Below are 54,806 nucleotides of genomic sequence, written 5' to 3'. Positions count from 1 at the left end.
AAACCTGTTAGGAATAAAATTTCGTGCATCTATTGTTGTTTTTAATATTCCAATTAATATTTTTTTATCGTTGAACTTTTATAATAAGAATGAAACAAACGTTTATAAAAAAAACCGTCTGAATTATTTCCAAACGGTCATTTTTTATATAATTATATTTTTTTTGAACTAATTAATCGATTTATAATGCGCTATTTTGCATTTTATTAATTTTTTCTACTTTTTGAGGAGAATCAAATGCTTTTTCAAAAAGTTTGTTTTTTTCTTTAGCAAATTTCTCTACCGCCTCTAGTTCTTGGATAGTCATTTTAGGACGACCAGCCCAAAAACTAGTAGATTTTTCTATCTGCTTTTCTACTAAGTCTCTTAATTGTTTTGTTATCATAGCGTTACAAATATAGTGTTTTTTTATTATTCCAATAATTATTGATTATTTTTTAGTTTAAATAAAACAAATTGATAGTCAGCTGTTTTGTCTTTGTTGTACTTTTCAATATGTTTTACTGTAATATCATTTTTGAGTGATGTAAGGTCTTTTTCCCGAATGGTTCTTTCGTGTTTTTTTTCTTTCCTAAATATTGTTTGCTTTTTTTCAATAATTGTTATTACCTCTTTTATTTTACCTCCTGATATATCCAAATATTGTTCTAAACTACTAATATTCGAAGATATTTTTTGTTTGTATAGTCGATGTTTATGCAATGTGTTTCCAAAAAATAATATAGTGCAATCTGGATTAGAATTGAAAAAATGAAGAATACACATAAAAACAGTAGATAAAACTTCATCATAATCATTGTTGTTCGTCTCAGCTAAATCATTAACTACTATTACATCTCCATTGTTTTCAAAATTTCCAAAACCTACATTATACCAATTAAGGCTTTTATCAACAGGTGAAATGGAAACTATTTTGGTAATTTCCTGTGTTCCTGTACTAATGAATCTAAATTAATGAACTTCATTAATAATACCTTCAAAATTATAACTATAAGCCTTTTCTAAAAAATCCAAATCTTATCTTTTTTCAATTCAATCTCAAATATAAATTTCATTTTCACTTAATATGATAATTATAGGGTATTAAATTTTACTGCTGTTGCCTAAATGTTCAATAAAATAACCTTAGAGGCAAAATAGATTTAGTAACAATTATTTATAAATTATTATTTAATAGTAATTGTCTTGACAATGCGATTATTGAAAACTTCTTAGGAACATTAAAATCAGCGTTGTTTTATCTTAAAAAATACGGTTCCATTGATCAATTAAAACAGGAGATTATTGAGTATGTTAATTATTATAATTATGACAGAATAAAACTTAATCTAAATGTAATGAGCCCGATACAATATCGAGCTCATTATTATAAGAGTTAACTATGAATTTGTCTAAACTTTTGGGTGCAGTCTATAATTGGGTCTTTTTTTAAATGGTGGCACGCCCCAATTACAACAAGAATGCCAATAGAATTCCGAGTACGATCATGGAAACTTTGGCAATATTGAATTTATGTCCTTCACTGCTTTCGAAGATGATGGTCGATGAAATATGGAATAAGATACCAATTACGATGGCGGTTATTTCGGTGTAATAATCGTTTAGGATTGGTAAAAATTCGGAGGCAAATGTTCCTAGTGGTGTCATTAGGGCGAAAGTAAGCATGAAAGCAAATATGGCTTTTTTGTCTAAATCGGCATTGATGAAGAATGTGGTTAGAATGACGGCAATTGGCAAATGATGAATCGCAATTCCGACTGCTAAACCATGATGATGACTTACGGGAAAACCTTCCAAAAAGGCATGAATACACAAGCTGATGAACAGAAGCCACGGAATTTGAGACATTTTTGCATGTCCGTGTACGTGTCCGTGTTCTGCTCCTTTAGAGAAAAATTCCAGGATGATCTGAAACAAAATTCCGATCATGATGAAGATTCCAATATGGGAATTGTGTGATTCGTAAACTTCAGGCAACAAGTGCATTACCGTTAGGGATAATAAGAAAGAACCGCTGAAGGCCAACAGTAATTTTAAGTTTGTTTTGCTTTCTGGTTTTATAAACAAAGCCACACCATATCCTAAGAGTACAGAAAATAAGGGTAGTAGATAATTCATTTGTTCTAATTAAATCGTTGATTTGTCTAATTGGTCAATCGGTTTTGTTGGTTTGCTTAAGCGATTAAACAAAGTAACAGTTAAACGATTAAAGCTATTTAAAAATCATGATCAATCTTTCGCTTTCGGTTTTATGGAATTTTTTGAGTTTGTAATCGCCAAAAATATCTAAAAGATAAATTCCGGCTTCATCCATTAAATACTGAAAGTCTTTTAAGGTTAAGGCTTTTACTTTTTCGGTAAAATGGTACTTTCTGCCTTGATCCTCAAAATCTATTTCTTTTAAAATATGTCCGTCTTCAACGTATCTTTTAATTTTGAAATCGATTCCGTCAACGGTTTTTGTTTCTTCCGGAACCAAAGTTTCGATTACGTTAGTTACGTTCATAAAATCGATTACTGCAAAACCGTATTCAGATAAGCTTTCTTTAACGGCTTTTAGGGTAGTAAGGTTGTCTTCGTCATTTTCGAAGTAACCAAAACTGGTAAAAAGATTAAAAATAGCATCGAATTTTTCATCAAACGGTTCACGCATATCGTGTACTTTGAAATGAAGGGTTTCGTTGCTGTTTTTGCTGGCTTCTGTGATGCTGTTTTCAGATAAATCTGCGCCAAGAACATCGAACCCTAATTGATTAAGATAAATAGAATGACGTCCTTTTCCGCAAGCCAGGTCTAAAACTTTTGCTTTTTCGGGCAAGTTTAGATAGTGCGTTAGATTATCCATAAAAATCTGAGCTTCACGATAATTTCTATCTTTATAAAGAATATGATAATAAGGTGTATCAAACCATGATGTAAACCAGTTTTCAGTATTACGATCCTGATTTGGTGTTGATGAGTTATGCAATTCAGACATTTATTCTATTTCAATTAATTCAAAGTCCGGCAAATTTAGTGTATTTTTGCCGAAAAATAACTATTTCGTTACGATACCTGTAGATATGCTCTTGTGCAACATAGATTTGGTTATTTAATTCAAAAATAAAGATGGAAGAAAATTTTAAAATGATAGCCAAATGTTTTTTTGGTTTTGAAGAAATATTAGAGAATGAATTGCGCGCACTTGGTGCTCAGGATGTTGAAAAGGGAGTGCGAATGGTAAGTTTTAAAGGAGATAAAGGTTTTATGTATAAAGCCAATTTGTCGCTTAGAACTGCTCTAAAGGTTTTGAAACCTATTTATTCGTTTAGAGCTAATAACGAACAAGCATTATATAAAGGTGTTTCCGGTGTGAACTGGTCTAAATTACTGAATGCAAATCAGACTTTTGTAATTGATGCTACGGTGCATTCGACTTATTTTAATCACTCTGAGTTTGTTTCTCAGAAATGTAAAGATGCAATTGTGGATCAGTTTAGAGAGAGAACGGGACAACGACCAAGTATTGATAAAGCATTTCCGGATTTGAGAATCAACGTTCATATCGATAAAGATCAGGTTTCTATCGCATTAGATACTTCTGGTAATTCGTTGCACCAACGTGGTTACAGAACGGCAACTAATATTGCACCAATTAATGAGGTTTTAGCGGCTGGAATTTTACTTTTATCAGGCTGGGAAGGGCAATCGCACTTTTTGGATCCGATGTGTGGTTCTGGAACTTTTTTGGCAGAGGCAGCGATGATTGCCTGCAATATTCCGGCAAACATAAACAGAAAGGAATTTGCTTTTGAAAAATGGAAAGACTGGGACAATGATTTGTTTGATCAGATTGTAAACAGTCTGATGAAAAAAACAAAGGAGTTTCATTATACTATTAAAGGTTTTGATAAAGCGCCAAGTGCTGTAAACAAAGCGAAAGACAATATTAGAAATGCGAATCTGGAGGATTATGTGACAATTCAGGAAGATAATTTTTTTGATACCGAGAAAGCTGTTGAAGGAAAACTGCACATGGTTTTTAATCCGCCTTATGATGAGCGTCTGGATATTCACATGGAAGAGTTTTACAAGAATATTGGTGATACTTTAAAGAAGAGTTATCCTGGTACAAACGCTTGGTTTATAACGGCAAATCTTGAAGCTTTGAAGTTTGTTGGTTTAAAACCATCTCGTAAAATCAAACTTTTTAACGCTAGCCTTGAAGCGCGTTTGGTAAAATACGAAATGTATGAAGGAAGTAAGAGAACGAAATTTCAAGTTTCTGAATAATTTAAATTAGTTACAAAGGTGCAAAGGTTCAAAGGTACAGAGAGAAAACTTTGTCGCTTTGAACCTCTGTAACTTTGAGCCTTAAAATAAAAAAAATGACAAAATTACAAGTAAGAGCTTTTTTGTATCAGTTAGGATGTTTTGCAATTTTATTTATTGCGTCTCGATATGTAATTGCTATGTATACTGGTTTAACGGGACTTTGGATTCCGATGACGGCTTTTATCGTAGCAACATTAATCTCTCCTAAATTTCAATCAGTTCGAACAAAAGACGGTGAAAAACTTTTTATGAAATGGATTTTTATAAAAGGAATTAGGGAAATAGGATAATCTTAAACTATTGATATGAAGAAAATTGGACTTATTGGCGGTATTAGCTGGGTTTCGACGTCAGATTATTACACACTTATAAATAAGGGCGTAAATGAAAAGCTTGGAGATTTAAACTTTTCTGAATGCCTGCTTTATTCGTTTAATTATGCTGATATCAAAAGGAATAACGAAAACAACGATTGGGATTCGACTTTTAAAATGCTTTTGAAAGGTTGTGAGTTTTTAAAATCGGGTGGGGCAGAAGCAATTGTTTTGTGTGCCAATACGATGCATTTAATTGCTGATAAACTTGAGGGAGCTATTGGTCTACCGGTTATTCATATTGCAAGTGAAACAGCGATTGAAATACAGAAACAAGAACTAAAAAAGGTAGGTTTACTGGGAACTAAGTTTACGATGGAACTTGACTTTTTTAAAGATAAATTGACAGCAAAAGGTATTGAAGCTATTATTCCAACAAGTGAAAGTGATAAAGATTTTATTCATCATACTATTTTTGAGGAATTAGGCAGAGGTCTGGTAACGGAAGCAACTAAGAAACGTTATCTTGAAATTGCAAATGAAATGATTAAGAATGGTGCTGAAGGAATTATTTTAGGTTGTACTGAGATTCCTTTGGTAATAAAAGCGGGTGATTTAGTAGTTCCTATTTTTGATACAACTTTGATACATGCAAGGGCAGCTGTTGAATTTCAGGTTTCTTAAGTAAAATATACAATATAACAAAAGCCCCGAATTTTATAATTCGGGGCTTTTGGTTGTTATAGCTTATTTGAAATCTATTTTTTGATTTCAGGAATAATTACTTTTTTCTTGTAAAGCGGAATGAAGTACGAAACAGTATAGTTGAAACCAATTCCGAAACTTCCATCGTATGTTTTGTTGAAACCCGGAATGTATAAATTATCAAATCCAGAAGGTTTTGAATTCATAACCAAAAGTTTTAACTGAACACCAAAACCAACAAATACATTGTTAAAAACTTTAGCTTTAAGTCCTGCAGTCACTTCTAGCCAACCTGCTGAAAGTCCGCTGTATTTTTGTCCTTCAGTAATTGCAGGTAATTCGCCAAAGTAAGGGTTCGGATTATAGATTTTGTAACTATTGAGGTCTTGACTAAAAGTACTGAATCCGCCACGTAATCCTATAGTTATCAGGTTTTCCATGTCGAGCCAGTTTTCATACATATTGTAATCAAAACCTGCTTTTATGTACGTTCCTGTTGCTGTAGAGTTCAATCGGGTATCGTCTGTTGTTTTGTCTTCGAAACCAAGCTCTGCTGCCAGGTAGTATTTTTTCGTTAAACGAAAATCTCCTACAACTTCTATTCCTTTGTAATCTTTGTCGTAAAAACCGCGGGTAAGTTTGTATAAATCGACTCCTACGCGCAAACCATAACGATCTGTTTTTGGAATACTGTCTTTCAATATTTCCTTAACAGCCGGTTTTTTGGTTTCAGACTTTGTTTTTTCCTGAATAATTTCTTTTGTTACTGTTGTATCCTGGGCTTGCGCCAAAAACACTGAAAACAATAAACAAATACTAAAAATATACTTTAAGATGTGTTTCATTTTCGCGTTCAATGTTAGCATTTTTTACTTCAATAACCTGCATCCATGGACCGTCAGCGTCTGGAAGTTGTCTTTCGAAAGGGGCTTGCGTATTTAGCTTAAATATGGTCTTAAAACCACAAGCTCTGGAAACATAAGCGTTTTGTCTCGTATAATTAAATTTTATAGCATCAGTGTTAATAAATGTAGCATCGGTGCTTCCTGAGTTTAATATAAAACTATACGTTACAGTGTCTGCATCTGGTTTTAACGGAATTGAAATAGAATCACCACTTGTTAGATATTTGGTTTCATCTATTGCTGTTTTATTAAAAACAATACCTTCTGTTTGTCCTTCGCCAATAACTTTTAAACGTGTTACTTTTTTCTTTACTGACGGGATATTTATATCATAGAATGAAATAACTAATCGTGGAGTTGTAGGCGTATTTGCGTCGCAAATATCGTCTTTCTCACAACTGGAAAAACCAAAAGCGAAGAGTAATACGAAAGCAATTATTTTTTTCATGTATCCTTTGTTATTATCGAAGTTCTAAAAGTACAACATTTTCGACATGGTGAGTTTGCGGAAACATATCAACCGGGCGAACGCGTGTTACTTTGTATTTTTCGTCCATTAAAGCTAGATCTCTTGCTTGTGTAGCAGAATTACAGCTTACATAAACTACTTTTTGTGGCGCAATTTTCATGATTTGGTCAATAACGGCTGCATGCATACCATCTCTTGGAGGATCTGTTATAATTACGTCCGGTTTTCCGTGCTGAGCGATAAAAGCTTCGTTGAATACCACTTTCATGTCACCAACAAAAAACTCACAATTGGTAATATTATTGCGTTCAGCGTTTGCTTTAGCATCCAGAATCGCTTCAGGAACACTTTCTACACCAATTACCTTTTTAGCTTTTTTAGAAACGAACTGTGCGATAGTTCCCGTTCCTGTATATAAATCATAAACGGTTTCATTGCCTGAAAGTCCTGCAAAATCGCGCGTTATTTTGTACAATTCATACGCCTGATCAGAGTTGGTCTGGTAGAATGATTTTGCATTGATGCTGAATTTCAAACCTTCCATTTCTTCCAGAATATAATCTCTTCCTTTGTAAAGTTTTATATCCTGATCGTAGATGGTATCGTTTTGTTTTGCATTTACAACATATTGCAATGAAGTAATTTGCGGGAATTTCTCGTAAAGATGATCTAAAAGAAGTTCACGATTCTTTTTGTCATTTTCGAAAAACTGAATCAACACCATGATTTCTCCAGTTGAAACAGTACGAATCATTACGGTTCTTAGTAAACCTGAATGTTCTCTTGGGTTAAAGAATGCCAAGTTATGCTCATTTGCAAATGCTCTGATTTCGTTTCTGATCGCGTTGGAAGGATCTTCTTGTAAATGACATTTGTTGATGTCCAGGATTTTATCCCACATTTTTGGAATGTGAAAACCTAAAGCATTTCTGTTTCCAAGATCTTCTGTGCTGTCAATTTCTTTTTCTGTTAACCAACGGCTGTTAGAAAACGAAAATTCCATTTTATTTCTATAGAAAAACTGTTTTTCTGAACCCAAAATAGTTTCGAATTCAGGAAGTTCTACTTTTCCTATACGCTGTAAGTGATTTTTTACTTCGTTTTGTTTGTAATGCAGCTGTTGGCTGTAGTTCATATTTTGCCATTTGCATCCTCCACAAACGCCAAAATGCTCGCAGATTGGTTCGATGCGGTGCTCTGAAAGTTCATGAAATTTTACGGCTTTGCCTTCATAATAGGCTTTCCTTTTCTTAAAAGTTTGTACGTCAACTACATCTCCCGGAACTACATTCGGAATAAAGATTACTTTTCCGTCAGGTGCTTTGGCTACTGAAACTCCTTTTGCTCCAGCATCAAGAACCTGGATTTGATGAAAGACAACTTTGTCTGTATTTTTTCTTCCCATAGCGCAAAAATAAGTGTTTGTAAACTTTTACAAATTTTATTTTTGAAAATTTTTAGATTTTTTTTTAAATAGTGGTTTAATTAACTTTAATCGGTAACTTTGTTATGCACAATCCCAAATTCTGCAATCTTAATCTATTAGTTCTGTTATAAATTTATGAAGTTGTATCACAATCTTTCACGAATTAGTTTTTTGAAAAAAAGCTATGCGTTCAAATTTTTATTTGTCGCTTTTATAGGAATTCACATTCCTTTGATCGGAATTTTATTTTTTGTTCTCTACTACGATACAAATATACCTCCAACGTCTGTTTTGATTTTTTCTTTAATCATGACATTATTGGCTACATTAGTCACGCTTTTGGTTTTGAATCAGTTGATTAAGCCAATTGCAAAAGCATCAAAAGCATTAGACGATTACAGAAGCGAAAGAAAATTATCTGTCTTACCAACACAATATGGCGACGAAGCAGGTTTGCTTATGTGCAATATACAAGATTCTATTTACGAGGCAGAAAGTTTTATACACGAAAAACAGGATTTGATTTATATGCTTTCTCATGATCTGAAAAATTTTGCAGGAAACCCACAAGGTCTGGCAAAATTGATTATTAGCGAAGAACCTTCAGAATCTGTAAAACATTTGGCTGATTTAATTTGCGAATCAACCAATCTGCAATTTAGGTACATAGAGAACTTTATAAAATTATTGAATGAACAGGATCAGGTTGTGAAAATTAATCATGAAATTAAATCGGTATCGTTTCGTGATATACTGCCTTTTATTAATGAACAGGTTGAGCAGCGTCTGGTAGATAAAAATATCAAGTTAAACTTAACGATGGAAACCACTGAGGAGAAACTACGAATCGACGAAGGTTTGCTGGTTCAGGTCTTGGTAAACTTAATTAGTAATGCTATTAAATTCTCTTATTTTGACAGCGAAGTAAAAGTTCGTATCTATAAAGAAAATGCAGCTTTGATAATTACGGTTGCTGATAGCGGAATTGGTTTTGATCAGAATCAAATAGATGAGCTGTTTAAAAAGTTTACTACCATGAGCCGATTAGGGACAGCAAATGAATCTTCAACTGGAATTGGCTTGTATTTGTGCAAAAAGATTATTGAGCGCAGCAAAGGTCAGCTAACAGCAGCCAGCGAAGGTAAAAATAGGGGAGCCGAATTTAAAATTGAATTTGAATTGTAAGTAAAGTGAAATAGTAATTGCATTTTAGTTTCTTATTTCGCTTGTCGGATTTTTATAAGTTCGTAGTTCAGAATCGTTAAGAAATAAAAGCACAAGTCGGCTGTGATCTTACCCAGAATAATTCCGAAAAAGTAATTTCCACAAAGAATCGGCATCCAGTACATACAAAACGGACGTACCACTAAAAAATCTAAAAAGGCAGGATAACCAAACTCTAATGCTAAGTTTTTTATTAGCGACAATATATCTTTGGAAGTCGTAGGCTGATTTAAAGCTTTGTTTTGCTTCGCTATTTTTTTATAGGATGAAAAAATCATAACACCATAAAAAGCCAGATATTCTGCAAAGGTAATAAGATATGCAGTTGTTAAGCCGCTATAAATTTTACTAAAAGAAGAAGTTAAAAGTGCTGCACTGGTACTTGCTAATTCGGCGTATTTGTATCGGTTAAACCACTCCTGGAATTTTGATTTTGTAAGCATGATATTTTTTTGAAGGAACTATCCAAAGGTTCAGAGTTGCAAAGGCTCAAAGGTACAGAGGTTTTTTGTAGCCGCGAACATTTGCAGGTATAAAAAATATTAATTTTTGAAAGGTTAAAGCGAAGCTAAAAAGAACTTATTTTTATTATTTACCTTCATCAAAAGAACCTTTGTGTCTCTGAACCTTTTTATCTTTGTTCCTTAAGAAATCTAATCAAATAAATCAGAAGAAAGATAACGATCTCCGCGATCACAGATGATGGCTACAATTACTCCTGATTCTAGTTGTTCGGCAATTTTTACGGCAACAGCAACAGAACCTCCGCTGCTCATTCCTGCAAAAACACCTTCTTCAAGCGCCAGGCGTTTTGTCATTTCTCTTGCATCTTCTTCGCTTACATCAATAACTGTATCTACTTTTGAAGCATCAAAAATTTTAGGCAAATATTCCTGTGGCCATTTTCGAATTCCCGGAATCTGAGAACCATCGCTTGGCTGTGCACCAACGATTTGTATGGCCGGATTTTTTTCTTTCAAATAGGTCGAAGTTCCAATAATAGTTCCGGTTGTACCCATTGCAGATACAAAGTGTGTTACAGTTCCTTCGGTATCATTCCAGATTTCAGGACCTGTTGTTTTGTAATGCGCTTTCCAGTTGTCATCATTCGCAAACTGATTTAACATCAAATATCCGCCTTCTGCTACTTTTTTGTCCGCATAGTCGCGTGAACCAATAATTCCTTCGCTTGCAGGCGTTAAAATAACGGTAGCGCCATACGCACGCATGGTTTGTGTTCTTTCTTTGGTAGAATCTTCCGGTAAAACCAGTTCGATTTCAATTTGAAACAATTGTGCAATCATTGCCAGAGCAATTCCGGTATTACCGCTGGTAGCTTCTATTAATTTATCTCCTTTTTTAATATCACCTCTTTCAACAGCTGCTGCAATCATGTTGTAGGCTGCTCTGTCTTTTACACTTCCTCCCGGATTGTTTCCTTCAAGTTTTAGTAAAAGTTTTACGTTTTTATTTTTAACCAGATTGACAGTTTCCATCAATGGCGTGTTTCCAATTAGGTTTAGCAGTTTTTGTGGTGCCATTTTATTTTTTTTCTTTTATTTTAACTTCAGTAGTAGTGGTGTTCAGTACAATAGAATCGGGTGGAATTGATTTTGTAACCCAGGCATTTCCACCAATAACGCTGTTTTTGCCAATAATTGTTCCACCTCCCAAAATTGTGGCATTAGCATAAATGCAAACGTTTTTTTCAACTGTAGGGTGGCGTTTTGCATTTTTCATTTCCTTGCTTACGCTTAATGCACCTAATGTAACACCCTGATAGATTTTTACATGTTTTTCGATAACGGTTGTTTCACCAATAACAATTCCGGTGGCGTGATCAATAAAAAATGGTGATGCAATAGTCGCTCCGGCATGAATATCTGTTCCCGTAATTCGGTGTGCATATTCACTCATTAATCTGGAGAACAAAAGCAAATCCAACAGATACAATTCATGACTTAATCTGTAAATAGCGATAGCGTAAAAACCGGGGTAACCTAAATAAACTTCGTCGATACTATTAGACGCAGGATCATTTTCTAAAATATATTCGGCATCCTGATTGAGTTGTTCAAGAACTCCGGGTAATTTTTCTAAAAAACGATCCCAGATCGATTCGCATAAATTTTCCGGTTTTTTGCATGCTAAAACGGCAATTTCTTTAAAACGAAATTCGAGTTCATCTATACTATCATCTAAAGGCGCATTAGAATCAAAAAGAGTATAAAAAAGCTTTTCGGTAAAATCTTCTGTTTTAGTTTTGATTCCGTAATTTATATGAGAATGGCTTTTTAAAGCTTTTATATTTTGTATGATTTGATCTTTTGACACCATTATAAAATTGGATGGATAATTTGAAACGCTAAAAGTAAGGCGTTTTTTGGAAATAAAGGCAGGAATTATTTAAAGAAATTTTGTTTTAAGAATTGTATTTGTGATAAATGGACGGTTATAAAAGTTCCATTTTTTATATGATTCTTAAGAAGTTAAATGCGTAAATTAGCGAGGAAAAAAAATATAAAATGAAAAATAATCAGACTTTTGTAAGTGCTATTTCTAACCTTTCTTTTCCTGTTAATGAAAAAATATCCGGAAAAGCGGTTCATGATCCTATATTGGGACTTATACTAAAAGAGCATCCTTCGTTTTGTGATGAAGATTTTATTTCTGTTAAAGAATTAAATCAATACCGACAAAAATACATTTCAAACTATTTATCAATTGAAATAGGAGCGCTGTCTGATCTTGAAAAAAGTGTTATAACCTCATTAAAAGAAGATAAATCACTGGTAAGCATTGTTGAAGATGAAGAAGAAAAAAGAAGTTTTGGACAAAAAATAGCTGATAAAGTAGCTGATTTTGGAGGTAGCTGGACGTTTATCATTTCATTTTTACTTTTTATTGTAATCTGGATTGGGTCGAATGTGTATATTTTGGTCAACAAAGGATTTGATCCTTATCCTTTTATTTTGCTGAATTTAATTTTATCGTGTATTGCTGCACTTCAGGCTCCTGTAATTATGATGAGTCAGAATCGCCAGGAAGAAAAAGACAGAACTCGTGCTAAAAAAGATTATATGATTAACCTGAAATCGGAGTTGGAAATTAGAATGATTCACGATAAAATAGATCATTTAATCATGCATCAGCAGCAGGAATTAATTGAAATTCAGAAAGTGCAAATCGAAATGATGAATGATATTCTGAATCAAATTAAGAAATAATTTGGGATTGAAATTATAAATAGAAATGTTTGTAATAATAACTGATAACCATACAAACGACATTTATGATGGCAAAAAAGTAAAGCGGTTTTTTGTATTTCTTTGAAGCATCAAAATAATAAAAAACAACAAATCCTAAGAATAATAAGGTCGTGTAAATGGCTGGATACATTTTAAAGGCCGCCAGAAATTCGCCTTGAAAGAGCAATAAAAGCGCACGCTGAAAACCACATCCTAAACACTCAATTCCGAATAGTGTTTTAGACAAACAGGGCAGCATAAATTTTTCGAGATTCACAGGTTTTGTTTTTACAATTTTACAAAAAAATATTCAATAAGATTTCAATAGGTGAGAACTCCTATTTTAAAGTTTCTTACTTTTGGGCTTTTATAGCAAATAAATATGAAAGCTTTTAAAATAATAATAATGCTATTGGCAATTTCGGTTGCCTTATATCAGCAGGTTGCTGCAGAGAAGAATATTTATATCATGGTAATTGCAATTGTAGTTTTCATGTATGGAATGATGCAGCTAAGTGCAAAAACACCAAGTAAAAATCAAGATAAAGAAGAACAGGATGTTGACTAAAGGAGATAAGGTTTCTGTTTTAGACGAAGCCATAAACGGAGTAGTTATTTCAGTTAAGAACAATGACGTTTTAATTGAAACAGAGGATGGATTCACGATGACGTTTCAGGTCAATGAATTACTTAAAATACAAGATTCAGGTAGTTTGATGAATTCTATTAAGAGAATTAACGTTGATGAAATTACCAAAGAAAAAACAGAACCAAAAGCAAGAAGTTTTGTAAAAGAAAAGAAAGACAAACGCGAAGTCTCGGCTCCGGAATTTGATTTGCATATCGAAAAACTGGTTCCTAACAAACGCGGTATGTCCAATTATGATATCCTGACGTTGCAAACCGAAACAGCACAACGACATATTGAGTTTGCGATTCGAAATCGTATTCCAAAAATTGTTTTTATTCATGGTGTCGGCGAAGGAATCTTAAAGGCAGAACTTGATTTTTTATTAGGACGTTATGACGGAGTAGATTTTCAGGACGCCAATTATCAAAAATATGGCTTGGGAGCAACAGAAGTTTACTTTAGACAAAACAACAAGTAAAACAATTTCAAGTGTAAAATAATGCTTGAAATAAAACAAAAAATTAAACGTCCGTTTTCTAAGCTAATTTTAAATTAGAAAGAAAACGGACGTTTTATATAAGATTCATTCTGCCCGTAAAAGAGACAGAATGAATTGGATTTTTGTTTTAATTGGTTTGCGTAACCAATTCTCCCACTAAGAAAGTTTTTCCTAAGTTGAATGTGTTATTTCCTTTTCGGAGTGTAGCATTTTTAAGCACAATAGTATGTTTGAATGATGTTTCTGTAAAAGTAGTTGTTGTTACTTCTATAATTCCGCTTACGCTTTCTGCACCGTTAACTCCGGTCCAGGTTTCTTTTAATACTATTGAAGCTGGCAATGTACCACAGAAAGCAGCGTCACTTAAAACGTTTCCTGTATAAACTTTATAAGCCAGTTTATTTGTTGTCTCACCAATTAATCCTGTTCTAGGAGTGTTTGCTGGTGTCGCTTCGTTTTTAACTAAGTCAGCAGCTATGTTATCAATAGTAATTGCTGAACTTGCGTTAAAATTGTAAATCTGTTTTGATTCAGCACATTGACTTGCAGACTCATCAAATGCTAAATCTAAAGTGTTCTCTGTATCAATAGTTGATTTAAAATCTCCAAAAATAAAAGTCTCCTGCGTTTGAGGGCCGCTTGGTTTTTGGAATGTTATATTTTTGAACGTAATATTGTGATTATAAGCCGTAATTCTAGTCGCTCCAGTTGTTTCGTTGGTAGTGTAAACCGGTACCGTTATAATTTCCATTTTTCCGGAAGTAGCAACCCATTCTTCTGTTACATTAGGCGTTGTTGGAGGAATAGCATTACAGATGTTAGCAGTTGCTATTGTGCCACTGTATGCTCTGTAAACAACACGATAGGTACTGTTATTGATATCAAAAATATACGGTTCATCTATTAGTGATGGATCTGTACCAAAAGTCTCCAGCGGAACCTGCACTAATAATGCTTCCTGACCTTTTAATTTATAAATAAGTTCATTTGTAGTAGAACAGGCCTGAGATGTGGTAACTTGTTCAAAATCTATTGTGTCAACAGTTAAATCACCATCATCGCATCCGTTTAGCATTAGGGCAAATAATAGTAAGCTTGCGTATTTTTTCATCTTAAAGTTTATTTGGGTCAAAAATAGTGAAAAATTTGGCAATTGATATTTAAGAATAGACAATTGATATTTCATAACTTTGCCACGATGAAAAAAGTATACCTCGATAACGCCTCTACAACTGCCATGCGACCTGAAGTAATTCAGGAAATCACAAAAGTAATGACAGACGATTTTGGAAATCCATCTTCGACACATAGTTTTGGACGAAATGGAAAAACAATTTTAGAACTTTCCAGAAAAAGCATTGCGAAACATTTCAATTGTTCTGCTCAGGAAATTATTTTTACTTCCGGAGGAACAGAAGCTAATAATTGGCTTTTAAGATCGGCAGTAAAGGATCTTAAGGTAACACGAATTATCACGACTAAAATAGAACATCACGCTGTTTTGCATACTGTACTTGTTTTAGAGCAGGAATATGATATTCAGGTTGATTATGTAAAAATTAATGCTGACGGAAGTATTGACTTAACACATTTGTCAAATTTATTGTCGGATGAACAAAAGACGATAGTTAGTTTAATGCACGTAAACAATGAAACGGGGACGATATTAGACTTAGAGCGTGTAAGTGTTATTTGTAAACAATATGGTGCTTTATTTCATTCGGATACTGTACAATCAGTTGGAAAAACGGAAATAGATTTGCAAAAAGTAAATGTTGATTTTATTTTAGCAAGTGCTCATAAATTTCACGGACCAAAAGGAGTTGGTTTTGCTTTTGTTCGAAAAAATTCGGGATTACAGCCCTTGTTTTTTGGAGGAGAACAGGAAAAAGGACTTCGTGCCGGAACGGAAGCAGTTCATCAAATTGCGGGAATGGCAAAAGCATTGTCACTTTCGTATGAAAATTTAGAGGAAGAGAGAAAATACATAACCGATTTAAAAATGTATTTGATTGCGGAACTTGAAAAGCATTTCCCCGGTTTTAGAATCAATGGTACAAAAGAAGATTTTTACAATATCATCAACATTATTTTACCTTTCTCAGAAGATAAAACAGCGATGTTGTTATTTAGTCTGGATATGAAAGGTATTGCAGTTTCAAGAGGAAGTGCCTGCCAATCAGGAAGCATAAAACCATCGCATGTTTTAAAAGAAATGCTTTCGGAACAAGATTTAAAACTGCCTAATCTTCGAATTTCGTTTAGTCATTACAATACCAAAGAAGATATTGACTGGCTGATAGAAAGTTTAAAAACCGTTTAACAAAGTCAAAAGGCGAAAGTCAAAAGTCAAAAGTCAAAAGTTGAAAGTCAAAAGTTGAAAGTCAAAAGTTGAAAGTCAAAAGTTGAAAGTTAGAAATTTAAACACAAAAGACACGGAGATAAAATCTAAAATCTAAAGTCAGAAATCTAAAATTACTTACGTATCACTTTTACCTGTGAATCGTTTGTTAGTTTAATAATCGTAGAAGATTTTCCGTTTATTTTATCCTGATTTAACTTTACCACATAATCAACTCCTTTTATGATTTCAGGACTAATGTCTTTGAAAGCAATTGGTGTAGGTTGTCCTGAAATGTTTGCAGAAGTAGAAACCAAAGGTTTTTTCATTCTCTCCATTAGTTTAAAGCAAAATGGTTCTTTTACGATACGAACACCCAATGATTTGTCTGCAGCAATTATATTTGGAGCTACATTTCGGGCATCATCAAGAATTAATGTGGTTGGTTTCTCAGAAAGGTCTAAAATTTGCCAGGCAACTTCCGGAATATTCTTAAAAACATTATACATCATTTTTTCGCCATTCATCAATACAATCATACTTTGTGTTTCTGCACGTTGTTTCAGTTTGTAAATTTTAGCAACAGCGTCGGGATTTGTAGCATCGCATCCAATTCCCCAAACCGTATCTGTAGGGTAAAGAATAATTCCGCCTTCTTTAATGATTTCGTAGGCTTTGTGTACTTCTTCGTTGATGTCCATTTTAATAAAATTATTTTTGGCAAAGATAATACAAAGTTTAATTATATACTTTTAGTTATATTTGCAAATAAAATAAATATAAAAAATGCAACGTTTAATTTACCTGATAGCCTATCCAATTTTATTGATAATATCGATTTTGCCTTTTCGAATTCTTTATATTTTGTCTGATTTTGTCTTCTTTTTTGTATACTATGTTTTTGGGTATAGAAAAAAAGTGGTTAGAGAGAATTTGGCTTTGGCTTTACCTCATTTGTCAGCAAAAGAACGATTGGTTATAGAAAAAAAATCATACAGCCATTTATGTGATATGTTCTTGGAAATGATAAAAACGATGGGTATTTCTAACAAAGAAATAGATAAAAGATTCGTTTTTAAGAATCTGGAAGTTTACAAGTCTCTTGAAAAAGAGGGTAAAAGTATTGCTTTGATGTGTTCGCATTATGCTAGTTATGAGTGGGTTATCTCTATGAATTCTAAGATTGAATATGAAGGATATGCTCTTTATAAGCCTATTCAAAATAAATATTTTGACAACTTAGTTAGAAAAATACGATCAAAATTTAAAGCTCATTTACTTCCTATCGATAAGTCTATTTTACTGATTGATAATAATTTTCATAAAAACATTAAGTCTTTATATGGTTTTGCAAGTGATCAATCTCCAATTGTAAGATTAAATACATATTGGACAAAGTTTATGGATATTGAAGTTCCTGTATATGTTGGAGCAGAAATGCTTTCTAAAAAATTTGATATGAATGTGATTTTTTTGAAAGTTAAAAAATTAAAAAGAGGTTTTTATGAGGCTGAATTTGAGATTATTTCTACAAACGTAAAAGAAGTTCCTAATTTTGGAATTACAGATATGTATTTAAGAAAAGTAGAAGATCAGATTATGGAAGCTCCGGAATATTATTTTTGGACTCATAATCGTTGGAAACATAAGGATAGAAATCCAAAATTTTTAAAGCCTAAAAAATAGATGTCCTTATTGTAAAAATTAATTAAAATAGTTAAAATGAAAATCATATTTCATGAAAATCAATTATCGTATAGAGGAACATCTAACGCAGTATATAATTACGCTCTTTTCAATGAAGAAATATTGAATAATGAATCAATAATTTTATATAATAAAAACAGTAAGCACAACTATGATTCTGCAGTAGAAAGATTTAGGAAAAAATTCAAAGTAATTGATTATAGTGAAATATCCGAATTAGAAAAAATTGTAGATAATGAAAAAGCAGATATTTTCTATGCTATAAAATCAGGAAAAAAAGATGGTGTAGAAGTTTCAAACTGCAAGACCGTAATTCATGCTGTTTTTAAAAATTATGAGCCACACGGAGATGTTTATGCTTATGTTTCTGAATGGCTTTCGCAAGAAATGACAAATGGTGCTTCTCCTTTTGTACCCCATATGATACATGTTGAAAAAACTGATTTCAATTTGCGTAAAGAACTAAATATACCAGAGGATGCCATAGTTTTTGGACGTCATGGAGGGGATAAAACATTTGATATTTCCTTTGTTAAATCGGTAGTGAAACAAATATCCAGAAAAAGAAAAGATATTTATTTTTTATTTTTAGGTACCAATTCTTTTGTTTTTAGAAATATATTCAGACCTTATAAAAATATTATATTTTTACCTTCAACGGTTGATGAAATTTACAAAGCTAAGTTTATAAATACCTGTGATGCTTATTTGCATGCCCGAAAACAAGGAGAAAGTTTTGGTATAGCTATTGGAGAATTTTCAATTTCGAATAAACCTATTGTCACTTGGGCAAATTCAAAAGAAAAATCGCATATTGAGATATTAGGTGATAAAGCAATACTTTATCAAAATAAAGAAGATTTAACCTCTGTTATTGAAAATTTTACCCCTAATCCTGCAAAGGATTATGATGCTTACTCAAAAGAGTATTCACCAATTAAAATTATGGATAAATTTAAAAAAGTATTTATAGACGATTAATAATTAATTTATCGTTGTAATTTTTTAAGTTCAACGTAGCGAGCATAAACACTGTACGCAAATAAGTACGACAACACAATGCCTCGATAACCATCAAGAAACCCAAGTTTTAAAATATAATAGCTTACAAAAGTAAAAATAGGATGAAAAACATGCATGATTAGACTGTATTTTTTTCCTTTTAGGTTTTTTTCTTGCGCTTTCAATCTTCCATAAGAGGCTACTTTTTTCTTAAAAATAAAATAATCATAATAGGTATAATGAATCATTTTGTTTTTTAAGGTGGCTTCTTTTCCGTTTATTTCTAATTTTTCATGTACTAATTTATCGGCTTGATACTGGCATTTGGTTTTATCAAAAAGGCGTAATACCATATCTGATTGTGTACCTGTAAAACGCATGGCTTTCTCCTTAAACATAAAAACTCTTGGCATAGAATAAGCTTGAGCAGTAGGACCAGTTTTTAATAAATCAACAATTTCTAGCTTTAATTTAGGTGTAAGTCTTTCATCTGCATCTAGAAAGAGTATCCAGTCATTTTTGGAATTATTAATCGCAAAATTTCTTTGATCGGCATAATTTTTAAATTTGTTTTGAATCAATTTTACATGCGAAAATGATTTTACGATTTCAATTGTTTTATCTGTACTGTAAGAGTCAACAACGATTATTTCATCTACAAATTCTATTTCTTCTAATAATTTACCAATATAACGCTCTTCGTTGTAGGTTAAAATTAATATAGATAGTTTTGTGTTATTAGTTGACATTAGGTAGTATTTAAAGATTGTTTTTTTTTGAAAGTAAAATTAATTTTTTTTATAAAATTTACGATTTTATTTTTAAGTAATTCATTGCGCGGGGACTAATCCAGGTTTGCTTCTGTATGGCATTAAAATAATAAACGGATAAATTTTTAAGCATCAATCGATTTACTTTTAATTTTGGTATGAAAAATAAAAAAAGACTTAAAAGGGTCAGAATTATTTTCTCCACAAATACTCCTAAAATCAATAAACTGTGTAGGTAAAATTGTATTCCTGTCGAAAATTGATTGCTAATATAAACGTGTTTAGAGATTATGACTTCCGTTTTTGTAAGTGCTTTTGTGTTGACATTTAATCGGGATGCGCCTCCGTGTTGATGAAAAATAGTAGCTTTTCGAGTAACAGCAACTTTTCCGTCATTATCAAAAACCTTTTTGCAAAGATCGACATCTTCAAAATATAACCAGTAATCTTCGTTCCAGCCTTTAATTTTGTCAAACCATTTTCGGCTTATAAAAATGACTGCTCCGGTTACCCAATCCGGGTAAAATAAATCATTAGTATTGTTAAAACGTTTATCCAGTTTTGCTTTATTCAACTTTCTGGAAAGAGATCTTGTGATTCCGAAAAAGCGTCCTAAAGCTGGAAATAAGTTATTCTGTTTGTAAAAAACGTTATTCTCATTGATTTGCAAACAAGACAAAATTCCAATTTCAGGATGCGAAACAGCTTCTTGTAATAAAGTTTCCAGGGCTTCAAAAGTAAGTTTTGTATCTGGATTTAAAAAAAGGAAATGGTTTCCCGTAGCAAAACTTGCACCAAAGTTGCAACCATTTGAGAAACCATTATTTCCAGAATTTTCTATAAATGTAAACTTGGAATATTTTTGCTTAAAAACTGAAAATTGTCCGTCATTAGAAAAATTATCTACAATGATAACTTCGAATGAGAATGTTTTCGAAACAATTATATTAATAGATTCTAAGCATTCATCTAATGCTTTCCATCCGCGGTAATTGACAATAATTATTGAAATATCCAATAGAATTTTTTATAAAGATTTTTAAAAGAAAACGAATTATACCGCTACATCGTATTCACGAAGTGCATTGTTTAGTGAAGTTTTTAAATCTGTCGAAGGTTTACGAGTACCAATAATTAAAGCACATGGAACCTGAAACTCACCTGCAGCAAACTTCTTAGTATAACTTCCAGGAATTACTACTGAACGAGCAGGAACAAAACCTTTCATTTCAACAGGTTCGTCACCCGTTACATCTATAATTTTTGTAGAAGCAGTCAAGCAAACATTTGCACCAAGAACAGCCTCTTTACCTACATGTACACCTTCTACTACGATACAACGAGAACCAATAAAAGCACCGTCTTCAATAATTACAGGAGCAGCTTGTAAAGGCTCCAGAACGCCACCAATTCCTACACCACCGCTTAAGTGAACGTTTTTACCAATTTGAGCACAGCTACCAACAGTTGCCCAAGTATCTACCATTGTACCTTCGTCAACATAAGCACCAATATTTACATAACTAGGCATCAAAATAACACCACTGGATATATAAGCTCCGTAACGTGCAACAGCATTTGGTACTACACGAATTCCTTTTTCAGCATAACCTTTTTTAAGTAACATTTTATCGTGATATTCAAAGATACCAGATTCTAATGTTTCCATTTTTTGAATTGGGAAATACATAACAACTGCTTTCTTAACCCATTCGTTTACCTGCCATCCATCACCAACTGGTTCTGCAACACGTAATTTTCCTGTGTCTACTAATTCTATAACTTCTCTGATAGCATCAGTAGTTGTAGTTTCTTGTAATAAAGCTCTGTTTTCCCAAGCTTGTTCAATTATAGTTTGTAAAGAACTCATAGTTTTTAATTTTTTGCAAAGATAGGTTATTTGGGGAAAAGTGAAAAAAGTAAAACGAATTCAAACTGTTGTAAATATAACATTTTGTTTTTAATTTGATAGAATATAGTAAAATCCTTGTTCTGATTTTTTATAAAATAAGGATCTTTAAAATTTATTATATGACAATTGTCAGGTTTTGAGTTTTATCTTGTATCTACTTTTGCAGCACTAAATTCTCTAAGTAATTTATGAGAAATTACTAGAATTAACTTAAGATAACCTAAATAATTCACTAGCTATGAATCAGGAAGATCAATTTCAAAAACCCCAAAGAACACTTATAGATAAAGAAGTTTCATGGGATAAAACTCAGGTGATCATGAGTAAAACAAATGCATTCGGAATCATTGAATATGCCAATGAAGTATTTGTTGATGTTTGTGGGTATGAGGATTATGAATTAATGGGACAGCCTCACAATATTATTCGTCACCCGGATATGCCAAAAGTAATTTTCAAAGTACTATGGGAGAATCTGAAAAACGGAAAAAACTTTCATGCAATTGTAAAAAATTTAGCCAAATCGGGGAGATTCTATTGGGTTATTACAGATTTTGAAATTTGCAGAGATGAAAATGACGCAATTGTAAATTACATCGCAAGAAGACAAGCTGTTCCTCAGGAAGTTATTTCTATGCATATAGAACCGTTATATAAAAAATTACTACAAATCGAAGCGGCAAGTGGCGTAGGATTTAGTGAAAAATATCTTATAGGATTTCTCGAAGAGAAAAAGAAAAGTTATGTTGAATATATTAAAGAGCTAATCGAAGAAAATGATAAAGCTCATAATAAGTTTGTGCAACAGGAAGAGCATCCAGTATACGAAGAGGAAGAAGAGGAAGAGAGAGGTTTCTTTAGAAGATTATTTAATAGATAATTATGTAGATAATAATTATATTTTTTTAGGTTTTGAATAAATTGGATAAAAATCCGTTTTGAGTTTTTCAAAACGGATTTTTTATTGCTTATAATGAATAGTATTGTAGATACAGGTTTTCTTTACAGCATTGAGATTTATGAAAAATTAAAATATACTATCTTTGACGAAAATTATACTATGCCTAGAATCCTTTCTATAGATTACGGACAAAAACGAACCGGAATTGCTGTTACAGATGAATTGCAAATTATTGCATCAGGATTAACGACAATCCCAACGCATACTTTAATTGATTTTTTAAAAGATTATTTTGCTAAAGAAAAGGTCGAAGCTGTTTTAATTGGAGAGCCTAAACAAATGAATGGACAGCCTTCAGAAAGTGCTTCAGTTATTAAAGGTTTTGTAACTCATTTTTCTAATATTTTTCCGGAAATGAAAGTGGTACGTGTAGACGAACGTTTTACCTCTAAAATGGCGTTCCAAACCATGATTGATAGTGGGTTAAGTAAGAAGCAACGTCAGAACAAAGGGTTAATCGATGAGATTTCTGCTACAATCATGCTACAGGATTATCTATCATCAAAAAGATTCTAAATCAAATACTTTTTGATTTAGTTTATCGCGTTTTATTTTTTAAAATTTCCTAACTTTTATCATGTCAAAATAGTTTTTTTTTGCAATTATATGAAGTATCTTTGCATTTTAAATAAAATACTGTTATGCCTGACGATATAATACGTTCCAATAGTGAAGTAGTACTGATTGGAGCCGGAATAATGAGTGCTACTCTTGGAGTAATTTTGAAAGAATTACAACCTGATATTAAAATTGAAATTTACGAAAGATTAGATGTTGCTGCAGCCGAAAGCTCTGATGCTTGGAATAATGCAGGAACAGGACACGCTGCCTTTTGTGAATTAAATTACACTCCCGAAAAGGCAGACGGAAGTATCGATCCTAAAAAAGCAATAAGTATTGCAGAAGCTTTCGAGGTATCTCGTCAGTTTTGGTCTTATTTAGTAGAACAAAATAAAGTTCCATCTCCGGATAATTTTATTAAAAGTGTACCTCACATGAGTTTCGTTTGGGGAGATAAAAACGTTGACTATCTTAAAAAACGTTTCGAAGCTTTACACAGTAATCCTATTTTTTCTAAAATGACTTTTAGTACAGAATTCGAGCAGCTAAAACAATGGATGCCGCTTGTAATGGAAGGAAGGGAAACGAATGAAAAATTAGCAGCAACACATATGCCAATTGGTACCGATGTTAATTTTGGTGCATTGACAAGAAGCATGTTTAATTACTTAGAAAAATTGGACGGCGTTGATTTATACTTTAATCATGAAGTTAAAAAATTAAAACAACGTGATGATAAATCATGGAGAATTAAAATAAAAAATTTAGCAGACGGAAAAACAAGAAAAGCATATACAAAATTTGTTTTTATTGGTGCCGGAGGAGGTTCTTTGCCATTACTTGAAAAAGCTAATGTACCAGAAGGTAAAGGATACGGCGGTTTTCCTGTGAGTGGACAATGGCTAAAATGTACAAACCCGGAAGTAATTGCAAAACATCAGGCTAAAGTATACGGAAAAGCAAGTGTAGGAGCACCTCCAATGTCTGTTCCGCATATTGACACCCGTGTAATTGATGGAGAAAAGGCACTTCTTTTTGGACCATTTGCCGGATTTTCGACCCGTTTCTTAAAAAACGGTTCTTACCTTGACTTACCATTATCTATAAAAGCAAATAATTTATTCCCAATGTTATCTGCGGGATATCGTAATATACCATTAACAAAATATTTAATCGAACAGGTTCGTCAGTCTCCACAAGACAGAATGAAAGCGTTACGTGAATATTTGCCGACAGCACGCTCTAAAGACTGGAAATTAGAAAAAGCAGGGCAACGTGTTCAGGTGATTAAAAAAGATGAAAAGTTAGGTGGTGTTTTAGAATTTGGAACGGAAGTAATCAATACACACGACGGAACATTAGCTGTTTTATTAGGGGCATCTCCTGGTGCTTCAACAGCAGTTTCTATTATGGCAGATTTAGTAGGCAGATGTTTTGCAGATCAAATTAAAACGCCGGAATGGGAAGCGAAGATGAAAACAATGATTCCTTCTTTCGGAACAACATTAAATGATAAACCGGAATTGTTAGAAGAAATTAGAAAACATACTTCTGAAGTTTTAAAATTAAATAATTAAAATTTCATTTAGAAGGTACAAAACATGAGGCTTAGTTATTTTAGTGGTAACTAAGCCTCTTTTATATAATCCAACGCATTGTCATCATGATTTCAAAAGATAAACCAGCAGCATTAATTTTAATAGACATTCAAAAAGGCTTCGACAACATTGAATATTGGGGTGGAGAAAGAAATAATCCAAATGCAGAAGAAAATGCAAGTGCAATATTAAAACTTTGGAGAGAAAATGAATTCCCTATTTTTCATATTCAACATTGTTCTTCAAACCCAAATTCATTACTTAACGAAAATAATGAAGGAAATGAGTTTAAAGAAGAGGTTAAGCCGCTTGCTGGAGAAATTGTAATTAAAAAGAATGTAAACAGTGCTTTTATAGGTACTGATTTAAAACAGCAACTAGACGCTGCTAAAATAGAAACACTTGTAATTCTGGGTTTAACGACAGATCATTGTGTTTCGACAACAACGAGAATGGCAGGTAATTATGGATATGAAACTTTTTTGGTTTCTGATGCTACTGCTACATTTAATAAAAAAGGAGTAGATGGTCAGGATTTTAGTGCACAATTAATTCATGAAACAGCTTTGGCTAGTTTAAACGGAGAATTTGCAACGGTAATTACAACTGATTTTCTAAAACAAAATCTTCTTTAATACTTACCAAAATACTTACCAAGTAAAAGAATTATTGCTTTAAATCTTTGGTATTCTTTAGAATCTTTTCAGACAAGCTGCTCATCCAGATCAATTGTTCAATTACCATTGATGCTTCCTGCATTTTTGCCTGACGGGTTTCAGTATCTAAATCGTCATCAGTGGCTAAACGTGTAAAATTAATTCGTTTAAGTTCTTCAAACTGTAAAGTAACATCTTCTTTGTCAAAAAATATGTGCGCTATATTATTTTCATTTTTTAGAATAGAAATAGATTGATCTAAGTTTGAAAGTATTGTTTTTATAATGTAATTGAAAGATTCTGAGGCTGAAGTTGTTTTATGCGACTGAATATAAGTGGATAAGGATGCCAAAGCAGAAAGCAGAGAATGGTTTAAAACCACCAATTTATTAACCAAAGGAAGTGTTTTTTGCTTTGATTTAGGTTCCTGCATCATACGCTGAAAAGACGTCATTAAATTACCAACTTCTACAAAAGCATTTTTTCTTGCCAGTCTGTAGGTAGTCGGAATTTCTCCTTTTTTATTGTAATAATCTGCGATCTCATTTAAGTAATTTCTGTTTGCTCTTACTGAATTTTCAATATGCGAAGGCGTGTTGACAAATTCCCATGCCGGCCATAAAAACTGATTGGCAAAGTACGCTAAAATGGCTCCCACAAGTGAATCCAGTATTCTGTATTGAATCACACTAACAATATCCGGGGTAAGAATTCCGTAAATGAAAACTACATACATCGTCACAAAAGTGGCACTGACTTTATAATTTACTGATGCAAATGAAATTCCCAGAAGCATACACACGATCGAGAAAATACTCAAGGCAATATGATTCTGTATAAGAGAAACAATTCCGAATGCCAGTATACCACCCAAAATAGTTCCGAAGATTCTATTATAAGAACGTTCTTTTGTTAAGCCATAACCAGGTCGCATAATTACAACAATGGTTAGCAGAATCCAATAGCCATTTTCGAAGGGAAGCAGCTCACCAATAATGTATCCAATTAAAATAGTAATGGTCAATCGTAAAGAATGCCTGAAAATCGAAGAAGAAAAACTTAAATTTTCAATTAAAGTACGGATAGGATAGTATTGCGGAGTAAGGAATTTTTCCAGCTCCTTATCTTTGTCTTTTAATTTAAAGGATTGCATCGCAAGTGTAAATGCCCTTTGGATAATTTTGATTTTACCAACTTGATTTTTGGCATATTTCAGCATGTTGGTTAGCATAAGAACGCCTTCGGCAGCAGCATCTTTGCTTAATGATTTTTCGTAATCAGAAATAGCAGTTTCCAGCGCGCTGAGTTCGTTCTTTAAATCATTTTTATCTGCATAAACAGCAAACGTATGAACGTTTTTCGACAGCTTTTTTAAACTTGAAGCAAGTTTGTAGGCGACGTTTTGGTACGTTCGCAGAACTTCCGGATACTTGTCAAATTTTTCATGAAGTTTACTATGGTCAAAAGAAGTGTACAAAGCCAATTCCTGAATTTCAATCAGCGTAATAAAAACCAAAAGCATTTTACGGTTTTGACTTGATCCGCCAGAAGAGTTTTGATTACCGATAAGAACCTTTCTTAAGTCTTCATTAATTAAATTCAACTCAACCTGAACGCTCAATTGTTTTTCTATAATCGCTTTTCTATCGGCTTCAGGATTCCATAAGTCGCCTCTTAATTTTAAATATTTTGAAGTCAGTTTAATGCCTTCGGCAATTTGTAATTCTACATATTTGTACGGTTGTAAATAATGATATACAAGCGAAACAAGCAAGTACAGCATTCCTCCAACAAAAATAAAACCCGAATATTGAAAAGCTTCTATTCCTTTGTGCAAATGGCCAAAAGATAATGAGATAGAAAGTAAAGCAGAAAACGACACCAAAGTTGCTCGTTGTCCGTAAACAGAAATCAACGAACAGAAAAATAATAATAAACCTAGAAAAGGATAAAATAATATGGGAACAGCATGAGCAAGATTTACTAATAAATTAACACCGGAAACAATAAGTGACGCTACAATAAGACCTTTTACTTTATGTTTTAAAGTACTAGGAATATCGCTGGGATAGGTATAAAAAGCACCTAAAGCGATTGTAAAACCAATTTCAAAATATCCGAAAGAAGATAAAATTATAACAGGAACAACAGAAGCAATTGTTACCTTCGAGGCGTTAAAAAAGGAAGTGCTGTTAGTAAATTTCGAGATGCGTTCAAACATAAAGTATCGTTTACTAGCAAAGGTAAGAATTGTACGAGTTAATTTGGCATAATTATGGATGAGATTTATAGAGCAAAGTAAAAAATGCGAATATATATTGTTTAGAATTTTTCATGACTATTTTTTTACTATTTTTGCCAGCTGAATTAAGAAGATAAAAATTCAGGTTTTTCAGTAGATAATACATTAAAATAATACAAATGATTTTACCAATTGTAGGATATGGTGATCCGGTTTTAAGAAAAGTAGGAGAGGCAATTACGCCAGATCATCCAAACTTAAAAGAGACAATAGCAAACATGTATGAAACCATGTACAACGCTTATGGAGTTGGACTTGCTGCTCCGCAGGTAGGTTTAGCCATTCGTTTGTTTGTTATTGATACAACACCTTTTAGTGATGATGAGGATTTGTCAACAAAGGAGCAAAGTGATTTAAAAGGTTTCAAAAAAACGTTTATCAATCCTAAAATTGTAAAGGAAGAAGGAGAAGAGTGGAGTTTTAATGAAGGCTGTTTAAGTATTCCTGACGTGCGCGAAGATGTTTACAGAAAACCAACGGTTACAATCGAGTACTGCGAAGAAGATTTCGTTGTAAAAACAGAAGTTTTTGATGGTTTAGTAGCAAGAGTAATTCAGCACGAGTACGATCATATCGAAGGCGTTTTATTCACAGATAAAATATCTTCTTTGAAAAAACGTTTAATTCAAAAGAAATTAAAAAACATTACCGAAGGCAAAACATTTCAGGAATATAGAATGAAATTTGCTGCCGCTAAAAAAGGAAGATAAATTGTTCTGAAAATAGTTCAGAACAAATAAAATATAATAAGTCAAATTCTTAATACTAATTTTAATAAACATGAATTTAGAGAAAATTTTAGCCATTTCCGGGAAACCGGGTTTATATGTATTGAAAGTGCAAACTCGTACAGGTTTTGTGGCAGAATCATTATTAGACGGAAAAAAAATAACAGTAAACTTAAAAAGTAATGTAAGTTTATTGTCTGAGATTTCAATTTACACTTACGAAGGCGAGAAACCATTGACAGAAGTAATGCAACGTATTGCAACTAAAGAAAACAAAGGTCAGGCCATTTCTCACAAAGAAGATAATGCTACATTAGCTGCTTACTTTAAAGAAATTTTACCGGAATATGATGAAGAAAGAGTTTACCCTTCAGATATTAAAAAAGTATTAAACTGGTACAATACACTTCAAGGAAAAGGTTTAGTTACTGATTTAGCTCCTGCTGCTGCAGAAACTGCAGAAGAAGCTCCGGTAGCAGAAGAAAAACCAAAAAAAGCTCCGGCTGCTAAAAAAGCTAAAGCTAAAAAAGAAGAGTAGATTACTGCATTCAAATATATTAATCCTGTTGAGATGTTTTTCTTGACAGGATTTTTTACTTTTACAACTTTCGGTTACAATCCAATAAAATTTTAAAAATGAGTAAAGAACTTCAACTTCACGCTTTCGAAAGATTATTAATCATTATGGATGAATTGCGCGAGCAATGTCCTTGGGATAAAAAGCAAACTTTACAGACACTAAGACATCTTACTATTGAAGAAACTTACGAATTAGGAGATGCTATTTTGGATAATGATCTAAATGAAGTTAAAAAGGAGTTAGGTGATCTATTATTGCATATTGTTTTTTATGCTAAAATTGGCTCAGAAACCAATGATTTTGATATTGCAGATGTATGTAACGAAATTTGCGAAAAGTTAATTCACCGCCATCCTCACATCTACAGCGATGTTGTTGTAAAAGACGAAGAAGAAGTAAAACAAAACTGGGAGAAATTAAAGCTTAAAGAAGGTAAAAAATCTGTTCTGGAAGGTGTGCCTAGAAGTTTGCCGGCACTTGTAAAAGCAAGCCGAATTCAGGATAAGGTAAAAGGAGTTGGTTTTGACTGGGAAGAACCACATCAGGTTTGGGATAAAGTACAAGAAGAATTGCAAGAACTTCAAGTTGAGGTTCAGGCAGGAGATCAGGATAAAATGGAAGCCGAATTTGGAGATGTTTTGTTTTCTATGATCAACTATGCCCGCTTTTTAAATATTAATCCGGAAGATGCCTTAGAACGTACTAATAAAAAGTTTATTAAGCGTTTTCAGTACCTTGAAAGTAAAGCCGGAGAGTTAGGTAAACCTTTAATGGATATGACTTTAGCAGAAATGGATGTATTTTGGAACGAAGCAAAAAAGCACTGATTATTCAGCTAGCTTTTTTAATGCTTTTATGTCTTTTATCACAATCTTTTTTCCAACTAATTCAATTAATTCCAGTTTATTAAAGTCAGATAATAATCGTATACAGCTTTCTGTAGCCGTACCAATCATACCGGCTAATTCTTCTCTTGTTAGGTGTACTCTTAAAGATTTGTCTGCATCTTCACCAAAAACGTCGTGAAGGTACAACAAGGTTTCGGCTAATCGCTGTTTAACCGTTTTTTGTGCTAAAGCAATTTTATCGTTATCAGATTCTTTTAAATCTTCGCAAATAGATTGCATAAGATTCATTGAAAACTGATTGTTATTGTTAAAAAAATCAATGATTTCTGATTTTGGAATAAAACAAACTTCCATATCAGCAACTGCTTTTGCAGATAAATTAGCAGGCTCATTACTAATCATAGAACGCTGACCTAAAAGTTCTCCTGATTTAACAAGTTTAACGATTTGATCCTTTCCATTAGCACTTAATTTAGAAAGTTTTCCAACACCATCTTTTACACAGAAAACACCATTGGTTATTTCTCCTTCTTCAAAAATTGCTTCGCCTTTTTTAATGGTGTAGGTCTTTTTGCTATTAGCCAATTTTACGACTTCCTCTTTGTTAAGAGCTTTCAATGAAGAAAGTTGTCTAACAATACATTGATCACATTTATTCATAGCAAAATTAATTTAAAGCAAAATTAACTATTATTGGTATTATATGGTAAAATATTTTGAAAAAATAAGACATAATTAAGTAATTTGTAGTATTTTTGCTTGTATATTTGATGTTAAAACTATTTTGGTTCCTTTTTTACATGACAATTGTCATAGTAATTCTTGCTTGTTATTTTGAATATTTGTCTTATTAAAAAACAAATTTATGAGTGAGCAAAGTTGCTTCCACTGTGGGATAACCATAGTAAAAAGTGAAGAAATCAATTTTGATGATAAAAATTTTTGCTGTAATGGATGTAAAACAGTTTATGAAATTTTTAGTCTTCATGACATGACATGCTATTACGATTTTGAAAAATCTCCTGGCGCCACTCCAAAAGACATTCAGGGCAAATATGATTTTTTAGAAAACGAAGCTATTCTGGCAAAAGTTTTAGAATTTCAAGAAGCAAATACTGCGATTGTTTCGTTAAATATTCCACATATTCACTGTAGTTCCTGTATTTGGATTTTAGAAAATCTAAATCGTATTCAACCGGGAATTAACGCATCACAAGTTAATTTTCCAGAAAAAAAGGTTAGAATAACTTATAATTCAGATGTGATATCCCTAAAGAGTATTGTATATCTTTTAAGTTCAATAGGTTATGAACCATACATTAGTTTAGAAAACTACGAAACAGGAAAAAACAATGTTGACAGAAGTTTAACCTATAAATTAGGTGTCGCATTCTTTTGTTTTGGAAACATTATGCTTTTGTCTTTTCCTGAGTATTTCGAAATTAAAGAATTTTGGTTAGATAATTATAAACCTTTTTTTAGAGCTCTAATCTTTTTTCTGGCCTTGCCAAGCTTTTTGTATTCGGCAAGCGGGTATTATGTCTCGGCTTATAAAAGTATCAAATCAAAAATGTTAAACATTGACATTCCTATAGCGTTAGGAATTATTGTCATGTTTGTTCGAAGCACCTTTGATATGGTAATGGATTACGGACCTGGTTTCTTTGATAGCCTTGCAGGACTTGTCTTCTTCATGTTATTGGGTAAAATGTTTCAGATAAAAACGTATAGCTTTTTAAGTTTTGAGAGAGATTTCAAATCCTATTTTCCAATCGCTGTCACAAGGATCAATCCTGATACTACAGAAGAAAGTGTGCCTATTTATGATGTTTTAAAAGGAAATAGATTATTGATCCGTAATCAGGAGCTCATTCCTGTTGATGGTATTCTGATAAGTGAAAAAGCAGAAATCGATTATAGTTTTGTTACAGGAGAAGCAGTTCCGATTGCTAAAAAATCCGGAGATAAAGTTTTTGCCGGTGGAAAACAAATAGGTAAAGTGATCGAGATGGAAGTGCTGCACTCAGTCTCACAAAGTTATTTGACGCAATTGTGGAGTAATGAGATTTTTCAAAAGAATGTTGTGCAAAAACACAAAACAATTACCGACGCAATTAGCAGATATTTTACACCAATTTTACTATTGATAGCTTTTGTAGGTTTTGGATATTGGATTTTTATAGATGCAACTACAGCCTTCAATGTATTTACAGCAGTTCTTATTGTTGCTTGTCCTTGTGCGCTGGCACTTACAGCACCTTTTACGTTTGGAAACATTTTAAGGATTTTAGGGAAGCAAAAGTTCTATCTTAAAAATGCGTTGGTAATTGAGCAACTGGCAAAAGTCGATACTATTGTTTTTGATAAAACCGGAACGATAACAACCAATAAAAAAGCAAATATAGCCTATGACGGAAAATCTATTTCCGAGGAAGATAATACTATCATAAAAAATGTACTTCGAGGATCTAATCACCCTTTAAGCCGAATGTTATATGATTTTCTGCCAGAAACGAAAAGAATTAAATTAGATGATTTTCAGGAAATTACAGGAAAAGGGATTTTAGCTGTTGTTGGTGATAAGCAAATTAAAATAGGTTCAGCCAGTTTTGTAGGCAATCCAAATTTAGATACTTCAGAAATAGAAAAAACCAGTTTACATATTAAAATTGGGGAGCAGTATTTAGGAAAATTTGTTTTCAAAAATCAATATCGCGATGGGCTTGAAAACTTGTTTTCAAGACTTAATTCAAATTATCAAATCAAAGTACTTTCCGGTGATAATGATGGAGAGAGAGAAAACCTGGAAACCATTTTGCCTAAAAATACAGAATTGGTTTTTAATCAGAAACCAGAACAAAAACTTGAATTCATTAAAAAGCTACAAGAAGAAGGAAAAAATGTAATGATGGTTGGTGACGGATTAAACGATGCAGGTGCACTGGCACAAAGCAATGTGGGCGTTTCTATTTCTGAAAATGTGAATGTTTTTTCTCCGGCTTGCGATGCTATTTTAGATGCCAATGAATTTTCAAAACTGGATTACTTTTTAAAATTATCACACAATGCGATCACTATTATCAAAATGAGCTTTGTCCTGTCTCTTTTGTACAATGTGGTGGGACTGTCGTTTGCTGTGACGGGTAATTTAATGCCTTTAGTGGCTGCTATTATTATGCCTTTGAGTACCATTACCATCGTCAGTTTTGTGACTTTGATGAGTAATTTTTATTCAAAAAGAAAATAAAAAAAAGGATAAAATATTGAGAATGAACTAGTATGATGTTAGAGTTTAGAGGTGTTTAATAAAAACGCTTCACTATGATAAATGTCATATTTATTCGGGACTTAACTCCCTAATTTTGTTAAAATAAATTTACGATATGAGTGTTATTTATCTATTGATTTCAGTGAGTATTTTCGTAGCGATAGGTTTTTTTATTGCCTTTATTGTGGCTGTAAAATCTGGACAATACGATGATGATTATACCCCTTCCGTCAGGATACTTTTTGACGATGAAACCAAAATTACACCTCGAGATAATAAACCAAAAATAGAAGAAAAACAAGTATAATTATGGAAATGGAACAGTTTTATTACGACAACAAAATTGTAAAAAAATTCATTTACGCCACCATCCTTTTTGGGGTCGTGGGTATGTTAGTAGGACTAACCCTGGCGGTTATGTACCTTTTTCCCAACATGACAGATGGTATCTCGTGGTTGAGTTACGGACGTTTAAGACCGTTGCACACCAATGCAGTTATTTTTGCTTTTGTTGGTAATGCTTTTTTTGCAGGAATGTATTATTCGATGCAGCGCTTATTAAAAGCAAGAATGTTCAGTGATTTTTTAAGTAATCTTCATTTCTGGGGATGGCAACTTATCATTGTGGCAGCTGCAATCACTTTACCTTTAGGATATACTTCTTCAAAGGAATACGCTGAATTAGAGTGGCCTATTGATATTGCTATTGCTCTTATCTGGGTAGTAATGGGAATCAATATGATTGGAACCATGTTACGCCGTAGAGAGCGACACTTATATGTAGCCATCTGGTTTTATCTGGCAACATTTGTTACAGTAGCCGTTCTTCATATTTTTAATAATATTGAAATTCCGGTTTCAGCATTAAAAAGTTACTCTGTTTATGCAGGTGTTCAGGACGCATTAGTACAGTGGTGGTACGGACACAACGCAGTAGCATTTTTCTTGACGACTCCGTTTTTGGGATTAATGTATTATTTTATTCCTAAGGTTGCTAATAGACCTGTATACTCTTATCGTTTGTCTATTATCCATTTTTGGTCTTTAATCTTTATTTACATCTGGGCAGGACCACACCACTTATTATATTCTGCTTTACCAAACTGGGCGCAAAATTTAGGTGTAGCTTTCTCAGTAATGCTTATCGCTCCATCTTGGGGAGGTATGATCAACGGACTTTTGACATTAAGAGGTGCGTGGGACAAAGTTCGTGAAGAACCGGTATTAAAATTCTTTGTAGTTGCAATTACAGGATACGGAATGGCAACTTTTGAAGGACCAATGTTATCATTAAAAAATGTTAACGCAATTGCGCACTATACAGACTGGATCGTTGCTCACGTGCACGTAGGAGCATTAGCTTGGAACGGATTTATGTCATTTGGTATTATTTACTGGTTGATTCCAAGAATGACTAAAAGTAAATTATTCTCCAATAAATTAGCCAATTTCCATTTCTGGATTGGTACGCTAGGAATCATATTATATACATTACCATTATATGTAGCAGGTTTTCTTCAGGCTTCAATGTGGAAACAGTTTAATCCGGATGGTACATTAACGTACGGAAATTTCCTTGAAACAGTTACTCAAATTATGCCAATGTATTGGATGAGAGCAATTGGAGGTACTTTATACCTTGTTGGAATGTTCATTTTGGTTTACAATATCATTATGACTGTTAAAGCTGGTGAAACAATTGAAGACGAATTAGCACAGGCTCCGGCTTTACAAAGAATCAGCGGAAGCCGAATTCATGGAGAGAAATTCCACTCTTGGTTAGAAAGAAAACCAATTCAGTTAACAATATTGGCAACGATCGCCATTTTAATTGGAGGTATTATTCAGATTGTACCAACAATTATGGTCAAATCAAACATACCAACCATTTCAAGTGTAAAACCATATACACCATTAGAATTAGAAGGTAGAGATTTATACATCAGAGAAGGTTGCGTAGGATGTCATTCACAGTCAGTTCGTCCGTTTAGAAGCGAAGTAGAGCGTTACGGACCACAAGCAAAAGCAGGAGAGTTTGTTTACGATCATCCATTCTTATGGGGATCAAAACGTACAGGTCCTGATTTGTTAAGAGTAGGAGGAAAATACAATGATAACTGGCATTTCAATCATTTCTGGAATCCACAAAGTACTTCTGCAGCTTCAATCATGCCAGGATACAAATGGTTGTTTGATAACAAAGCAATGGATGTTTCTTTAACTCAAAAGAAAATGAAGGCAATGGTTTCTCTTGGAGTTCCTTATTCTGAAGCTGAAGTAGCAAATGCACAGCAGCTTTTAAGAGCACAGGCGATTTCTATAGAAAAAAGTTTAGAGAATGATCCTGATTATGTAAAAAGCTACGAAGAAAGCAGAAAAAAAGCTGCAATAAAAGGCGAGCAATTTGTTCCTATGAACGAAAGAGAAATTATCGCTCTGATTGCTTACATACAAAGACTTGGAACAGACATTAAAGTAAAAGATACTTCTAAATTATAGCACAATGTTCGAACAAATAAAACATAATATGGAGACCATATCGGGTATAGAGATTTACCCGATTCTCTCTCTTTTGATATTCTTTCTATTTTTTGTAGGCTTAGGCTTCTGGGTATTTTCATATCAAAAAGATAAAATTAAGGAGATGAGTGAAATACCATTAAATGAAGGAGTTAGTATAATCTCAAAAGATATTTAAAATGAAAAAATTTTTCCCAGTATATGTAAGAGTACCGGTGATTTTCTTCATCGTATTCGGTTTAATGGAATTTTTTATAGATTCTGGAGACAGAGCTGCATTTATAAAATTTCCAATGGTTTCGGTCTTTTTATTCGTTTTTCTTTTCATTTTGATTGCAATTGAAATTACATTAAGTGCGGTGAACCGTATCATGTATCAATTGATGACAGCTGAAGAAAAAGCAAAATTGGAATACGAAGAAAGTTTAAGCTTTAAAGAAAGCGCCTGGTATAAAAACCTAATGCATAAGCTTACCAAAACTCAGCCAATTGAAAGTGAAGCTGATTTGTTGATGGATCATGATTATGACGGAATCAAAGAATTAGATAACAATTTACCGCCTTGGTGGGTGTATTTATTCTATATCGGAATTGCATTTGGTGTCATTTATTTTGCCAGATATGAAGTGTTCGGAGGCGACAATCAGGAAATGGAATTGAAGAAAGAAATGGCGCAGGCTAAAATTGATGTTGAAGAGTATCTAAAAACTGCACCTGATTTGATGGATGAAAAAACAGTTATTCTGCTTTCAGATGCACCAAGTCTAGATGCCGGAAAAGAAATTTTCACAACAAATTGTGCCGCTTGTCACCGTGTAGACGGAGGTGGGCAAATTGGTCCTAACCTAACGGATAATCACTGGATTTTAGGTGGAGGAATTAAAAACCTCTTTCATACAATAACCAATGGTGGTCGAGATGGAAAAGGAATGATTTCCTGGAAAGGAACATTAAAACCAAAAGAAATTCAAAAAGTAGCAAGTTATATTTTATCGCTGCAAGGAAGTAATCCAAAAGATGCAAAAGAAGCTGAAGGTGAAGTTTGGGTAGATGAAGATGCAGCAAAAGAAGATGTTGCAGCAGCAAAATAATAATACCACAATTAAGAATTAAATATCATGTCAAATTTACCAGACGAAGCATTTAGAAATACCATTGGAACGATTGATGAAAGTGGGAAGCGCAAATTTATATTTCCAAAGAAACCGTCTGGTAAATTTTATGATTACCGCAAATGGGTTAGTTATGTCTTATTAGCTATTTTAATTGCAAACCCATTTATAAAAGTTAATGGAAACCAATTTATGATGTTCAATGTAATGGAACGTCGTTTTAATATATTTGGATTTCCTTTCTGGCCACAGGATTTTTATCTCTTTGTAATATCACTTCTCGTTGGTATTGTATTTATCATTTTATTTACTGTTGTTTTTGGAAGAATTTTTTGTGGATGGATTTGTCCGCAGACCATATTTCTGGAAATGGTCTTTCGAAGAATTGAGTATTGGATTGATGGTGATCGTGGAGCTCAGTCCCGTTTGGCAAAACAAGAATGGAATGCAGAGAAGATTAGAAAAAGACTTATTAAGTGGACCATTTTTTTTCTAATTTCGTTTGTAATAGCCAATGTTTTTCTGGCTTATCTTGTAGGCAGTGATGCATTATTTTTAATGGTTGAGCAAGGACCAATTCAAGAAGCAAGTAACTTTATTGCACTGCTGATTTTTACAGGTGTATTCTATTTTGTCTTTGTATGGTTTCGAGAACAGGTATGTATTATTGCATGTCCTTACGGTCGATTACAAGGTGTTCTTTTAGACAACAAATCTATAAATGTAGCGTATGATTTTGTACGTGGAGAAAAAGAAGCCGGACGTGCTAAATTTAGTAAAAAAGAAGATAGAGCAACAACCGGAAAAGGGGATTGTATCGATTGTCATCAGTGCGTACATGTATGCCCGATGGGAATTGATATTCGAAACGGAACGCAATTAGAATGTACCAATTGCACCGCTTGTATTGATGAGTGTGACACGATCATGGAAAATGTTGGTTTACCAAATGGACTTATTCGTTACGCTACAGAAGATGAAATTGCTAGAAATGAGCCTTTTAAGTTTACTGCCAGAATGAAAGGTTACACAGCCGTCCTGTTGATTTTAATGAGTGTTTTTGTTGGAATGTTGTTTTTGCGAACAGATGTTCAGGCAATTATTTTACGTTTACCAGGACAGCTTTTTCAGCATAAAGGCGATCAAATTAGTAATGTTTATACCTATAAAATCGTTAACAAAACCGTCAAAGATTATAATGACATTCATTTTGAATTAATCGATCAAAAAGGGAATATTCGAAATGTTGGTAAAACACATTTTAAAGTCAAAAAAGAAGGTATTTCGCAAGGAACACTTTTTATAGAAATAGATCAGGTACTTTTAGAAAGTGATAAAACCAAAGTTAAGATTGGTATTTATAACGGAGAAGAATTACTTGAAACCACTACTACAAATTTTTTAGGACCACGAAGCTTTAATTAGAAAACATAAAGTGTACCAAGTAACACATAAACGGATTACTAAATTTAAAAATACTTACTATGAAAATTAATTGGGGAACAGGAATTGTAATTGCTTTTGGATTATTTATGACCTTTATTTTATATTTTGTTTTTGAAGTACAATCAAACAGCAAATATGATAATGATTTAGTTGTAGAAGAATACTATAAGCACGATTCGCATTTTCAGGATGAAATGGCAAGAATTCAAAATGCGCATGACTTGCAAAGAAAGCCTTCTATTAAGTACACAGAAAATGGTGTGAAGATCGATTTTCCGGCTACAATGCAGAATGAAAAAATCAAAGGAAACGTTTTGTTGTACAGACCTTCTAATAAAAAGTTTGATTTTAATACTCAAATAGTGTTGAATAACTCTACTTTGTTAATTCCGAAAAATAAATTGGTTAAAGGACGCTGGGACGTCAATATGGAATGGCAGTATGATGGCAAAAAATACTTATCAAAAGAAGTAGTTTATGTAAATTAAAACAGTTCAAAATGTTGTATTCAGCTTTTATATTTGGATTGATTAGTAGTCTGCACTGTATTGGTATGTGCGGACCAATTGCTATGATGCTTCCTGTAGACCGTCAGAATGAAGCAAAAAAAGTAACTCAGATTGTAACCTATCACTTAGGACGTTTAACGGCTTATGGTTCAATAGGTTTAGTTTTTGGATTGCTTGGAAGAGGTTTTTTCTTAGCCGGGTTACAGCAAAAAATCTCTATTTTTATTGGCTTAGCTATGATATTGGTAGTCTTGATTCCGGAGCAATTGTTTGCGAAGTATAATTTCTCAAAACCGGTTTACAAAGTAATTTCAAAAATTAAATCAAATTTAGGAAATCACTTTAAAAATAAAAGCTACAAATCTCTTTTTATAATTGGTTTACTAAATGGCTTTTTGCCTTGCGGAATGGTATACGTAGCGTTATTTGGCGCAATTGCAATGCAAAGCGCCAGTTTGGGTGTGCTGTATATGATATTATTCGGTGTGGGGACTTTGCCCTTAATGACGCTTGTAGTATACGTAAATTCAATGATAAAGATGCCATTCCGAAACAAAATTCAGAAAGCGATACCTTATGTTGCGGTAATTATTGGAGTTTTATTTATCCTTAGAGGATTAGGTTTAGGGATTCCGTATATTTCTCCTTCTAATATGAGTTTATTTGTGCAACAGACTCCAAACTGTCATTAGAAACGACACATTAAATTTAGCTGCAATTTAATTATACAGTCATCGAAAACAAACTTGTTTCCGGTGATTTTCTTTTTAGACGTAAATCAAACGCCATACAGATATTACGAACAAAGGGTTTTCCTGCCTCGGTAATTGTAATTTTATTTCCTTCTATTACAATTAGATTATCATTTTCTATTTCTCTTAAATCTTCCAATACACTTGAAATTTCATCAAAGTAAAGCGATTCTGAAGTCCAGGTTGTTTCGAATTCGCAGGTTAAGTTTAGAATGTGTTTGCGAATAATTAAATCTTCTTCGTTTAAAATATGACCTTTTACTACAGGCAATTTATCTTCTTCCAACAATTGGTAGTATTCCTCTAACGTTTTGGTATTTTGAGCAAAACTGTACCAGCTGTCACTTATGGAGGAAACACCCAAACCAATCATCACTTGTGTTTTTGATGCGCTGTATCCCATAAAATTACGATGTAATTTTTTGTTCTCAGAAGCTTTATGCAAACTGTCAGATTGTAATGCAAAATGATCCATTCCAATTTCGTGATAACCATTTTGGGAAAGCATTAGTTTGCCTGTTTCGTATAATTCTCTTTTCTCTGCATCTTTTGGAAGATCTTCGTCATTAAACCCACGCTGACCATTTCCTTTTATCCAAGGCACATGTGCATAGCTGTAAAAAGCCAATCGGTCCGGTTTTAAGGAATTTGTTTTTTCTACCGTATCAATAACGTCTTTAAGAGTTTGAAAAGGTAAACCAAATATTAAATCATGACCTATTGAAGTATATCCAATTTCTTTTGCCCAAAAAGTTACTTTGGCAACATTATGAAAGGGCTGTATTCTGTGAATTGCTTTTTGCACTTTTTCTGCATAATCCTGAACACCAAAACTTACTCGGCGAAAGCCTAAATTATATAATTTTTGAAGCTGTTCATAAGTAGTATTATTTGGATGTCCTTCAAAACTAAATTCATGATTGTCTGCTTTTTTGGCAAGCGAAAAAATACCATTAATCAAATTCTCTAAATTATCAGATGAAAAAAAAGTGGGGGTTCCGCCACCTAAATGTATTTCTTTTATGATTGGTTTTTCAGGTAAAACTTTGCAATATAAACTCCATTCTTTTAGAACTGCTTTGATATACGTTTCTTCAACAGAATGGTTTTTTGTAATTCGTTTATTGCATCCGCAAAAAGTACACATACTTTCGCAGAACGGTAAATGAATGTATAAACTAATTCCGTTTTCTGAATTACTTTCCGCAAAGGACTTTTGAAGAGATTGTACCCATTTTTCTTCTGTAAAATTTGCCTCATTCCAGTAAGGTACCGTTGGATAGCTTGTGTATCTTGGACCCGGAACATTGTATTTTTGAATTAAAGAAGTTTTCATAAAATTAGATTTTAGACTAACAAAATTAATTTTTAGTAGTATTATATAAAATGACAAATATCATATAACAAAAAAGAGACTCATAATGAGCCTCTTTTTACTGAATTAAATAACTAACACTAAATAGAATCCTGAATGATTTTAAGCCATTTTTTTGCAAACTGGTGATCTTGATAAGCACTTATTTGTTTGATGCGATCATCATCAAAATCATAAAAAGGTATGATGATTTTTTTATCGCTTTCTCTTTGTTGAAATTCGTAATCGATTTTAAGAATAGTATCTGAGTTTCCGTCATGTGTTAAAACCAGTTTACATGAGGACACAGATTTTAAATCTACAAAAATCGATTCTTGCTGATTAGGATTAAAATTCATTAAAATGAATCTTCTGTTATTATGATCTATGGTCAGCGTTTTATTACTTTGAGATTCTGTTAAATCAAAATCTTCGGGATGATTGGGGTTAAATTTCTTTTTAATATTTAAGATCTTAGCTTTATTTGCAGCACTAGATCTTGCAGTAAAATATACAGGAATCGCTACTATGATTGCGATTACAATACCAATTATGGTTACACTTGTTTCCATTTTTTATTTTTTGAATTCGATTAAATAATATGAAATGTCAAGTTACTTTCGTTCAGAAAATAACATACCTGACTTAGAAGAAAAACTATTCTTCTACTTAAAAATTCAAAAATTTAATTACCAAAAATAATGGAAGGGATAGAGCAATAAGGATATCTTTTTGCTGTGATTTGAAAATTGATTTGCAAAATTAGATACTGATTTTACAACCTGCTGACCAGGAATAACGATCTGTAAATAATCAAACCATTTAACTAAATTAGGATGGCTCGTTTTTAGATTTGCAGCAAATTGGTAACCGGATTGTGGCTGAATAAAATCTGAAGCATCCAGATAATCCAGTGAAAAATTGGTGTCGGATTTTTGGGTTTCGGTATTTTGCACAGGAATTCCGTTTGCTTCAAAAGCAAAAGACGCCATTATCACAAGTGCGATACAAATAACCGTTTTACGAATCCAATTCATGGTGGCGAATTTAATTCATAAAATACAATTAAAGAAATTTTAAGGAATTAATTAACGATTAGTAGCGCGTTAATTTATTCTAAATATTCAAAATCAACTAAGTAAAGAAAAAGGTTTATTGCTGCATTTTGAAATAGTAATCAGCTGAACGTTTTCCGCTACCGTAAAATAAAAAGAAAACACAAACTAAAAATACTGCTATTGCTAAAAGTAAACTTTCAGAACGCAGATTTCCCATAGCGTTTATTAGAATTGCGCCTAGCAAAATAGGCAGTTGTGCAGTAATTGCCCAACGGGTTAATAATCCAAAGACAATCATAATGCCGCCAATCATGTGTGCCGGAGCAATATAATGCAAAAGAAACATTCCGCCTCCGAATTGGTCGATGGGAGAAATCAGTTCATGCAAATATTGTGCGTTGGTTACAAATGAAACTCCTTTCATAAATAAAAATACACCCAATGCAATGCGCACCAAATCTACTGGTAAATAAGTGTGTGCGTTAGCCCACTTATTTAAGTTTTTTACATTTTCCATGATATTAAGTGATTAAAAAGACATACTAATGTACAAAATTTTAATCACTTAATGTGTTAAGGTATTGAAAATGAGTTTTTTATTAGTGTTTTAAATTCAGGATTAAACCTGAATAACACCTAAATTAAATTGTTTTTCAATAGGAGCGTGGTCAGCAGCTTCGATACCCATAGAAATCCATGTTCTGGTATCTAATGGATCGATAATAGCATCTGTCCACAATCTTGAAGCAGCGTAATACGGCGATGTCTGTTCGTCATAACGTGCTTTTATTTTATTGAAAAGTTCAGCTTCTTTAGCTTCGTCTATGATTTCTCCTTTTGCTTTAAGCGAAGAAGCTTCGATTTGTGCCAATACCTTTGCAGCCTGAGTTCCACCCATAACAGCTAGTTCTGCGCTTGGCCATGCAAAGATTAATCTTGGATCATAAGCTTTCCCGCACATCGCATAATTTCCTGCTCCATAAGAGTTTCCTACTATCACAGTAAATTTTGGTACAACAGAATTACTTACTGCGTTTACCATTTTAGCACCATCTTTTATGATTCCGCCATGCTCTGATTTTGATCCTACCATAAATCCGGTAACATCCTGAAGAAAAACGAGTGGAATTTTTTTCTGATTGCAATTGGCAATAAAACGTGTTGCTTTGTCTGCGCTGTCCGAGTAAATTACACCGCCAAATTGCATTTCGCCTTTTTTGGTTTTAACCACTTTTCTTTGGTTGGCTACAATTCCAACAGCCCAGCCATCAATTCTGGCATAACCGGTAATAATGGTTTGACCATAACCGTCTTTGTAAGGTTCAAATTCAGAATTGTCCACCAAACGATTAATGATTTCCATCATATCGTACTGCTCATTTCTGGCTTTTGGTAAAATTCCGTAGATATCATTAGGTTCTAGAGCAGGTTTCTCCGCTTTAATTCGGCTATAACCCGCTTTGTTGTAGCTGCCTATTTTATCAACAATATTTTTTATTTTATCTAAGGCATCTTTGTCATCCTTAGCTTTATAATCTGTAACACCTGAAATTTCGCAATGCGTTGTAGCACCGCCAAGAGTTTCATTATCAATAGTTTCTCCAATGGCTGCTTTTACTAAATAGCTTCCGGCAAGAAAAATACTTCCCGTTTTATCAACTATTAGTGCTTCATCACTCATAATTGGTAAGTAAGCCCCACCAGCAACGCAACTTCCCATTACAGCGGCAATTTGTGTGATTCCCATGCTGCTCATTTGAGCATTGTTTCTAAAGATTCTTCCAAAATGTTCTTTGTCCGGAAAAATTTCATCCTGTAGTGGCAAATAAACACCGGCACTGTCTACTAAATAGATAATAGGCAATCTGTTTTCCATTGCAATTTCCTGTGCACGCAGGTTTTTCTTTCCCGTAATAGGAAACCAGGCTCCGGCTTTTACAGTAGCATCATTAGCAACAACAATGCATTGTTTGCCTTTTATATAACCTATTTTGATGACAACACCACCGGACGGACAACCGCCATGTTCAGCATACATGCCATCTCCAACAAAACCTCCAATTTCAATACTTTTCGTATTATCGTCTAATAAATAGGCGATACGTTCACGTGCTGTCATTTTTCCTTCGGCATGAAGTTTTTCAATACGCTTTTCTCCACCACCTAATTTTACTTTGGCTAATTTTTGTTTTAATTCAGAAAGTAATAGTTTATTGTGATCTTCGTTTTTATTGAAGTTTAAATCCATAAGAAATTGATGTTTTTACAAAATACTGTTGGCTAATTTACAAAATCAATTTATAAATCAGATTCTTCGTATCATAAATTAAGAATTTTAATTGATTTTGTATATTCTTTAAACGTGAAGCGCTATGAGTATAAAACAAAAAAACAGAAGATGATCTTCTGTTTTTTTTATAACTTATTTTTTCGATTATTTTTTAGAATCGCAAACCATTCGTTTTAAGATTGCCCATTGCTTTAAGGCATCACGAGCTTCAACAGCAGGATAACCCAGCATTGTTTTTCCGGCAGCAACATCACCTGTAACTCCGGATCCTGCACCTACAGTTGCTCCATCACCAATAGTAGTATGATCTTTTATAGAAGCGCTTCCGCCAATAATAACACCATTTCCTAATGTAACAGAACCTGCTAATCCGCTGTTTCCAGCCATAATACAGAATTTACCTAATTTACTATTATGTCCAATTTGTACCAGATTGTCAATTTTACAGCCATCACCTAAAATGGTTGAGCTAAATTTTCCACGGTCCACACAAGAATTTGCTCCAATTTCAACTCCGTTTCCTATTATTACATTTCCAATTTGTGGAATTTTTACTAAACCTTTTTCACTGCAAGGGCGAAATCCAAAACCATCAGCTCCAATTGTAGCATTAGGGTGAATGATACAATCGCTTCCAATATGACAACGCTCTCTAACCACAGTTCCAGACCAAATAATAGTGTTTTTACCTATGGTACATTCGTCTAAAATGGTAACGTTTGGATATATCGTTACGTTTGCTGCAATCGATACATTTGGACCAATATAACAGCCAGCTCCAATTCTTGAGCCTTCGCCAATTATCGCAGTTTCATCAATTGTTGCAGTTCGATGAATATCATTATGAAATAATGGAGTTGGGGGTGCAAAAAGAGCTAAAATTTGAGACATTGCTAAATCAGCATTTTTAACTTTAATAAAAGCACGGTTAGTTCCAGGCTCAATAGAGATATCTTCATTTACTACCGCAACAGCAGCTTTTGAAGCTTCCCAAAACTTTTCATATTTTTTGTTTCCTATAAAAGATATTTCAGAACTTGTTGCTTTCTCTAATTGTTCTGTTGCAGTTATGCTTTGAGAAGTTGTGCCATAAATTTCTCCTTTTATGACCTCGTTGATTTCTTGAATTGAATAGGATTTCATCTAATGAATTGGGGTGTTTTCGGTTTATTTCCGTCAAATAAAATAAATTAGATTTGAATTACCTAATGTTATTTGTAAGTTTTAAATAAACAATTTTAAATAACAGTTTAAATATTACAAAATTAACATCAAAAGTATTAATTTATTAACAGTTTGGTAATTTTAAAAATATGATGGAATAATACTATTTATCCTTAATTTGATGATCTGTAGGTATTAAAAACATTATTTTGTTGCTTTCGGGTTAAAAAACAGTACTGTAACTAATTTAACAGTTAAGTATCAATCATACTGTTTGTTAGAGGAAATGTTATTTTTTAATTTCTTTCGGATAGTATTGTTTATTAGTAAGATTAATCCTTTATTTTAAAAAATTAAATTGCTAGTTAATTTTTTTTTGAATTTTATGAAAATAAAAAAGCGATTCTCTTTTTAAGTAGAGAATCGCTTTCTTAATAATTTAAATGTATTACTCTTTTATTTTAGAAAGAGAGATAGCATTGATGCAATAACGCAATCCGCTTGGTTCTGGACCATCGGGAAAAACGTGACCAAGATGTGCTTCGCAGGTATTACAAACTACTTCAACTCGAATCATTCCGTATGATTTATCAGCGTGATACGCAATTGAATTTTCCTGAATGGGCTGCGTAAAAGATGGCCATCCGGTTCCTGATTCAAATTTTTCGCTGGCATCAAATAATACTGTACCACAGCATTTGCATTCATAAATTCCCGGATCGAATAAACTGCAAAGTTCTGAACTAAAAGATCTTTCTGTACCTTTTAGACGCGTTACCTGAAATTCTTCAGACGTTAAGAGCTGTTTCCATTCTTCTTCCGTTTTCTCAACCTTTTTCTCAGGAGTTGGATTTCCTTTATTTGTATATCGAATAATATCTGCCCATTTAATCATAGTCCTAGTTTTTTTACCATTAAGGTACTAAAAAAAATAAACTTTTGCAGCTTATTCTTCTTAATATCTTAAAGGTTTATTTAGAATTTATTCTTCTTCTTTTTGTCCCATCATCATTAAAAATGCTTTTAGGAAAGGATCGATGTTACCGTTCATAACACCATCAACGTCGCTGGTTTCGTAACCGGTACGAACATCTTTGACCAACTTATATGGCTGCATAACGTAATTACGTATTTGCGAACCCCATTCGATTTTCATTTTTCCAGCTTCAATATCAGCACGCTGAGCTTGTTGCTTCTTTAATTCAATTTCATACAATTGAGATCGAAGCATTTGCATGGCACGCTGTCTGTTGTCTTGTTGCGATCGCGTTTCTGAACATTGAATCTGAATTCCGGTTGGTTTGTGCACTAGTTGTACCTTAGTTTCAACTTTATTCACATTTTGTCCACCCGCTCCACTAGAGCGCGAAGTCGTAATTTCAATATCAGCCGGATTAATATCAATTTCGATACTATCATCAACAAGCGGATAAACATACACAGAAGCAAATGAAGTATGACGCTTGGCATTACTGTCAAAAGGAGAGATTCGTACTAAACGATGTACACCGTTTTCTCCTTTAAGATAGCCAAAAGAATAATCTCCTTCAAACTCCAGTGTAACAGTTTTAATACCTGCTACATCACCAGCCTGAAAGTTCAGTTCTTTTATTTTAAAGCCATAGCTTTCTCCCCACATCATGTACATACGCATTAGCATTCCTGCCCAGTCACAGCTTTCAGTTCCACCGGCTCCTGCGGTAATTTGTACCACCGCACTTAAACTATCTCCTTCGTCAGAAAGCATGTTTTTAAACTCAATGTTCTCAATATGAGCCTGAGTGGTGTCGTAATGTCCGTCTAATTCTTCTGCAGAAAGTTCTCCTTCTTTATAAAAATCGTAGGCAAGTTGTAATTCGTCTGTTAGTTCGATCGCTTTATTGTAGTCCTCGATCCATTTTTTTTTGTTTCGAAGATTTTTTACAATCACTTCAGCTTCTTTTGCATTGTTCCAAAAGTCAGGTGCGAAAGTTTTTTCTTCTTCGTTGGCAATTTCGATTAGCTTGGCATCAACGTCAAAGATACCTCCTCAACGCACCAAGGCGCTCCACAATACCTTTTATTTGTTCGGTAGTTGTCATAAATTAATAGTAGTTTTATATGTTTGTTATAAATATTACGTTAATTTGGTTCTAGGTTATTGACAAGTTAAAATTTACTAAAACTTACTCAGAATAACTACCAGTAATACGTAATTTTGTTGTACAAAAATAAGATATAGTTTTTATAATATGGAAATAAATTTAATTAGCGATACCATTACTAAACCTACATACGAAATGTTGCAGTATATGTTTAATGCACAGGTAGGTGATGACGTATACAAGCAGGATCCGACGGTTATCGAACTGGAAACCCGAGTTGCTGAGTTTTTTGGTATGGAAGCAGGACTTTTTTTTCCGTCAGGAACTATGGCAAACCAGACCGCTATTAAATTACATACACAACCGGGAGAACAATTAATCGCCGACAAATATGCACACGTTTACCATTACGAAGGTGGTGGTGTATCTTTTAATAGTGGCGTATCATGCTGTTTACTCGATGGACATCGCGGTATGATTAATGCCAGTCAGGTTGCAGCAGCGATCAATGATCCCGAATTTTATCATAGTCCGTTAACTAGTTTGGTTTGTGTAGAAAATACAACGAATAAAGGTGGTGGCGCTTGTTATGAATTAGAAGATTTAAGAGAAATAAAGAAAGTTTGCGATGCTAATAATTTGAAATTTCACTTAGATGGAGCCAGAATTTGGAACGCATTAGTAGCGAAGAGGCAAAATCCAAAAGAATTTGGAGCTATTTTCGATACCATTTCCGTTTGTTTGTCTAAAGGATTAGGTGCTCCAATCGGATCAGTACTTTTGGGGAGCAAAGTGGATATTCACAGAGCTTTGAGAATTAGAAAAATATTAGGCGGAGGAATGCGTCAGGTAGGATATTTGGCAGCTGCAGGATTGTATGCATTAGCGCACAATATTGAAAGACTGGCAGAAGACCACCGAAGAGCAAAAGAAATTGCTGCAGTTTTAGTAACTAAAACCTGGGTTGCGGCTGTAGAACCTGTAGAAACTAATATTTTGATTTTTTCGTTGGCGGAAGGATATAATGATCAGCTTTTGATTGAGAAATTAAAACAAAAAAATATTTCAATAAGTTCAATGGGACATAATAAACTTCGTATTGTAACGCACTTAGATTACAGAGAAGTAATGCATACGTACGTCTTAGAGACGCTTTCTAAATTTTAAGGGACAAAGGTTCAAAGGTTCAAAGGTTCTGAGGTACTAAGGTTTTTAGGTTCAAAGTCACAAAGGCTCAAAGTCACAAAGGTTCATTTAAAAAAAGGAAGCACAATTGTGCTTCCTTTTTTTAAGAATAGTTTCAAAAGTTACAACGAAAAACCTTTGTCCCTTTGTACCTCAGAACCTTTGTCCCTCTTATTTAAAAAGATTATCCATTCCCGGAATCATTGGCATATCCATTTTTGCAACAGCATCAAGTTCTCTTTCGTTTACTCCTGTAGCTTTTTCGATTGCTTTATTTAGTGTTACAATTAAGTAATCTTCTAATTGTTCTTTATCTTCCAATAACGAGTCATCGATAGAGATAGCGGTTACTTTTCTGTTAGCTGTCAAAGTAATTTTCAATAATCCATCAGCACTTTGTTCATCAATCAAAACAGTATCCAGACGTTTTTTTGTATCTTCAATTTTTTGTTGGGTTTCTTTAAGTTTACCCATCATTCCCATTAAATCCATTTTTGTTGATTTTATATTATTTCACACAAAATTAGTATATTGCTGTATTATATCAATACAATATTTTATGAAAAAAATATTTATCTTATGTTGTGTTTATAGTATTTTTGCTCCGTCTTATAAAAACAAACGCTTAATCAATGCAAAACGATATATCGGCCCCAAAGGCTAACATAATACCCAAAACATTAAAAAAACATAAAGAGACCCGACTTGATAATTATTTTTGGTTAAATGACAGGGAAAATCCGGAAGTAATTAATTATTTAAATCAGGAAAACGATTATTATAAAAACAGTACGGCTCATACAAAAGATCTTCAGGCTTCTTTGTATGAAGAAATGAAAGCCAGAATTAAGGAAGATGATTCCTCTGTTCCCTATTTTTACAATGGTTACTATTATATTACCCGATTTGAAACAGGTCAGGATTATCCAATATTTTCAAGAAAAAAAGGAAGCTTAGCGGCAGAAGAAGAAATCTTGTTTAATTGCAATGAAATGGCAGAAGGACATGCTTACTTTAAATTAGGAGGTTTAAGTATTAGTCCGGATAATAAGTTTGCCAGTTTTGGTGTTGATCTTGTAGGGAGAAGAATTTACACGATTCAGATCAAAAATCTGGAAACAAATGAAATTTTAGCAGATAGAATCGAAAATGCTACAGGAGGTTCTGTTTGGGCAAATGATAATCATACGATTTTTTATACCAAGCAGGACGAAGTTACGCTTAGAGCAGATAAAATTTTCAGACATAAATTAAATACTGATGCTGCAGCAGATGTACTTGTTTTTAATGAAACAGATGATACCTTTAATGTTTCGATAAGTAAAGAAAAGTCAAGAAAATATATTGTAATTGGATCTGGAAGTACATTGACTACAGAATACCGAATTTTAAATTCAGACAATCCTGATGGAGAATTTGAGGTTTTTCAGAAGCGTGTTCGAGGACTGGAGTATAGTATTTCGCATTACGAAGATTCTTTTTATATTTTGACGAATAAAGATGACGCTACCAACTTTAAGTTAATGAAAACGCCCGAAAATAAAACGGGTAAAAAAAACTGGGTAGATGTTATACCGCATCGCGAAGATGTTCTTTTAGAAGATATTGAAATATTCAGAAATTATTTAGTGGTAGAAGAAAGATCGAATGGATTAAACCATATTCGTATCATGCCATGGAATGACGAGCCAGATTATTATTTACCGTTTGGCAGTGAAACGTATAATGCGTACACCACAACCAATATCGATTTTGATACAGATATTCTGCGTTACAGTTACCAGTCTTTGGCGACGCCTTCGTCTGTAATTGATTTTAATATGACTACTAAAACCAAAGAAGTTTTAAAAGAACAAGAGGTTTTAGGTGGTAAATTTGATAAAGAAAATTATATCGAAGAACGTGTTTGGGCAACAGCAAGAGATGGCGTAAAAGTGCCTATTTCGATGATTTATCGCAAAGGATTGCATAAAAACGGTAAAAATCCGTTACTACTGTACGCGTATGGTTCTTACGGAATAACGATGGATACTTATTTTTCGTCAACAAGATTGTCTTTATTAGATCGCGGTTTTGTTTTTGCAATTGCTCACATTAGAGGAGGAGAAGATTTAGGAAGACAATGGTATGAAGATGGAAAACTGTTAAAAAAGAAAAATACCTTTACAGATTTCATTGATTGCTCTAAATTTGTAATTGACGAAAAATTTACATCTCCGGAACATTTATATGCAGAAGGAGGATCAGCAGGAGGACTTTTGATGGGAGTTATTGTAAATGAAGCTCCTGAATTGTATAACGGGATTATTGCCCAGGTACCATTTGTTGATGTAATTACAACAATGCTTGATGACAGTATTCCCCTTACAACAGGCGAATACGACGAATGGGGGAATCCTAATAATAAACAGTATTACGATTATATGTTGTCGTACTCACCATACGATAATGTAAAAGCGCAACATTATCCTAACATGTACGTTTCTACAGGTTTACATGATTCTCAAGTACAATATTGGGAACCAGCTAAATGGGTAGCGAAACTAAGGAATATGAAAACAAATGATAAGCTTTTGTTTCTGGATACCAATATGGATGCGGGACATGGCGGGGCTTCAGGAAGGTTTGAAGCTTTAAAAGACTTAGCAAAAGAATTTAGTTTTTTATTAGATTTAGAGAAAATTAGAAGCTAATTAGAATTTTTTTTGTTAAATTTGCAATCTGTCAAGGTTATTTTTAAGTGCCTTTGATTAACTATTTTTTTATGAAAGAAGAAATAAATGCTTACAATAACGTTTTAGAGTTAATAGGTAACACACCACTTATTAAGCTAAATAAAATCACCGCCGAGTTAGAAGGAAATTTCTATGCAAAGGTAGAAGCTTTTAATCCGGGACATTCCTCAAAAGATAGAATAGCATTATATATTATTGAAGAGGCCGAGAAAAAAGGAATACTCTCTCCAGGAGATACCATAATCGAAACAACATCCGGTAATACGGGATTTAGTTTAGCTATGGTAAGTATAATAAAAGGCTACAATTGTATTTTAGCTGTAAGTTCAAAATCGTCGAAAGACAAAATTGACATGTTGAGGAGTTTAGGAGCAAAAGTGTATGTCTGTCCGGCTCACGTTTCTGCAGATGATGAAAGATCATACTATAACGTTGCAAAACGTTTGCATGAAGAAACAAAAGGTTCAGTTTATATCAATCAATATTTTAACCAACTAAATATTGATGCTCATTACAACAGCACAGGTCCGGAAATTTGGGAACAAACAAAAGGACAAATCACACATCTAATTGCTTGTAGCGGAACCGGAGGAACAATTTCAGGAACTGCAAAATTCTTAAAAGAGCAAAATCCTAATATTAGAATTCTTGGTGTAGATGCTTTTGGTTCGGTTTTGAAAAAATACCACGAAACAAAAGAATTTGATAATAAAGAAATTTACCCATATCGTATAGAAGGTCTAGGTAAAAATCTAATTCCATCTGCTACAGACTTTGATATTATTGATAAGTTCATGAAAGTAACCGACGAAGAAAGTGCTCACTCAGCAAGAGAGATCACCCGTAAAGAAGGTTTATTCGTAGGATATACATCTGGTGCTGTAATGCAGGCGATTAAACAATATGCAGAAGAAGGTGAGTTTACAAAAGATAGTAATATTATTGCTATTTTTCCAGATCACGGATCACGATACATGAGTAAAGTGTTTAGCGATGACTGGATGAATGAACAAGGATTCTTTGACAGTGTCAATGAAGAAGAAGTTCAAAAAATTGAATTTGTAAAATAGAAATTTAGAATTCTGATATATAGAAACTCCATTTGGCTTTGTCAAATGGAGTTTTTTTATTGATTTAAATGAACTTCATAATATTTATCCAATTACGACCTTCTTGATATAAGTTAGAATTGATTCAGAAGCAACAAAGTAAATATTCAAAAAAATCCGTGTAAATCTGTGTTTTCGCAGAGCGAATCCGTGTCATCCGCGTCTAGCATTGTCAAATGTTGGTTTTCGGTATTTTGTGAGAATAACGTATTTTATTGTAAGATCTTGTCATTTGTATTGCTTTAAATTTTCTTTTTTAAGAAAATTGCAAACAGTATAATTAAAATCAATTGCTATTGTAAAGATATCGATTTTGGTTATTTCGTCGATTATTTTGGTTTTTTATCGGGAAAGTTTCGAGACCTATACTTATTAATATAGATTAGTAGGATTAAAATTTAAATTTTTAATATCCTAAAATCTACTACTATGAAAAAAACACTACTCACATTACTGTTTGTTAGTTTTTTTATTGCTACCGCGCAAAATCCAATTCAGGAATTCGATTTTAACGGAACATTGAATAATACAGCTAATAACATATCATTTACAGGTAGTGCAAATTTTGTAAGCGATAGGATGGGGGGAGTCAAGAGCGCTCAGCGACTTGTTAATAAAGGTATGGAAGCTGTTATTGATAATCTTCCACAAGACAATAATACTCGTTCTGTGTCGGTTTGGGTAAAGTTTAATGCCATTTCTTCGGCAAATTATATTTGGGGTTACGGAAATGCTGTTAATGCCCAATATTGTGGTTTATTGCAGCAAGGAACTTCAACGGCTAATTCTGATTTAAGTCTTGCAGGTTGGGGAACTTCTAATGATATTATAGTTTCTACTCCTTTGGCACGTGATATTTGGTATCAATATACTATAACTCATGACGGAAAGTCTTCAAAAATATATCGTAATGGCGAATTGCTGAAGTCGATTTCTGGTATTTCACGTCAGACTAAAGGTACTATATTCAGACTTGGAGAAATAAATACTACAGTAGGAATAAATGCTGATATAGATGATTTAAAAATTTACAATGTAGCTTTAACAGATTCTCAGGTTTTACAGTATTACAATGATTCTAAGCCTGTAAGTGAGTCTTTAAGCGTTGCAAATACGGAAACCAAAACGGCTAAAAATACTGTTGCAGCAAAGCCTGTAAATACGGCTAAAAATGTTGAGGTTTTTTCGCAGGGAAGAAAAATAGTAGGAAGTAATGCCAGCAATATTGGTGATTTGCCGGAAGGAACTTATTTGCTAAAGATTACAAACAAGACATCAAAAAAATGACATCGGATTAAAGTAAGATTTAGTTTTATGATTACCTTTTTTAATAATTTTAATTAGGAAAAAAAGCCTTCAAATGTACTATTAGAAGGCTTTTTGACTTTACATTTATACATTTTCTAGCTTATTACACTAATAACTATAAATAAGATTACCAGAACTATTACGGCAAATCTTGTGTATTTCGATGTTTGCATATCGTTTTTGATTTAGGGGTTAATAGGATTGGGGCAAATATAATAGATTATTTAAATTTATTTCTTTTAGAATAGGGTTTTTAAGAAAGTAAAAAGCCCTGAATAAAAATCCAGGGCTTTCGTAGTATTTTGAGAAAAAGTTTACTCTTCTTTCATCGTGTGATAAACGTTCATAACGTCATCATCTTCTTCGATTTTTTCGATTAGTTTTTCAACATCAGCAATTTGTGCTTCAGTAAGTTCCTTTGTGATTTGCGGAATACGTTCAAAACCCGAAGATAATATTTCCATTCCTCTGTTTTCCAGTTCTTTCTGCAAAGCACCAAAACTACCAAAAGGAGCGTAGATTAAAATTCCGTCCTCGTCTTCAAAAACTTCTTCGGCACCAAAATCAATTAACTCTAATTCTAATTCTTCAGCATCGATTTCGCCTTTTGCAATTCTGAAATTACAAGTATGATCAAACATAAACTCAACAGAACCCTGAGTTCCCATTGTTCCGTTACATTTATTAAAATAGCTTCGAATGTTAGCTACCGTTCTGTTATTGTTATCAGATGCAGTTTCAATTAAAATTGCAATTCCGTGAGGAGCATATCCTTCAAACAAAATCTCCTTATAATTGGCAGTATCTTTATTACTTGCATTTTTTATAGCGCGTTCCACATTGTCCTTAGGCATGTTGGCCGCTTTTGCATTTTGTATTACAGCTCTTAATCTAGAATTGGCATCTGGGTTTGGGCCACCTTCTTTAACCGCCATAACGATATCTTTACCAATTCGGGTAAATGTTTTAGCCATTGCTGACCAACGTTTCATTTTTCTTCCTTTTCTAAATTCGAACGCTCTTCCCATTACTAATTTTTTATTTTGAGATGCAAAAATACGGTAATTCCTTATTTTTCCAAAATCAATCGTATTCTTTTTTAAATTATGTTTTTATGAAAATTTAAGATTAATTTTCAGCACTTAGTATACCGCCATTTCACTTTTTCAAAGCTGAAAGCTTTGAAAAAGTAGTAAAATCTAAAATCTAAA

Annotated in this window: 58 protein-coding genes; 30 read left to right on the top strand and 28 right to left on the bottom strand. The window is 33.2% G+C overall.

The genetic code is table 11. The annotated features are described in order from the left end of the window. Positions 1 to 181 precede the first annotated feature (181 nt). On the bottom strand, positions 182 to 385 hold the full coding sequence (locus B0A66_RS00290) for a hypothetical protein (RefSeq protein ID WP_089047850.1): 204 nt from the start codon (positions 383 to 385) through the stop codon (positions 182 to 184). Between the two features lie 38 nt (positions 386 to 423). After that, positions 424 to 942 carry a DUF6934 family protein gene (locus B0A66_RS23245; protein WP_394335247.1) on the bottom strand — a complete coding sequence of 173 codons (519 nt, stop codon included), beginning with the start codon at positions 940 to 942 and terminating at the stop codon, positions 424 to 426. Positions 943 to 1,136: 194 nt separating this feature from the next. On the opposite strand from B0A66_RS23245, the gene B0A66_RS23240 reads away from it, so the two are divergent. Further along, a complete protein-coding gene (locus B0A66_RS23240; RefSeq protein WP_089047848.1) occupies positions 1,137 to 1,379 on the top strand; it encodes an IS3 family transposase in 243 nt (80 codons plus the stop codon). A gap of 70 nt (positions 1,380 to 1,449) precedes the next feature. Here B0A66_RS23240 and B0A66_RS00275 read toward each other — a convergent pair whose 3' ends face one another. Both B0A66_RS00275 and B0A66_RS00270 read right to left on the bottom strand, forming a co-directional pair. Continuing rightward, entirely contained in the window at positions 1,450 to 2,118 is a 669-nt protein-coding gene (locus B0A66_RS00275; protein ID WP_089047847.1) for a ZIP family metal transporter, read from the bottom strand. 94 nt (positions 2,119 to 2,212) lie between these two features. Continuing rightward, positions 2,213 to 2,977, bottom strand: coding sequence for a class I SAM-dependent methyltransferase (locus tag B0A66_RS00270; RefSeq protein WP_089047846.1), 765 nt, complete (start codon positions 2,975 to 2,977; stop codon positions 2,213 to 2,215). Positions 2,978 to 3,108: 131 nt separating this feature from the next. Here B0A66_RS00270 and B0A66_RS00265 point away from each other — a divergent pair, with 131 nt between their 5' ends. The 3 genes from B0A66_RS00265 to B0A66_RS00255 all read left to right on the top strand — a co-directional run bounded on the left by B0A66_RS00265 (position 3,109) and on the right by B0A66_RS00255 (position 5,312). After that, a complete protein-coding gene (locus B0A66_RS00265) occupies positions 3,109 to 4,272 on the top strand; it encodes a THUMP domain-containing class I SAM-dependent RNA methyltransferase (protein ID WP_089047845.1) in 1,164 nt (387 codons plus the stop codon). 95 nt (positions 4,273 to 4,367) lie between these two features. Beyond that, complete coding sequence (locus B0A66_RS00260) at positions 4,368 to 4,604, top strand: hypothetical protein (RefSeq protein WP_089047844.1); 237 nt, start codon at positions 4,368 to 4,370, stop codon at positions 4,602 to 4,604. Positions 4,605 to 4,619: 15 nt separating this feature from the next. After that, the gene (locus B0A66_RS00255; protein WP_089047843.1) at positions 4,620 to 5,312 is read left to right on the top strand and encodes an aspartate/glutamate racemase family protein; all 693 of its coding nucleotides are present in this window, start codon (positions 4,620 to 4,622) and stop codon (positions 5,310 to 5,312) included. Between the two features lie 74 nt (positions 5,313 to 5,386). Here B0A66_RS00255 and B0A66_RS00250 read toward each other — a convergent pair whose 3' ends face one another. From B0A66_RS00250 to rlmD, 3 genes are read right to left on the bottom strand one after another with little or no spacing between them, the layout of a single operon-like run. Then, complete coding sequence (locus tag B0A66_RS00250) at positions 5,387 to 6,178, bottom strand: DUF6048 family protein (RefSeq protein WP_089047842.1); 792 nt, start codon at positions 6,176 to 6,178, stop codon at positions 5,387 to 5,389. Further along, positions 6,150 to 6,686, bottom strand: a complete 537-nt coding sequence (locus tag B0A66_RS00245; protein WP_089047841.1) for a DUF6452 family protein — start codon at positions 6,684 to 6,686, stop codon at positions 6,150 to 6,152. The genes B0A66_RS00250 and B0A66_RS00245 overlap by 29 nt, the downstream gene beginning before the upstream one ends. Positions 6,687 to 6,699: 13 nt before the next feature. Continuing rightward, positions 6,700 to 8,112 carry a 23S rRNA (uracil(1939)-C(5))-methyltransferase RlmD gene (gene rlmD / locus B0A66_RS00240; RefSeq protein WP_089047840.1) on the bottom strand — a complete coding sequence of 471 codons (1,413 nt, stop codon included), beginning with the start codon at positions 8,110 to 8,112 and terminating at the stop codon, positions 6,700 to 6,702. A gap of 330 nt (positions 8,113 to 8,442) precedes the next feature. Between rlmD and B0A66_RS00235 the strand changes: the two genes are divergently transcribed. Then, entirely contained in the window at positions 8,443 to 9,318 is an 876-nt protein-coding gene (locus B0A66_RS00235) for a sensor histidine kinase (protein WP_244283366.1), read from the top strand. Positions 9,319 to 9,350: 32 nt separating this feature from the next. Here the strand turns inward: B0A66_RS00235 and B0A66_RS00230 are convergent, their stop codons facing one another. The 3 genes from B0A66_RS00230 to epsC all read right to left on the bottom strand — a co-directional run bounded on the left by B0A66_RS00230 (position 9,351) and on the right by epsC (position 11,691). Next, positions 9,351 to 9,800 carry a hypothetical protein gene (locus tag B0A66_RS00230; RefSeq protein ID WP_089047838.1) on the bottom strand — a complete coding sequence of 150 codons (450 nt, stop codon included), beginning with the start codon at positions 9,798 to 9,800 and terminating at the stop codon, positions 9,351 to 9,353. 210 nt (positions 9,801 to 10,010) lie between these two features. Then, positions 10,011 to 10,898 carry a cysteine synthase CysM gene (gene cysM / locus B0A66_RS00225; RefSeq protein ID WP_089047837.1) on the bottom strand — a complete coding sequence of 296 codons (888 nt, stop codon included), beginning with the start codon at positions 10,896 to 10,898 and terminating at the stop codon, positions 10,011 to 10,013. Between the two features lies 1 nt (position 10,899). Then, on the bottom strand, positions 10,900 to 11,691 hold the full coding sequence (epsC, locus tag B0A66_RS00220; RefSeq protein WP_089047852.1) for a serine O-acetyltransferase EpsC: 792 nt from the start codon (positions 11,689 to 11,691) through the stop codon (positions 10,900 to 10,902). Positions 11,692 to 11,882: 191 nt separating this feature from the next. Here epsC and B0A66_RS00215 point away from each other — a divergent pair, with 191 nt between their 5' ends. Beyond that, positions 11,883 to 12,584 (top strand): DUF1003 domain-containing protein, encoded by a 702-nt coding sequence (locus B0A66_RS00215; protein ID WP_089047836.1) that lies wholly within the window; start codon positions 11,883 to 11,885, stop codon positions 12,582 to 12,584. A gap of 13 nt (positions 12,585 to 12,597) precedes the next feature. On the opposite strand, the gene B0A66_RS00210 is transcribed toward B0A66_RS00215, so the two are convergent. After that, the gene (locus B0A66_RS00210) at positions 12,598 to 12,882 is read right to left on the bottom strand and encodes a DUF2752 domain-containing protein (protein WP_089047835.1); all 285 of its coding nucleotides are present in this window, start codon (positions 12,880 to 12,882) and stop codon (positions 12,598 to 12,600) included. 105 nt (positions 12,883 to 12,987) lie between these two features. Here B0A66_RS00210 and B0A66_RS00205 point away from each other — a divergent pair, with 105 nt between their 5' ends. Further along, the gene (locus B0A66_RS00205; protein WP_089047834.1) at positions 12,988 to 13,173 is read left to right on the top strand and encodes a hypothetical protein; all 186 of its coding nucleotides are present in this window, start codon (positions 12,988 to 12,990) and stop codon (positions 13,171 to 13,173) included. Further along, a complete protein-coding gene (locus tag B0A66_RS00200) occupies positions 13,163 to 13,714 on the top strand; it encodes a Smr/MutS family protein (protein WP_089047833.1) in 552 nt (183 codons plus the stop codon). The genes B0A66_RS00205 and B0A66_RS00200 overlap by 11 nt, the downstream gene beginning before the upstream one ends. 148 nt (positions 13,715 to 13,862) lie before the next feature. Here the strand turns inward: B0A66_RS00200 and B0A66_RS00195 are convergent, their stop codons facing one another. Next, a complete protein-coding gene (locus tag B0A66_RS00195) occupies positions 13,863 to 14,846 on the bottom strand; it encodes a hypothetical protein (RefSeq protein WP_089047832.1) in 984 nt (327 codons plus the stop codon). 87 nt (positions 14,847 to 14,933) lie between these two features. On the opposite strand from B0A66_RS00195, the gene B0A66_RS00190 reads away from it, so the two are divergent. Further along, entirely contained in the window at positions 14,934 to 16,058 is a 1,125-nt protein-coding gene (locus B0A66_RS00190) for a cysteine desulfurase family protein (RefSeq protein ID WP_089047831.1), read from the top strand. A gap of 152 nt (positions 16,059 to 16,210) precedes the next feature. Here B0A66_RS00190 and B0A66_RS00185 read toward each other — a convergent pair whose 3' ends face one another. Further along, positions 16,211 to 16,777, bottom strand: coding sequence for an L-threonylcarbamoyladenylate synthase (locus B0A66_RS00185; RefSeq protein ID WP_089047830.1), 567 nt, complete (start codon positions 16,775 to 16,777; stop codon positions 16,211 to 16,213). Between the two features lie 85 nt (positions 16,778 to 16,862). Here B0A66_RS00185 and B0A66_RS00180 point away from each other — a divergent pair, with 85 nt between their 5' ends. Continuing rightward, positions 16,863 to 17,762 (top strand): lysophospholipid acyltransferase family protein, encoded by a 900-nt coding sequence (locus tag B0A66_RS00180; RefSeq protein ID WP_089047829.1) that lies wholly within the window; start codon positions 16,863 to 16,865, stop codon positions 17,760 to 17,762. 36 nt (positions 17,763 to 17,798) lie between these two features. Further along, a complete protein-coding gene (locus tag B0A66_RS00175) occupies positions 17,799 to 18,764 on the top strand; it encodes a hypothetical protein (RefSeq protein ID WP_089047828.1) in 966 nt (321 codons plus the stop codon). Between the two features lie 8 nt (positions 18,765 to 18,772). On the opposite strand, the gene B0A66_RS00170 is transcribed toward B0A66_RS00175, so the two are convergent. The 3 genes from B0A66_RS00170 to B0A66_RS00160 are packed head-to-tail and all read right to left on the bottom strand — an operon-like array spanning position 18,773 to position 21,425. After that, a complete protein-coding gene (locus B0A66_RS00170) occupies positions 18,773 to 19,534 on the bottom strand; it encodes a glycosyltransferase family 2 protein (RefSeq protein WP_089047827.1) in 762 nt (253 codons plus the stop codon). A gap of 58 nt (positions 19,535 to 19,592) precedes the next feature. Then, entirely contained in the window at positions 19,593 to 20,573 is a 981-nt protein-coding gene (locus B0A66_RS00165; protein ID WP_165766565.1) for a glycosyltransferase family 2 protein, read from the bottom strand. A gap of 36 nt (positions 20,574 to 20,609) precedes the next feature. Further along, positions 20,610 to 21,425 carry a 2,3,4,5-tetrahydropyridine-2,6-dicarboxylate N-succinyltransferase gene (locus tag B0A66_RS00160; protein WP_089047825.1) on the bottom strand — a complete coding sequence of 272 codons (816 nt, stop codon included), beginning with the start codon at positions 21,423 to 21,425 and terminating at the stop codon, positions 20,610 to 20,612. A gap of 280 nt (positions 21,426 to 21,705) precedes the next feature. On the opposite strand from B0A66_RS00160, the gene B0A66_RS00155 reads away from it, so the two are divergent. From B0A66_RS00155 to B0A66_RS00140, 4 genes are all read left to right on the top strand, one after another. Continuing rightward, a complete protein-coding gene (locus B0A66_RS00155; protein WP_089047824.1) occupies positions 21,706 to 22,347 on the top strand; it encodes a PAS domain-containing protein in 642 nt (213 codons plus the stop codon). Between the two features lie 180 nt (positions 22,348 to 22,527). After that, positions 22,528 to 22,944: a Holliday junction resolvase RuvX gene (gene ruvX / locus B0A66_RS00150; protein WP_089047851.1), complete on the top strand. Its 417-nt coding sequence runs from the start codon at positions 22,528 to 22,530 to the stop codon at positions 22,942 to 22,944. Between the two features lie 125 nt (positions 22,945 to 23,069). After that, positions 23,070 to 24,566 carry a malate:quinone oxidoreductase gene (locus tag B0A66_RS00145; RefSeq protein WP_089047823.1) on the top strand — a complete coding sequence of 499 codons (1,497 nt, stop codon included), beginning with the start codon at positions 23,070 to 23,072 and terminating at the stop codon, positions 24,564 to 24,566. An 86-nt stretch (positions 24,567 to 24,652) separates the two neighbouring features. Continuing rightward, positions 24,653 to 25,222 (top strand): cysteine hydrolase family protein, encoded by a 570-nt coding sequence (locus tag B0A66_RS00140; protein ID WP_089047822.1) that lies wholly within the window; start codon positions 24,653 to 24,655, stop codon positions 25,220 to 25,222. A gap of 31 nt (positions 25,223 to 25,253) precedes the next feature. Here the strand turns inward: B0A66_RS00140 and B0A66_RS00135 are convergent, their stop codons facing one another. Next, on the bottom strand, positions 25,254 to 27,464 hold the full coding sequence (locus B0A66_RS00135; RefSeq protein ID WP_089047821.1) for an FUSC family protein: 2,211 nt from the start codon (positions 27,462 to 27,464) through the stop codon (positions 25,254 to 25,256). 200 nt (positions 27,465 to 27,664) lie between these two features. On the opposite strand from B0A66_RS00135, the gene def reads away from it, so the two are divergent. From def to mazG, 3 genes are all read left to right on the top strand, one after another. After that, entirely contained in the window at positions 27,665 to 28,255 is a 591-nt protein-coding gene (def, locus tag B0A66_RS00130) for a peptide deformylase (RefSeq protein WP_089047820.1), read from the top strand. Between the two features lie 70 nt (positions 28,256 to 28,325). Beyond that, the gene (locus B0A66_RS00125; protein WP_089047819.1) at positions 28,326 to 28,811 is read left to right on the top strand and encodes a DUF5606 family protein; all 486 of its coding nucleotides are present in this window, start codon (positions 28,326 to 28,328) and stop codon (positions 28,809 to 28,811) included. A gap of 98 nt (positions 28,812 to 28,909) precedes the next feature. After that, entirely contained in the window at positions 28,910 to 29,680 is a 771-nt protein-coding gene (gene mazG / locus B0A66_RS00120; RefSeq protein ID WP_089047818.1) for a nucleoside triphosphate pyrophosphohydrolase, read from the top strand. Here mazG and B0A66_RS00115 read toward each other — a convergent pair whose 3' ends face one another. Next, positions 29,681 to 30,361, bottom strand: a complete 681-nt coding sequence (locus B0A66_RS00115) for a Crp/Fnr family transcriptional regulator (protein WP_089047817.1) — start codon at positions 30,359 to 30,361, stop codon at positions 29,681 to 29,683. 205 nt (positions 30,362 to 30,566) lie between these two features. On the opposite strand from B0A66_RS00115, the gene B0A66_RS00110 reads away from it, so the two are divergent. From B0A66_RS00110 to B0A66_RS00075, 8 genes are all read left to right on the top strand, one after another. Continuing rightward, complete coding sequence (locus B0A66_RS00110) at positions 30,567 to 32,948, top strand: heavy metal translocating P-type ATPase (protein WP_089047816.1); 2,382 nt, start codon at positions 30,567 to 30,569, stop codon at positions 32,946 to 32,948. A 136-nt stretch (positions 32,949 to 33,084) separates the two neighbouring features. Further along, positions 33,085 to 33,276: a cbb3-type cytochrome oxidase assembly protein CcoS gene (ccoS, locus tag B0A66_RS00105; RefSeq protein ID WP_089047815.1), complete on the top strand. Its 192-nt coding sequence runs from the start codon at positions 33,085 to 33,087 to the stop codon at positions 33,274 to 33,276. A gap of 2 nt (positions 33,277 to 33,278) precedes the next feature. Then, positions 33,279 to 35,468: a cytochrome-c oxidase, cbb3-type subunit I gene (gene ccoN / locus B0A66_RS00100; RefSeq protein ID WP_089047814.1), complete on the top strand. Its 2,190-nt coding sequence runs from the start codon at positions 33,279 to 33,281 to the stop codon at positions 35,466 to 35,468. 4 nt (positions 35,469 to 35,472) lie between these two features. Then, positions 35,473 to 35,667, top strand: coding sequence for a CcoQ/FixQ family Cbb3-type cytochrome c oxidase assembly chaperone (locus B0A66_RS23105; protein ID WP_089047813.1), 195 nt, complete (start codon positions 35,473 to 35,475; stop codon positions 35,665 to 35,667). Between the two features lies 1 nt (position 35,668). Continuing rightward, positions 35,669 to 36,580, top strand: coding sequence for a cbb3-type cytochrome c oxidase N-terminal domain-containing protein (locus B0A66_RS00090; RefSeq protein WP_089047812.1), 912 nt, complete (start codon positions 35,669 to 35,671; stop codon positions 36,578 to 36,580). A 27-nt stretch (positions 36,581 to 36,607) separates the two neighbouring features. Continuing rightward, positions 36,608 to 38,026, top strand: a complete 1,419-nt coding sequence (gene ccoG / locus B0A66_RS00085; RefSeq protein ID WP_089047811.1) for a cytochrome c oxidase accessory protein CcoG — start codon at positions 36,608 to 36,610, stop codon at positions 38,024 to 38,026. A gap of 59 nt (positions 38,027 to 38,085) precedes the next feature. Further along, positions 38,086 to 38,535, top strand: coding sequence for a FixH family protein (locus B0A66_RS00080; protein ID WP_089047810.1), 450 nt, complete (start codon positions 38,086 to 38,088; stop codon positions 38,533 to 38,535). 11 nt (positions 38,536 to 38,546) lie between these two features. Next, positions 38,547 to 39,248 (top strand): sulfite exporter TauE/SafE family protein, encoded by a 702-nt coding sequence (locus tag B0A66_RS00075; protein WP_089047809.1) that lies wholly within the window; start codon positions 38,547 to 38,549, stop codon positions 39,246 to 39,248. 31 nt (positions 39,249 to 39,279) lie between these two features. Here B0A66_RS00075 and hemN read toward each other — a convergent pair whose 3' ends face one another. From hemN to prfB, 8 genes are all read right to left on the bottom strand, one after another. Beyond that, positions 39,280 to 40,644: an oxygen-independent coproporphyrinogen III oxidase gene (gene hemN, locus B0A66_RS00070; protein WP_089047808.1), complete on the bottom strand. Its 1,365-nt coding sequence runs from the start codon at positions 40,642 to 40,644 to the stop codon at positions 39,280 to 39,282. A 119-nt stretch (positions 40,645 to 40,763) separates the two neighbouring features. Further along, on the bottom strand, positions 40,764 to 41,234 hold the full coding sequence (locus B0A66_RS00065; protein ID WP_089047807.1) for a hypothetical protein: 471 nt from the start codon (positions 41,232 to 41,234) through the stop codon (positions 40,764 to 40,766). A 117-nt stretch (positions 41,235 to 41,351) separates the two neighbouring features. After that, entirely contained in the window at positions 41,352 to 41,699 is a 348-nt protein-coding gene (locus B0A66_RS00060) for a hypothetical protein (RefSeq protein ID WP_089047806.1), read from the bottom strand. Between the two features lie 115 nt (positions 41,700 to 41,814). Continuing rightward, complete coding sequence (locus tag B0A66_RS00055; RefSeq protein WP_089047805.1) at positions 41,815 to 42,237, bottom strand: DoxX family protein; 423 nt, start codon at positions 42,235 to 42,237, stop codon at positions 41,815 to 41,817. Between the two features lie 102 nt (positions 42,238 to 42,339). Next, positions 42,340 to 43,968, bottom strand: a complete 1,629-nt coding sequence (locus B0A66_RS00050) for an acyl-CoA carboxylase subunit beta (RefSeq protein ID WP_089047804.1) — start codon at positions 43,966 to 43,968, stop codon at positions 42,340 to 42,342. Positions 43,969 to 44,154: 186 nt separating this feature from the next. Continuing rightward, positions 44,155 to 45,153: a UDP-3-O-(3-hydroxymyristoyl)glucosamine N-acyltransferase gene (lpxD, locus tag B0A66_RS00045; RefSeq protein WP_089047803.1), complete on the bottom strand. Its 999-nt coding sequence runs from the start codon at positions 45,151 to 45,153 to the stop codon at positions 44,155 to 44,157. Positions 45,154 to 45,622: 469 nt separating this feature from the next. Further along, complete coding sequence (gene msrB / locus B0A66_RS00040) at positions 45,623 to 46,069, bottom strand: peptide-methionine (R)-S-oxide reductase MsrB (protein ID WP_089047802.1); 447 nt, start codon at positions 46,067 to 46,069, stop codon at positions 45,623 to 45,625. Positions 46,070 to 46,156: 87 nt separating this feature from the next. Then, positions 46,157 to 47,255, bottom strand: a protein-coding gene (prfB, locus tag B0A66_RS00035; RefSeq protein WP_123868188.1) for a peptide chain release factor 2 whose coding sequence is annotated in 2 segments (ribosomal slippage) — positions 46,157 to 47,191 and positions 47,193 to 47,255 — 1,098 coding nt in all. Because the reading frame shifts where the segments join, the coding sequence is not laid out codon by codon here. Between the two features lie 150 nt (positions 47,256 to 47,405). On the opposite strand from prfB, the gene B0A66_RS00030 reads away from it, so the two are divergent. Next, the gene (locus tag B0A66_RS00030) at positions 47,406 to 48,425 is read left to right on the top strand and encodes a threonine aldolase family protein (RefSeq protein WP_089047800.1); all 1,020 of its coding nucleotides are present in this window, start codon (positions 47,406 to 47,408) and stop codon (positions 48,423 to 48,425) included. Between the two features lie 189 nt (positions 48,426 to 48,614). Here B0A66_RS00030 and B0A66_RS00025 read toward each other — a convergent pair whose 3' ends face one another. Further along, the gene (locus B0A66_RS00025; protein ID WP_089047799.1) at positions 48,615 to 48,935 is read right to left on the bottom strand and encodes a YbaB/EbfC family nucleoid-associated protein; all 321 of its coding nucleotides are present in this window, start codon (positions 48,933 to 48,935) and stop codon (positions 48,615 to 48,617) included. 140 nt (positions 48,936 to 49,075) lie between these two features. Between B0A66_RS00025 and B0A66_RS00020 the strand changes: the two genes are divergently transcribed. The 3 genes from B0A66_RS00020 (at position 49,076) to B0A66_RS00010 (ending at position 53,574) form a co-directional block, all read left to right on the top strand. Then, a complete protein-coding gene (locus B0A66_RS00020; protein ID WP_089047798.1) occupies positions 49,076 to 51,136 on the top strand; it encodes a S9 family peptidase in 2,061 nt (686 codons plus the stop codon). Between the two features lie 71 nt (positions 51,137 to 51,207). Next, positions 51,208 to 52,248 carry a PLP-dependent cysteine synthase family protein gene (locus B0A66_RS00015; RefSeq protein WP_089047797.1) on the top strand — a complete coding sequence of 347 codons (1,041 nt, stop codon included), beginning with the start codon at positions 51,208 to 51,210 and terminating at the stop codon, positions 52,246 to 52,248. Between the two features lie 468 nt (positions 52,249 to 52,716). Continuing rightward, positions 52,717 to 53,574 carry a LamG domain-containing protein gene (locus tag B0A66_RS00010; protein ID WP_089047796.1) on the top strand — a complete coding sequence of 286 codons (858 nt, stop codon included), beginning with the start codon at positions 52,717 to 52,719 and terminating at the stop codon, positions 53,572 to 53,574. Positions 53,575 to 53,909: 335 nt separating this feature from the next. Here the strand turns inward: B0A66_RS00010 and B0A66_RS00005 are convergent, their stop codons facing one another. Then, a complete protein-coding gene (locus tag B0A66_RS00005; protein ID WP_089047795.1) occupies positions 53,910 to 54,623 on the bottom strand; it encodes a YebC/PmpR family DNA-binding transcriptional regulator in 714 nt (237 codons plus the stop codon). Between the last annotated feature and the right edge of the window lie 183 nt (positions 54,624 to 54,806).

The organism is Flavobacterium hercynium (assembly GCF_002217285.1).
In the GTDB taxonomy this organism is placed as follows: domain Bacteria; phylum Bacteroidota; class Bacteroidia; order Flavobacteriales; family Flavobacteriaceae; genus Flavobacterium; species Flavobacterium hercynium.
The sequence above is the reverse complement of the archived record's forward strand: the minus strand, read 5'-3'. Positions and strand labels throughout refer to the sequence as shown.

Bases quoted from the DNA above. Each gene is read 5' to 3' on its own strand.
- B0A66_RS00290 (WP_089047850.1), bottom strand. From the start codon at position 385: ATGATAACAAAACAATTAAGAGACTTAGTAGAAAAGCAGATAGAAAAA.
- B0A66_RS00275 (WP_089047847.1), bottom strand. From the start codon at position 2,118: ATGAATTATCTACTACCCTTATTTTCTGTACTCTTAGGATATGGTGTG.
- B0A66_RS00270 (WP_089047846.1), bottom strand. From the start codon at position 2,977: ATGTCTGAATTGCATAACTCATCAACACCAAATCAGGATCGTAATACT.
- B0A66_RS00265 (WP_089047845.1), top strand. From the start codon at position 3,109: ATGGAAGAAAATTTTAAAATGATAGCCAAATGTTTTTTTGGTTTTGAA.
- B0A66_RS00260 (WP_089047844.1), top strand. From the start codon at position 4,368: ATGACAAAATTACAAGTAAGAGCTTTTTTGTATCAGTTAGGATGTTTT.
- B0A66_RS00255 (WP_089047843.1), top strand. From the start codon at position 4,620: ATGAAGAAAATTGGACTTATTGGCGGTATTAGCTGGGTTTCGACGTCA.
- B0A66_RS00250 (WP_089047842.1), bottom strand. From the start codon at position 6,178: ATGAAACACATCTTAAAGTATATTTTTAGTATTTGTTTATTGTTTTCA.
- B0A66_RS00245 (WP_089047841.1), bottom strand. From the start codon at position 6,686: ATGAAAAAAATAATTGCTTTCGTATTACTCTTCGCTTTTGGTTTTTCC.
- rlmD (WP_089047840.1), bottom strand. From the start codon at position 8,112: ATGGGAAGAAAAAATACAGACAAAGTTGTCTTTCATCAAATCCAGGTT.
- B0A66_RS00235 (WP_244283366.1), top strand. From the start codon at position 8,443: ATGACATTATTGGCTACATTAGTCACGCTTTTGGTTTTGAATCAGTTG.
- B0A66_RS00230 (WP_089047838.1), bottom strand. From the start codon at position 9,800: ATGCTTACAAAATCAAAATTCCAGGAGTGGTTTAACCGATACAAATAC.
- cysM (WP_089047837.1), bottom strand. From the start codon at position 10,898: ATGGCACCACAAAAACTGCTAAACCTAATTGGAAACACGCCATTGATG.
- B0A66_RS00215 (WP_089047836.1), top strand. From the start codon at position 11,883: ATGAAAAATAATCAGACTTTTGTAAGTGCTATTTCTAACCTTTCTTTT.
- B0A66_RS00205 (WP_089047834.1), top strand. From the start codon at position 12,988: ATGAAAGCTTTTAAAATAATAATAATGCTATTGGCAATTTCGGTTGCC.
- B0A66_RS00200 (WP_089047833.1), top strand. From the start codon at position 13,163: ATGTTGACTAAAGGAGATAAGGTTTCTGTTTTAGACGAAGCCATAAAC.
- B0A66_RS00195 (WP_089047832.1), bottom strand. From the start codon at position 14,846: ATGAAAAAATACGCAAGCTTACTATTATTTGCCCTAATGCTAAACGGA.
- B0A66_RS00190 (WP_089047831.1), top strand. From the start codon at position 14,934: ATGAAAAAAGTATACCTCGATAACGCCTCTACAACTGCCATGCGACCT.
- B0A66_RS00185 (WP_089047830.1), bottom strand. From the start codon at position 16,777: ATGGACATCAACGAAGAAGTACACAAAGCCTACGAAATCATTAAAGAA.
- B0A66_RS00180 (WP_089047829.1), top strand. From the start codon at position 16,863: ATGCAACGTTTAATTTACCTGATAGCCTATCCAATTTTATTGATAATA.
- B0A66_RS00175 (WP_089047828.1), top strand. From the start codon at position 17,799: ATGAAAATCATATTTCATGAAAATCAATTATCGTATAGAGGAACATCT.
- B0A66_RS00170 (WP_089047827.1), bottom strand. From the start codon at position 19,534: ATGTCAACTAATAACACAAAACTATCTATATTAATTTTAACCTACAAC.
- B0A66_RS00160 (WP_089047825.1), bottom strand. From the start codon at position 21,425: ATGAGTTCTTTACAAACTATAATTGAACAAGCTTGGGAAAACAGAGCT.
- B0A66_RS00155 (WP_089047824.1), top strand. From the start codon at position 21,706: ATGAATCAGGAAGATCAATTTCAAAAACCCCAAAGAACACTTATAGAT.
- ruvX (WP_089047851.1), top strand. From the start codon at position 22,528: ATGCCTAGAATCCTTTCTATAGATTACGGACAAAAACGAACCGGAATT.
- B0A66_RS00145 (WP_089047823.1), top strand. From the start codon at position 23,070: ATGCCTGACGATATAATACGTTCCAATAGTGAAGTAGTACTGATTGGA.
- B0A66_RS00140 (WP_089047822.1), top strand. From the start codon at position 24,653: ATGATTTCAAAAGATAAACCAGCAGCATTAATTTTAATAGACATTCAA.
- B0A66_RS00135 (WP_089047821.1), bottom strand. From the start codon at position 27,464: ATGTTTGAACGCATCTCGAAATTTACTAACAGCACTTCCTTTTTTAAC.
- def (WP_089047820.1), top strand. From the start codon at position 27,665: ATGATTTTACCAATTGTAGGATATGGTGATCCGGTTTTAAGAAAAGTA.
- B0A66_RS00125 (WP_089047819.1), top strand. From the start codon at position 28,326: ATGAATTTAGAGAAAATTTTAGCCATTTCCGGGAAACCGGGTTTATAT.
- mazG (WP_089047818.1), top strand. From the start codon at position 28,910: ATGAGTAAAGAACTTCAACTTCACGCTTTCGAAAGATTATTAATCATT.
- B0A66_RS00115 (WP_089047817.1), bottom strand. From the start codon at position 30,361: ATGAATAAATGTGATCAATGTATTGTTAGACAACTTTCTTCATTGAAA.
- B0A66_RS00110 (WP_089047816.1), top strand. From the start codon at position 30,567: ATGAGTGAGCAAAGTTGCTTCCACTGTGGGATAACCATAGTAAAAAGT.
- ccoS (WP_089047815.1), top strand. From the start codon at position 33,085: ATGAGTGTTATTTATCTATTGATTTCAGTGAGTATTTTCGTAGCGATA.
- ccoN (WP_089047814.1), top strand. From the start codon at position 33,279: ATGGAAATGGAACAGTTTTATTACGACAACAAAATTGTAAAAAAATTC.
- B0A66_RS23105 (WP_089047813.1), top strand. From the start codon at position 35,473: ATGTTCGAACAAATAAAACATAATATGGAGACCATATCGGGTATAGAG.
- B0A66_RS00090 (WP_089047812.1), top strand. From the start codon at position 35,669: ATGAAAAAATTTTTCCCAGTATATGTAAGAGTACCGGTGATTTTCTTC.
- ccoG (WP_089047811.1), top strand. From the start codon at position 36,608: ATGTCAAATTTACCAGACGAAGCATTTAGAAATACCATTGGAACGATT.
- B0A66_RS00080 (WP_089047810.1), top strand. From the start codon at position 38,086: ATGAAAATTAATTGGGGAACAGGAATTGTAATTGCTTTTGGATTATTT.
- B0A66_RS00075 (WP_089047809.1), top strand. From the start codon at position 38,547: ATGTTGTATTCAGCTTTTATATTTGGATTGATTAGTAGTCTGCACTGT.
- hemN (WP_089047808.1), bottom strand. From the start codon at position 40,644: ATGAAAACTTCTTTAATTCAAAAATACAATGTTCCGGGTCCAAGATAC.
- B0A66_RS00065 (WP_089047807.1), bottom strand. From the start codon at position 41,234: ATGGAAACAAGTGTAACCATAATTGGTATTGTAATCGCAATCATAGTA.
- B0A66_RS00060 (WP_089047806.1), bottom strand. From the start codon at position 41,699: ATGAATTGGATTCGTAAAACGGTTATTTGTATCGCACTTGTGATAATG.
- B0A66_RS00055 (WP_089047805.1), bottom strand. From the start codon at position 42,237: ATGGAAAATGTAAAAAACTTAAATAAGTGGGCTAACGCACACACTTAT.
- B0A66_RS00050 (WP_089047804.1), bottom strand. From the start codon at position 43,968: ATGGATTTAAACTTCAATAAAAACGAAGATCACAATAAACTATTACTT.
- lpxD (WP_089047803.1), bottom strand. From the start codon at position 45,153: ATGAAATCCTATTCAATTCAAGAAATCAACGAGGTCATAAAAGGAGAA.
- msrB (WP_089047802.1), bottom strand. From the start codon at position 46,069: ATGATTAAATGGGCAGATATTATTCGATATACAAATAAAGGAAATCCA.
- B0A66_RS00030 (WP_089047800.1), top strand. From the start codon at position 47,406: ATGGAAATAAATTTAATTAGCGATACCATTACTAAACCTACATACGAA.
- B0A66_RS00025 (WP_089047799.1), bottom strand. From the start codon at position 48,935: ATGGATTTAATGGGAATGATGGGTAAACTTAAAGAAACCCAACAAAAA.
- B0A66_RS00020 (WP_089047798.1), top strand. From the start codon at position 49,076: ATGCAAAACGATATATCGGCCCCAAAGGCTAACATAATACCCAAAACA.
- B0A66_RS00015 (WP_089047797.1), top strand. From the start codon at position 51,208: ATGAAAGAAGAAATAAATGCTTACAATAACGTTTTAGAGTTAATAGGT.
- B0A66_RS00010 (WP_089047796.1), top strand. From the start codon at position 52,717: ATGAAAAAAACACTACTCACATTACTGTTTGTTAGTTTTTTTATTGCT.
- B0A66_RS00005 (WP_089047795.1), bottom strand. From the start codon at position 54,623: ATGGGAAGAGCGTTCGAATTTAGAAAAGGAAGAAAAATGAAACGTTGG.